At 65.6% G+C, this 57,671-nt stretch carries 49 protein-coding genes and 1 pseudogene; 21 read left to right on the forward strand and 29 right to left on the reverse strand.

The genetic code is table 11. The annotated features are described in order from the left end of the window. The 15 genes from L1787_RS13500 to ccoS form a co-directional block, all read left to right on the forward strand. The coding region (locus tag L1787_RS13500) for a TonB-dependent receptor domain-containing protein (protein ID WP_235709371.1) at nucleotides 1–399 on the forward strand (399 nt) is incomplete at its 5' end. 12 nt (nucleotides 400–411) lie between these two features. After that, complete coding sequence (locus tag L1787_RS13505) at nucleotides 412–1,425, forward strand: calcium-binding protein (protein WP_235707332.1); 1,014 nt, start codon at nucleotides 412–414, stop codon at nucleotides 1,423–1,425. Between the two features lie 190 nt (nucleotides 1,426–1,615). Further along, a complete protein-coding gene (gene proS / locus L1787_RS13510; RefSeq protein WP_235709372.1) occupies nucleotides 1,616–2,944 on the forward strand; it encodes a proline--tRNA ligase in 1,329 nt (442 codons plus the stop codon). Continuing rightward, on the forward strand, nucleotides 2,941–4,191 hold the full coding sequence (locus L1787_RS13515) for a lipoprotein-releasing ABC transporter permease subunit (RefSeq protein ID WP_235709373.1): 1,251 nt from the start codon (nucleotides 2,941–2,943) through the stop codon (nucleotides 4,189–4,191). Before proS ends, L1787_RS13515 begins: the two co-directional genes overlap by 4 nt. 1 nt (nucleotide 4,192) lies before the next feature. Further along, complete coding sequence (locus L1787_RS13520) at nucleotides 4,193–4,909, forward strand: ABC transporter ATP-binding protein (protein WP_235709374.1); 717 nt, start codon at nucleotides 4,193–4,195, stop codon at nucleotides 4,907–4,909. A 274-nt stretch (nucleotides 4,910–5,183) separates the two neighbouring features. Next, nucleotides 5,184–8,633: a DNA polymerase III subunit alpha gene (gene dnaE, locus L1787_RS13525; protein ID WP_235709375.1), complete on the forward strand. Its 3,450-nt coding sequence runs from the start codon at nucleotides 5,184–5,186 to the stop codon at nucleotides 8,631–8,633. Nucleotides 8,634–9,074: 441 nt separating this feature from the next. After that, a complete protein-coding gene (locus L1787_RS13530; RefSeq protein WP_255720548.1) occupies nucleotides 9,075–9,791 on the forward strand; it encodes a Crp/Fnr family transcriptional regulator in 717 nt (238 codons plus the stop codon). 131 nt (nucleotides 9,792–9,922) lie between these two features. Next, on the forward strand, nucleotides 9,923–11,545 hold the full coding sequence (gene ccoN / locus L1787_RS13535) for a cytochrome-c oxidase, cbb3-type subunit I (RefSeq protein WP_235709377.1): 1,623 nt from the start codon (nucleotides 9,923–9,925) through the stop codon (nucleotides 11,543–11,545). Between the two features lie 5 nt (nucleotides 11,546–11,550). Continuing rightward, entirely contained in the window at nucleotides 11,551–12,330 is a 780-nt protein-coding gene (gene ccoO, locus L1787_RS13540) for a cytochrome-c oxidase, cbb3-type subunit II (protein WP_235709378.1), read from the forward strand. 9 nt (nucleotides 12,331–12,339) lie between these two features. Beyond that, nucleotides 12,340–12,573, forward strand: coding sequence for a cbb3-type cytochrome c oxidase subunit 3 (locus L1787_RS26090; protein WP_369415098.1), 234 nt, complete (start codon nucleotides 12,340–12,342; stop codon nucleotides 12,571–12,573). 1 nt (nucleotide 12,574) lies between these two features. After that, nucleotides 12,575–13,456, forward strand: coding sequence for a cytochrome-c oxidase, cbb3-type subunit III (gene ccoP, locus L1787_RS13550; protein WP_235709379.1), 882 nt, complete (start codon nucleotides 12,575–12,577; stop codon nucleotides 13,454–13,456). Nucleotides 13,457–13,577: 121 nt separating this feature from the next. Continuing rightward, nucleotides 13,578–15,137 carry a cytochrome c oxidase accessory protein CcoG gene (gene ccoG, locus L1787_RS13555; protein ID WP_235710023.1) on the forward strand — a complete coding sequence of 520 codons (1,560 nt, stop codon included), beginning with the start codon at nucleotides 13,578–13,580 and terminating at the stop codon, nucleotides 15,135–15,137. Then, on the forward strand, nucleotides 15,134–15,625 hold the full coding sequence (locus tag L1787_RS13560) for a FixH family protein (RefSeq protein WP_235709380.1): 492 nt from the start codon (nucleotides 15,134–15,136) through the stop codon (nucleotides 15,623–15,625). The genes ccoG and L1787_RS13560 overlap by 4 nt, the downstream gene beginning before the upstream one ends. Before the next feature lie 68 nt (nucleotides 15,626–15,693). Further along, nucleotides 15,694–18,003, forward strand: a complete 2,310-nt coding sequence (locus L1787_RS13565; protein ID WP_235709381.1) for a heavy metal translocating P-type ATPase — start codon at nucleotides 15,694–15,696, stop codon at nucleotides 18,001–18,003. A gap of 73 nt (nucleotides 18,004–18,076) precedes the next feature. Beyond that, the gene (gene ccoS, locus L1787_RS13570) at nucleotides 18,077–18,238 is read left to right on the forward strand and encodes a cbb3-type cytochrome oxidase assembly protein CcoS (RefSeq protein WP_235709382.1); all 162 of its coding nucleotides are present in this window, start codon (nucleotides 18,077–18,079) and stop codon (nucleotides 18,236–18,238) included. An 87-nt stretch (nucleotides 18,239–18,325) separates the two neighbouring features. Here the strand turns inward: ccoS and prfB are convergent. After that, nucleotides 18,326–19,454 (reverse strand): peptide chain release factor 2 gene (gene prfB / locus L1787_RS13575; RefSeq protein WP_235709383.1). Its coding sequence is split into 2 segments (ribosomal slippage): nucleotides 18,326–19,384 and nucleotides 19,386–19,454, totalling 1,128 coding nucleotides; the frame shifts between segments, so codons are not numbered across the junction. 160 nt (nucleotides 19,455–19,614) lie between these two features. Between prfB and L1787_RS13580 the strand changes: the two genes are divergently transcribed. After that, nucleotides 19,615–20,430 carry a glycosyltransferase family 25 protein gene (locus L1787_RS13580; protein WP_235709384.1) on the forward strand — a complete coding sequence of 272 codons (816 nt, stop codon included), beginning with the start codon at nucleotides 19,615–19,617 and terminating at the stop codon, nucleotides 20,428–20,430. Nucleotides 20,431–20,783: 353 nt separating this feature from the next. On the opposite strand, the gene L1787_RS13585 is transcribed toward L1787_RS13580, so the two are convergent. Beyond that, nucleotides 20,784–23,258 (reverse strand): penicillin-binding protein 1A, encoded by a 2,475-nt coding sequence (locus L1787_RS13585; protein ID WP_235709385.1) that lies wholly within the window; start codon nucleotides 23,256–23,258, stop codon nucleotides 20,784–20,786. Between the two features lie 195 nt (nucleotides 23,259–23,453). Then, entirely contained in the window at nucleotides 23,454–24,638 is a 1,185-nt protein-coding gene (locus L1787_RS13590; protein ID WP_235710025.1) for an N-acetylmuramoyl-L-alanine amidase, read from the reverse strand. A gap of 825 nt (nucleotides 24,639–25,463) precedes the next feature. On the opposite strand from L1787_RS13590, the gene L1787_RS13595 reads away from it, so the two are divergent. The 5 genes from L1787_RS13595 to aat all read left to right on the forward strand — a co-directional run bounded on the left by L1787_RS13595 (nucleotide 25,464) and on the right by aat (nucleotide 32,341). Next, nucleotides 25,464–28,448 carry an Rne/Rng family ribonuclease gene (locus tag L1787_RS13595; protein WP_235709386.1) on the forward strand — a complete coding sequence of 995 codons (2,985 nt, stop codon included), beginning with the start codon at nucleotides 25,464–25,466 and terminating at the stop codon, nucleotides 28,446–28,448. A 300-nt stretch (nucleotides 28,449–28,748) separates the two neighbouring features. Beyond that, a complete protein-coding gene (locus tag L1787_RS13600) occupies nucleotides 28,749–29,501 on the forward strand; it encodes a DsbA family protein (RefSeq protein WP_235709387.1) in 753 nt (250 codons plus the stop codon). A gap of 382 nt (nucleotides 29,502–29,883) precedes the next feature. Beyond that, entirely contained in the window at nucleotides 29,884–30,327 is a 444-nt protein-coding gene (gene accB / locus L1787_RS13605; protein WP_235709388.1) for an acetyl-CoA carboxylase biotin carboxyl carrier protein, read from the forward strand. Next, on the forward strand, nucleotides 30,327–31,676 hold the full coding sequence (accC, locus tag L1787_RS13610) for an acetyl-CoA carboxylase biotin carboxylase subunit (protein ID WP_235709389.1): 1,350 nt from the start codon (nucleotides 30,327–30,329) through the stop codon (nucleotides 31,674–31,676). The genes accB and accC overlap by 1 nt, the downstream gene beginning before the upstream one ends. Continuing rightward, entirely contained in the window at nucleotides 31,673–32,341 is a 669-nt protein-coding gene (gene aat, locus L1787_RS13615) for a leucyl/phenylalanyl-tRNA--protein transferase (protein WP_235709390.1), read from the forward strand. The genes accC and aat overlap by 4 nt, the downstream gene beginning before the upstream one ends. Here the strand turns inward: aat and L1787_RS13620 are convergent. The 26 genes and pseudogenes from L1787_RS13620 to L1787_RS13745 form a co-directional block, all read right to left on the reverse strand. After that, entirely contained in the window at nucleotides 32,328–32,870 is a 543-nt protein-coding gene (locus tag L1787_RS13620) for a DUF2155 domain-containing protein (protein ID WP_235709391.1), read from the reverse strand. The genes aat and L1787_RS13620 overlap by 14 nt on opposite strands. Before the next feature lie 14 nt (nucleotides 32,871–32,884). After that, complete coding sequence (locus L1787_RS13625) at nucleotides 32,885–33,640, reverse strand: class I SAM-dependent methyltransferase (protein WP_235709392.1); 756 nt, start codon at nucleotides 33,638–33,640, stop codon at nucleotides 32,885–32,887. Between the two features lie 49 nt (nucleotides 33,641–33,689). Next, nucleotides 33,690–36,482, reverse strand: a complete 2,793-nt coding sequence (locus L1787_RS13630; protein WP_235709393.1) for a valine--tRNA ligase — start codon at nucleotides 36,480–36,482, stop codon at nucleotides 33,690–33,692. A 178-nt stretch (nucleotides 36,483–36,660) separates the two neighbouring features. Continuing rightward, on the reverse strand, nucleotides 36,661–38,037 hold the full coding sequence (locus tag L1787_RS13635) for an ATP-binding protein (protein ID WP_235709394.1): 1,377 nt from the start codon (nucleotides 38,035–38,037) through the stop codon (nucleotides 36,661–36,663). Further along, nucleotides 38,027–38,698: a response regulator transcription factor gene (locus L1787_RS13640; RefSeq protein WP_235709395.1), complete on the reverse strand. Its 672-nt coding sequence runs from the start codon at nucleotides 38,696–38,698 to the stop codon at nucleotides 38,027–38,029. The genes L1787_RS13635 and L1787_RS13640 overlap by 11 nt, the downstream gene beginning before the upstream one ends. Nucleotides 38,699–39,218: 520 nt before the next feature. Further along, entirely contained in the window at nucleotides 39,219–39,482 is a 264-nt protein-coding gene (locus L1787_RS13645) for a hypothetical protein (protein ID WP_235709396.1), read from the reverse strand. A gap of 14 nt (nucleotides 39,483–39,496) precedes the next feature. Then, on the reverse strand, nucleotides 39,497–40,447 hold the full coding sequence (locus L1787_RS13650) for a C40 family peptidase (RefSeq protein WP_235709397.1): 951 nt from the start codon (nucleotides 40,445–40,447) through the stop codon (nucleotides 39,497–39,499). Between the two features lie 73 nt (nucleotides 40,448–40,520). After that, on the reverse strand, nucleotides 40,521–43,586 hold the full coding sequence (locus L1787_RS13655; protein ID WP_235709398.1) for a DUF2793 domain-containing protein: 3,066 nt from the start codon (nucleotides 43,584–43,586) through the stop codon (nucleotides 40,521–40,523). Beyond that, nucleotides 43,570–47,460 (reverse strand): baseplate multidomain protein megatron, encoded by a 3,891-nt coding sequence (locus L1787_RS13660; RefSeq protein ID WP_235709399.1) that lies wholly within the window; start codon nucleotides 47,458–47,460, stop codon nucleotides 43,570–43,572. The genes L1787_RS13655 and L1787_RS13660 overlap by 17 nt, the downstream gene beginning before the upstream one ends. Further along, nucleotides 47,460–47,888 (reverse strand): NlpC/P60 family protein, encoded by a 429-nt coding sequence (locus L1787_RS13665; protein ID WP_235709400.1) that lies wholly within the window; start codon nucleotides 47,886–47,888, stop codon nucleotides 47,460–47,462. The genes L1787_RS13660 and L1787_RS13665 overlap by 1 nt, the downstream gene beginning before the upstream one ends. Next, a complete protein-coding gene (locus L1787_RS13670) occupies nucleotides 47,885–48,736 on the reverse strand; it encodes a phage/gene transfer agent baseplate hub protein (protein ID WP_235709401.1) in 852 nt (283 codons plus the stop codon). The genes L1787_RS13665 and L1787_RS13670 overlap by 4 nt, the downstream gene beginning before the upstream one ends. Beyond that, the gene (locus L1787_RS13675; protein WP_235709402.1) at nucleotides 48,733–49,368 is read right to left on the reverse strand and encodes a DUF2460 domain-containing protein; all 636 of its coding nucleotides are present in this window, start codon (nucleotides 49,366–49,368) and stop codon (nucleotides 48,733–48,735) included. The genes L1787_RS13670 and L1787_RS13675 overlap by 4 nt, the downstream gene beginning before the upstream one ends. Before the next feature lie 3 nt (nucleotides 49,369–49,371). Beyond that, entirely contained in the window at nucleotides 49,372–49,944 is a 573-nt protein-coding gene (locus tag L1787_RS13680) for a phage tail tape measure protein (protein WP_235709403.1), read from the reverse strand. Then, nucleotides 49,934–50,143, reverse strand: a complete 210-nt coding sequence (locus L1787_RS13685) for a phage tail assembly chaperone (protein WP_235710027.1) — start codon at nucleotides 50,141–50,143, stop codon at nucleotides 49,934–49,936. Before L1787_RS13685 ends, L1787_RS13680 begins: the two co-directional genes overlap by 11 nt. Further along, entirely contained in the window at nucleotides 50,143–50,502 is a 360-nt protein-coding gene (locus L1787_RS13690; RefSeq protein WP_235709404.1) for a gene transfer agent family protein, read from the reverse strand. The genes L1787_RS13685 and L1787_RS13690 overlap by 1 nt, the downstream gene beginning before the upstream one ends. A 9-nt stretch (nucleotides 50,503–50,511) precedes the next feature. Continuing rightward, complete coding sequence (locus tag L1787_RS13695; protein WP_235709405.1) at nucleotides 50,512–50,925, reverse strand: phage major tail protein, TP901-1 family; 414 nt, start codon at nucleotides 50,923–50,925, stop codon at nucleotides 50,512–50,514. Nucleotides 50,926–50,949: 24 nt separating this feature from the next. After that, complete coding sequence (locus L1787_RS13700) at nucleotides 50,950–51,354, reverse strand: DUF3168 domain-containing protein (RefSeq protein ID WP_235709406.1); 405 nt, start codon at nucleotides 51,352–51,354, stop codon at nucleotides 50,950–50,952. Continuing rightward, entirely contained in the window at nucleotides 51,351–51,677 is a 327-nt protein-coding gene (locus tag L1787_RS13705; protein WP_235709407.1) for a phage head closure protein, read from the reverse strand. The genes L1787_RS13700 and L1787_RS13705 overlap by 4 nt, the downstream gene beginning before the upstream one ends. Beyond that, the gene (locus L1787_RS13710) at nucleotides 51,674–52,249 is read right to left on the reverse strand and encodes a head-tail connector protein (protein WP_369415099.1); all 576 of its coding nucleotides are present in this window, start codon (nucleotides 52,247–52,249) and stop codon (nucleotides 51,674–51,676) included. Before L1787_RS13710 ends, L1787_RS13705 begins: the two co-directional genes overlap by 4 nt. A 90-nt stretch (nucleotides 52,250–52,339) precedes the next feature. Beyond that, nucleotides 52,340–53,572, reverse strand: a complete 1,233-nt coding sequence (locus L1787_RS13715; protein WP_235709409.1) for a phage major capsid protein — start codon at nucleotides 53,570–53,572, stop codon at nucleotides 52,340–52,342. A gap of 4 nt (nucleotides 53,573–53,576) precedes the next feature. Beyond that, nucleotides 53,577–54,170: an HK97 family phage prohead protease gene (locus tag L1787_RS13720; RefSeq protein WP_235709410.1), complete on the reverse strand. Its 594-nt coding sequence runs from the start codon at nucleotides 54,168–54,170 to the stop codon at nucleotides 53,577–53,579. Further along, the gene (locus L1787_RS13725) at nucleotides 54,167–54,343 is read right to left on the reverse strand and encodes a hypothetical protein (protein ID WP_235709411.1); all 177 of its coding nucleotides are present in this window, start codon (nucleotides 54,341–54,343) and stop codon (nucleotides 54,167–54,169) included. The genes L1787_RS13720 and L1787_RS13725 overlap by 4 nt, the downstream gene beginning before the upstream one ends. Further along, a complete protein-coding gene (locus L1787_RS13730) occupies nucleotides 54,343–54,528 on the reverse strand; it encodes a hypothetical protein (RefSeq protein WP_235709412.1) in 186 nt (61 codons plus the stop codon). The genes L1787_RS13725 and L1787_RS13730 overlap by 1 nt, the downstream gene beginning before the upstream one ends. Continuing rightward, the gene (locus L1787_RS13735; RefSeq protein ID WP_235709413.1) at nucleotides 54,528–55,682 is read right to left on the reverse strand and encodes a phage portal protein; all 1,155 of its coding nucleotides are present in this window, start codon (nucleotides 55,680–55,682) and stop codon (nucleotides 54,528–54,530) included. The genes L1787_RS13730 and L1787_RS13735 overlap by 1 nt, the downstream gene beginning before the upstream one ends. Nucleotides 55,683–55,741: 59 nt before the next feature. Beyond that, nucleotides 55,742–56,989: pseudogene (locus L1787_RS13740) on the reverse strand (DNA-packaging protein). Between the two features lie 107 nt (nucleotides 56,990–57,096). Next, nucleotides 57,097–57,447, reverse strand: a complete 351-nt coding sequence (locus L1787_RS13745) for a hypothetical protein (protein WP_235709414.1) — start codon at nucleotides 57,445–57,447, stop codon at nucleotides 57,097–57,099. Between the last annotated feature and the right edge of the window lie 224 nt (nucleotides 57,448–57,671).

Here is a 57,671-nt window from a genome sequence, read left to right on the forward strand (position 1 = left end):
CTCGAGGGTCTTTATGACATGGGCCGGGTCTATGCCGGGCTCAACGCGACGCTCGTGCGCAGCAAGGACAATGCGGAAGGCGACACGCTGTCGTCCGTGCCGCCGAGCCGCGTCTCCGCCACGCTCGGCTTCCGCGCGTTCCACGATCGCCTCGATGCGGGCGGGCGCGTCACCTTCGTCGGCGAGAAGTCGGATGCGGAAGAGGCCGGCCTTACGGGCGATTCCTACGAGCTTGTCGACCTCTACGCGAATTGGCGGTTCGACGACAACACGTCGGCCAGCCTCACCCTCAACAACATCTTCGACGTCGATTACACGCAATACCTGAACCTTGAAGCGAGCCCCGGTTTCTCGGCCAAGCTCGCTTTGGTCAGGCGGTTCGGCGCAAACACTCAGTAAAGGGCCAATCGTATGGCAGTCAAAATCAGGCTTCACGCCGAAGGCAACCAGGGCGTCAACTACAACCAGTATCTCGACACCTTCCTCGATACGTTCACCTCGACGGGGTTCCCGTTCTTCGAGCAGAACGACGAGATGGTGCTCGTCAGCGAGCTCGACGGCCCGGACACCCAGGCGATCGTCCTCGAAGGTGCCAACTTCGCCTACGACATGGGCTCGCACACCGTGTCCGGCCGCCTCAGCAGCGTGACGCTCGGCCATCTCGGCGATTCTTATAACAACAATGGCAGCTTCGACCTCGACGGCCAGGGCCACATCACGAACTACACGCCCGTCGTGGAGTATCAGGGGCTGCGGGTCGCGAACGGCGCCAACACGCGTGGCGATTTCCACGAGATCGTCGCGGAGCTGATGTATCTCGGCGGCACCAACTCGCGCGGCGCCGAGACCTTTCTCGACGAGATCAACGGCTCCGGCCACATCCTGACCGGCACCTCCGGCAACGACACCTACAGGGGCACCGAGTTCCGTGACATCGTCCGTGGCGGCGGCGGTAATGATCGCCTCTTCGGCGAGGGCGGCAACGACAAGATCCTCGGCGGCGCCGGCCGCGACATCCTTTTCGGCGGCGACGGGAACGACATCCTGAATGGCGGCCCCGGCAACGACATCCTGAATGGCGGCATGGGCGCCGACCGTCTCGTCGGCGGTCCGGGCAATGACGTGTTCGTCTATCGCTCGGTCGAGGAGAGCAACAAGGCCGGCCGCGACGTGATCTTCGATTTCGCCAAGGGCGATAACCGCATCAACCTGCGCGCGATCGATGCCGACGAGACGACGAACGGCAACCAGCGCTTCGATTTCATCGGCGAGGACCGCTTCTCCGGCACGGCCGGCGAACTGCGTTCGGTCGAGCGCGGGGCGCACACGCTCGTGATGGCGGACACGAATGGCGACGGGCGTGCCGACTTCCTCCTCACGCTGAAGAATTATTCCGACCTCGACGCGGGCGACTTCTTCCTCTGAGGGATCCCATTCGGTCGAGAATGGAGGCGGCCGGATCACCGGCCGCCTTTTTTGTTGACCGCGCCGCCCCCGATACCCCCGGATTTCCCATCTTTTTCGCCGTGCCGGGCCGGCAGCGACATCGCTCCGATTGACCGCGGTCACACAGTGGGTCCAATACGCCCGGTCCCAGAAGTGAGCTCATCGTCCCATGCGTCTCTCCCGCGCCTTCATCCCCATCCTCAAAGAGACGCCCAAAGAGGCGGAAATCGTCTCGCATCGCCTGATGCTGCGGGCGGGCATGATCCGCCAGCAGGCGGCGGGCATCTATTCCTGGCTGCCGCTCGGCATGACCGTTCTGCAGAAGATCGCGCAGATCGTGCGTGAGGAGCAGAACCGCGCCGGCGCGCAGGAAATCCTGATGCCGACGATCCAGCCGTCCGATCTCTGGCGCGAGTCGGGCCGTTATGACGCCTATGGGCCGGAGATGCTGCGCATCATGGACCGGCATGAGCGCGAGATGCTGTACGGGCCGACGAACGAGGAGATGGTCACCGACATCTTCCGCTCGCACGTGCGGTCGTATCGGGCGCTGCCGATGAACCTTTACCACATCCAGTGGAAGTTCCGGGACGAGGTGCGCCCCCGCTTCGGCGTGATGCGCGGGCGTGAGTTCCTGATGAAGGACGCCTATTCGTTCGACCTCGACCAGGAGGCGGCGCGCAAGGCCTATCAGCGCATGTTCGTCGCCTATCTGCGCACGTTCGCGCGGCTCGGCCTCACGGCGATTCCGATGCGGGCCGATACGGGGCCGATCGGCGGCGATCTCAGCCACGAGTTCATCATTCTCGCCTCCACCGGGGAGAGCGAGGTGTTCTGTCATGCCGACATCCTGAACACCCCCGTCCCCGGCGCCGACACCGACTTCATGGGCGACCTGTCGCCGATTGTCGACGCGTGGACCGCACTCTATGCCGCGACCGACGAGATGCACGACGAAGCCGCCTTCAACGCGATCCCCGACGACAAGCAGATGACCGCGCGCGGCATCGAGGTCGGGCACATCTTCTATTTCGGCACCAAATATTCCGAGCCGATGGGCGCCAAGGTCGCCGGCCTCGACGGTGTGGAGCGGCCTGTTCATATGGGCTCTTACGGCATCGGCGTGTCGCGTCTCGTCGGCGCGGTGATCGAGGCGTGCCACGACGAAGCGGGCATCGTCTGGCCGGATTCGATCGCGCCCTTCGACGTCGCGATCATCAACCTCAAGGCCGGTGATCCGACGACCGATGCGATGGTGGAGCGGCTCGAGGCGCAGTTCGAGGCGGCCGGCAAGTCCGTCCTCGTCGACGATACCGACCAGCGCCCCGGCGGCAAGTTCGCCGCGATGGACCTCATCGGCATCCCCTGGCAGGTCATCGTCGGCCCACGCGGCGCCGCCGACGGCAATGTCGAGGTCAAGCGGCGGGCGACGGGCGCACGCGAGACGCTGCCCGAGACCGGGGCCTTCGCCTATGTCACGGAAACGGTGACCAAGTGAGGCCCTTCGGCGCCCTCGAATGGGGCATTGCGATCCGCTATCTGCGTTCGCGGCGGCGTGAGGCGTTCATCTCCGTCATCTCGACACTCTCGCTGGTCGGCATCGCCCTCGGGGTCGCCACACTCATCATCGTCATGGCGGTGATGAACGGCTTCCGCGCCGAGCTCTTTTCAAAGATCCTCGGCGTGTCCGGCCACGTCCTGATCCAACCGCTCGACGGCCCGTTGACGGACTATCGCGAGGTCGCCGCCCGGATCGACGCGCTCGACGACGTGACGCGCGCCATCCCCTTCGTGGAAGGCCAGGTCCTCGTCTCGGGCGCCGTCGGCTCCTCCGGCGCGCTCGTTCGCGGCGTCTCGCCGGAGGATTTCCGCCGGCTCGACTTCGTCTCCGGCAACATCCTCTTCGGATCGGACGAGAATTTCGGCAAGCAGAAGGGCGCGATCATCGGCTCCCGCCTCGCCCGCCAGCTCGGCGTGACGATCGGCGACGTGATCACCTTGATCAGCCCCGACGGGGCCGTGACCCCCTTCGGCGTCACCCCGCGGACCGACAATTATCCCGTGCAGGCCGTCTTCGAAATCGGCATGTCGGAATATGACGGCTCCTTCATCTATCTGCCGCTCGACCGGGCCCAGCTCTATTTCAACAAGGAGGGCACGGTGTCCGCGATCGAGGTCTATGCGAAGGACCCCGACGCGATGGACAAACTCCGCGGCGAGATCGACGCGGTCGCCGAACGACCGCTCTACATCCTCGACTGGCGGCAGCGGAACCGAATGTTCTTTTCCGCCCTCGTCGTGGAGCGGAACGTGATGTTCATCATCCTGACGCTCATCATCCTCGTCGCCGCGCTCAACGTCGTCTCCGGGATGACGATGCTCGTGAAGGAGAAGACGCGCGATATCGCGATCCTCAGAACGATCGGCGCGACGCGCGGCTCGGTGCTCAGGATCTTCCTGATGGTGGGCCTTTCGATCGGCGTCGTGGGCACTTTGATCGGCTTCGGGCTCGGCACGGTGATCGCTCTCAATATCGAGGCGATCCGGCAGTTCCTCTCCTCGCTCCTCAACACGGAGCTGTTCTCGCCGGAACTTTATTTCCTCTCCCAACTCCCCGCCGACATGGACTCGGTCGAGACGGCGGCGGTCGTCCTCATGGCGCTCGGCCTCTCCCTCCTCGCCACGATCTATCCGGCCTGGAAGGCCGCGAAGACCGATCCCGTCGACGCGCTGAAGGCTGAATAGGATGGCCGAGTTGGAGACGCCCCTCGCTCTCACCGACATCGTGCGCACCTTCGGGGACGGCCCGACGGAATTGCACATCCTGAACGGCGCGAACCTCACGGTCGCCGCGGGCGAACTCGTCGCCCTCGTCGCCCCGTCGGGGGCCGGCAAGTCGACCCTCCTGCAGATCGCGGGGCTTCTGGAGCGGCCGAACGGCGGATCGGTGCGGATCGCCGGGGTAGAGGCCGGAACGCTGAGCGACAAGGACCGAACCAAGCTGCGCCGGGACGAGATCGGCTTCGTCTACCAATTCCATCACCTTCTCGGCGACTTCACCGCTCGCGAGAACGTTGCCCTGCCGATGCGCCTTGCCGGAACGGATCCCGGCACTGCCTTGCAACGGGCGGACGAACTGCTCGACCATCTCGGCCTTGCCGCGCGCCGCACCCACCGACCCGGCGAGCTCTCGGGCGGGGAACGGCAGCGCGTCGCGATCGCCCGTGCGGTCGCGAACAAGCCGCGTGTTCTCCTTGCGGACGAGCCGACGGGCAATCTCGACCAAGGAACGGCATCATCTGTACGCGATGCGTTCCTGTCGCTTTCGCGCGAGACCGGCCTCGCCGCGCTGGTCGCGACGCACAATGAGACGCTCGCCGGCGAGATGGACCGCACCGTCACTTTGAAAGACGGGCTTATCCGGCCGTTAACCACTCCTCAATCGAATGTTCTCATCGACTGATTCGCGTTGATGTTCTCGGAACATTCCGCTACCTTCCAATCAGAACATTGGAGGGTCAGTCATGCAGCGTTTCCTTTTGGACCTTGGTGCTTTCGTCTCGTGCCTGTCGTTCATTTCCGCTTTCTATCTGTGGATGGGCTATTTCCAGGCTTCGGTCTGAGCTGCGTAACCCCTTCCCGCTCGGGTAGATGAGGAAGGGTCGTTCCCGACGATCGGGCCGGTCGCCTCGCGCCGGCCGCGCCGGGATCGCAGCGTCCGCCGAAGGAGGTGATGAGTGTTCATCCATCTGCGCGTTCACTCGGCCTATTCGCTTCTCGAAGGCGCGATCCACGCCAAGAAGGTCGTCGCCCTCGCGAAGGAGGACGGCCAGCCCGCGGTGGCCATCACCGATACGGGTAACCTCTTCGGCGCATTGGAGTTTTCCGAAGCCGCGTTCGGCGCCGGCGTCCAACCGATCATCGGCTGCACGCTTCCCGTCCGGCTCGAGGAGCGGATCCAGAACGGCAAGCAGATCGTCCCGATCGCGCGGTTGCCGCTGATCGCGGCGACGGAAGAGGGCTTCGCCAATCTCGTCCGCCTCGTCAGTCACGCCTATCTCGTCGCCGAGGGTCAGGGGGCGACCGTCTCGTTCGAGGATCTCAAGCTGTTCTCGCACGAGATCATCGCCCTCAGCGGCTGGACCGACGGCCCGGTCGCCCTCGCTTATCATTATGGCGAGATCGACGGCGCCCGCGCCGTGTTCCAGGACCTGCACGGAACGTTCGGTGATCGTTTCTATTGCGAACTCCAACGGCACGACCTTGCGGCCGAAGCGCAGTTCGAGAAGATCGCCGTCGGCCTCGCCTACGAGAACGCCGTGCCGCTGGTCGCGACGAACGAGACCTATTTCGCCAAGCGCGAGGATTTCGACGCGCATGACGCGCTGATCGCGATCGCCGAAGGCCGCCGCCTCGGCGACGACGATCGCCGCCGCCTGACGCCGCATCATCATTTCAAGTCCCAGGCGGAGATGGAGGCGTTGTTCTCCGATCTTCCCGAGGCGATCGAGAACACCGCGGAAATCGCGATGCGGTGTTCCTTCCGCCCAAAAAAGCGCGCGCCGATGCTGCCGCGCTTTCTCGCCTCCGAACGCAAGGCCGCCGGCGAGCCGGAACCGGAACAAACGACCGAGGAGGCCGAACTCGCCGCCGAAGCCGCCCGCCTCGAGCAGATGGCGCGCGACGGGCTCGAAGCACGGTTCGCAACACGCGGCCTCGCCCCCGGCGTCGAGCGCGAGGCCTATGAGAAGCGCCTGAAGCACGAGCTCGACATCATCTGCTCGATGAAGTTCCCCGGCTACTTCCTGATCGTCGCCGACTTCATCCAATGGTCGAAGGCGGAAGGTGTCGCCGTCGGTCCGGGGCGTGGTTCGGGCGCGGGCTCCCTCGTCGCCTATGCCCTCACGATCACCGATCTCGACCCGTTGCGGTTCGACCTCCTCTTCGAGCGCTTCCTCAACCCCGAGCGCGTGTCGATGCCGGACTTCGACATCGATTTCTGCCAGGAGCGTCGCGACGAGACGATCCATTATGTGCAGGAGCGCTATGGCGCGGACCGGGTCGCGCAGATCATCACCTTCGGAACGCTCCAAGCGCGCGCCGTGGTGCGCGATGTCGGCCGCGTTCTCGATATGCCCTATGGCAAGGTCGACCAGCTCGCGAAGCTCGTCCCGTCCAACCCGGCGAACCCCGTCACGCTCGGTCAGGCGCTCGAGTCGGAGCCGCGCCTCCAACAGGCGCGCGACGCCGACCCGGAGGTGGAGCGCCTCCTCAAGATCGCGCTGAAGCTCGAAGGCCTCTACCGCCACGCCTCGACCCACGCCGCCGGCATCGTGATCGGCGACAAGGCCTTGCAGGAGATCGTCCCGCTCTACCGCGATCCGCGCTCCGACCTGCCGGTCAGCCAGTACAACATGAAGTGGGTGGAGAGCGCCGGCCTCGTGAAGTTCGACTTCCTGGGCCTCAAGACGCTGACCACCATCAACCGGGCGCTCGATCTCATCGAGCTGCGGACCGGCGAGCGGATCAACCTCGACACCCTCCCGCTTGACGATCAGCCGGCTTATGAGCTTCTGGCGCGCGGCGAGACGGCCGGCGTCTTCCAGTTGGAAAGTCAGGGCATGCGCAAGGCCCTGATCGGCATGAAGCCGGACACCTTCACCGACATCATCGCCATCGTGGCCCTTTATCGTCCCGGCCCGATGGACAACATCCCGAGCTATAACCGGCGCAAGCACGACCTCGAAGACCCGGATTATCTCCACCCCGCGCTCGAGCCGATCCTCAAAGAGACCTACGGCATCATCATCTACCAGGAGCAGGTGATGCAGATCGCGCAGGTCCTGTCGGGCTATTCGCTCGGCGAGGCCGACCTCCTGCGCCGCGCGATGGGCAAGAAGATCGCCGCCGAGATGGCCGTGCAGCGCGACCGTTTCGTCGATGGTGCGGTGGAGCGCGGCACGGCGGCGGCGGACGCGAACCGGATTTTCGATCTTGTCGCCAAGTTCGCCAATTACGGCTTCAACAAGTCCCACGCCGCGGCGTATGCGCTCGTCGCCTACCACACGGCCTATCTGAAGGCGAATTTCCCGCGCGAGTTCCTCGCCGCCTCGATGACGCTCGACATGGGCAACACGGACAAGCTCGCCGACTTCCGCGCCGAGGCGCAGCGGATGGGCATCACCGTTCGCCCGCCCTCCATCATGACCTCGAAATCCGAGTTCTCGGTCGATAATGGCGACATCGTCTATGGGCTCGCGGCGGTGAAGGGCGTCGGCCGTCCGCTCGTCGAACACATCGAGGCCGAGCGGGCGAAGGCGCCTTATAAGAACCTCACCGACTTCGCCAACCGGCTCGACCCGAAGGCGGCGCCCAAGCGCGCGCTCGACGCGCTCGTCGCCGCCGGCTGTTTCGATTGCTGGGTGGGCGATCGTGGCAGCCTGTCGGCCGGGCTCGACCAGGTGCTCGGCGTCGCCAATCGCGTCGCGAGCGGTGCGGCGATGGGCCAGACCGACTTTTTCGGCGCGAGCACCGCCGCCGATATCCGCCTGCCCTCCGACGTCGTGTGGACCCCCGCCGAACGGCTCCAGCGCGAGCATGACGCGGTCGGTTTCTACATCTCCGCCCACCCTCTCGACGATTTCGGCGACACGCTGAAACGCGCGAAGGTGCCCCAATGGCGCCACTTCCCCGATGCGGTGCGGCGCGGCGAAGGCGCCCGGCTCGCCGGCGTCGTCATCTCCCGTCAGGAGCGGCGGACGAAGACCGGCAGCCGGCTCGGCATTATCCAGCTCTCCGACACCTCCGGCCAGTATGAGGCGATCGTCTTCCAGGACGTCCTCGAGGCCTGCCGGGAACGGCTCGAACCCGGCAACTGCGTCCTCCTCACCGTCTCGGCGCAGGAGCGCGAGGAAGGGCTATCGGTCCGCATCCAGCACGTCGAACCGCTCGAGAAGCTCGCCGTGCACTCGACGGCACTGACGGTGTTTCTCAACGCGCCGAACGCGATCACCTCGATCGACCGGCTGATCGAGGGCAAGGGGACGTGCGCGGTCCGCTTCGTGGCGGTCCTCGATGACGGCGGGCGCGAGGTGGAAATCGCGCTCAAGGAGCCACGTGCCGTGACGCGGTCGGTGGCGAGCGCCATCAAGGCGATGCAAGGCGTGGTCGACGTTAACTTCGCCTGAGGGTGATCGACCGGGCCTCGCACCCGTCTCCGCCTCGCCGATCGGCGGGCGGGCGCGCCGAGCCTGCCTGCTCCAGGTTCGCATTTTGCCGGCATGCGGCATCGCTCACCCGAACCGCGCGGCGGCGACGTTTCAGGCGTCGGTTGGCTACGAACCGTCGCCCGGCGTCGGCGAGGCCTCGGACGAATGGACCACTCGTCTCGAGGCCGATGATAATTTTGACTCTTGTTCTTTTCTGCAAAAGACGCGAGTGGTTCAATTCCCGCAATAGTGTACGCCCCCTCCCGATCCGCGAGGATGGCGATGGATCAGACAGACCCCGCGCGCCATGAGCGGTTGGGGTTGTGATTGATTGCGGTGACGTTGTTCGATTCAGCTTCGTGAGACGAAGGCGGAGGACCAGTGTCCATTCAGTCGGCTTTCAGCCATCCGCACCGGCCCATGACGTGCCAGCGTTGCGCGATACGCAGTCGGAGCCTGTGCGGCAGCCTCAGTGACGACGCGCTCGGCGCGTTGAGCTCGATCTCGCGTCACCGGCATTTCGCGCCCGGGCAGATCATCGTGACCGAGGGCGAGCCGGCGATCTTCGCCAATGTCGTCACCGGCATCGTCGTGGAGAAAAAGAGCCTTTCGGACGGTCGCGAGCAGATCGTTTCGATGTTCTTTTCCGGCGACTTTCTCGGCGATGCGCGACGCGTCAATTCCGATTCGACGGCGCAGGCGGTGAGCCCCGTCACACTCTGCGCGTTCGATCGGAACGCCTTCGAGCAGTTGATGGACGTCTACCCCGTGCTCACCCAGTCGGTGCTCGATTATGCGATGGCGCGCCTCGAGAATGCGCGCGAATGGATGCTCTTGCTCGGCCAGAAATCGGCGGAAGAGCGCGTCGCGACCTTTTTGATGCGCCTTGCCGCGCGGCAGGCCGATGCGGGTTGCCGGCACGTGGCCGCGCAGTCGATCGAGCCCGGCATGGCGCTCGACATCCCGATCTCGCGCGCGCAGATGGCGGCTTATCTGGGCCTTACGATCGAAACGGTCAGCCGCCGGATGACCGCGCTTCGCGATAGCGGGCTCGTTGCGTTCAAAGATGCGAGGGCGGTCCGCTTGTTAAACGTCGATGGCCTCAAAGCCGCGGCCGGAGACAACGACCGCCTATAACGACCGCCTATAGGGCAAACGGATCACTGTCCCGCACGTGTGCAACCCTCGTTTGATCGAGATCAAGGTTACGCCGGCCGACCATCAATAGCGTCTTGCCACTTTGGAATTGCACCAAGAGGCGGGAGCATATGGGCCGGTTTGCCCTCATACCAATCTTTGCGGGGGTCGCGATCCTCGCCGTCGTCGCGGCGGCGTTTGCGCGTGATCCGCAGTTCGCCACCCATATGTGGCTGATCAGCGCCGTCTCGATGATCGTCGTGATTTTGCAGGCGCGCCATATCGAATGGGAAGCCGACGGCACCATCGCCATGAAGGCGAAGGAGATCGACGGCTATGTCGATGGCCCGATTCGCGCCGGCGTGATCGCGACGGTGTTCTGGGGCATCGCGGGCTTCACGGTCGGCGTGCTGATCGCGCTGCAACTCGCCTTTCCCGACCTCAATGTCGAGCCGTGGTTCAATTTCGGCCGGCTGCGCCCGCTCCACACCTCTGCGGTGATCTTCGCCTTCGGCGGCTCGATCCTGTTGACGACGGCGATGCACGTCGTCCAGCGGACCTGCCATGCCCGCCTCTTCGGCGGCGAGGGGTTCGCCTGGTTCATCTTCTGGGGCTACCAGATGTTCATCGTGCTCGCCGCGACCGGGTATCTGATGGGCGTCACCCAGTCGAAGGAGTATGCCGAGCCGGAATGGTATGTCGACCTCTGGTTGACGATCGTCTGGGTGTGCTTCCTCATCCAGTTCCTCGGTACGATCATCCGCCGCCAAGAGCCGCACATCTACGTGGCGAACTGGTTTTATCTCGCCTTCATCGTGACGATCGCGATGCTGCACGTTGTCAACAACTTGGCGATTCCGGTGTCGGTCTTCGGCTCGAAGAGCTACGTCGTCTTCGCTGGCGTCCAGGATGCGCTGACTCAGTGGTGGTACGGCCATAACGCGGTCGGCTTCTTCCTCACCGCGGGCTTCCTCGCGATGATGTATTATTACATCCCGAAGCGCGCGGAGCGGCCGGTCTATTCCTACCGGCTTTCCATCGTCCACTTCTGGTCGCTGATCTTCCTCTATATCTGGGCCGGTCCGCACCACCTCCATTATACGGCCCTTCCCGACTGGGCGCAGACGCTCGGCATGGTGTTCTCGGTGATGCTGTGGATGCCCTCTTGGGGCGGCATGATCAACGGCCTCATGACGCTGTCGGGCGCGTGGGACAAGCTGCGCACCGACCCTGTCCTGCGCATGATGGTGATCGCCGTCGCCTTCTACGGCATGTCCACCTTCGAGGGGCCGATGCTGTCGATCCGGGCGGTCAACAGCCTCTCCCACTATACGGATTGGACGATCGGCCACGTGCATTCCGGCGCGCTCGGCTGGAACGGAATGATCACCTTCGGCGCAATCTATTATCTGACGCCGATCCTGTGGAACCGGCCGGGTCTCTACTCGCTGCGCCTCGTCAACTGGCACTTCTGGCTGGCGACGCTCGGCATCGTTCTCTACGCGGCTTCGATGTGGGTCTCCGGCATCACGCAGGGCCTGATGTGGCGTGAGATCAACTCCGACGGCTACCTCGTCTACTCCTTCGCGGAGACCGTGGCCGTGCTCTTCCCCTTCTACGTGATCCGCGCTTTGGGCGGCATCCTCTACCTCGCCGGCGGCATCCTCATGGTCGTGAACGTCGTCCAGACGATCCGCGGCCGGGTGGCCGGCGAACCGTCTCGCGACGCGGTCGCGCTTCAGCCTGCGGAGTAAGTTCGATGTCGACCTCTGAAAACACCGCCGCCGAAGCGCCGGACGCGCCGCGCAAGCGCAAATGGTACAGCCACGAATGGCTGGAGCGTAACATTACGCTCCTCCTCATCGGCACCTTCATCACCGTCGCGATCGGCGGCATCGTCGAGATCGCACCGCTCTTCTATGTCGACAACACGATCGAGGAAGTGGACGGCATGCGGCCGTATACGCCGCTCGAACTCGCGGGTCGGAACGTCTATATCCGCGAGGGCTGCTATCTGTGCCACAGCCAGATGATCCGCCCCTTCCGGGACGAGGTCGAGCGGTATGGCCACTACAGCCTCGCCGCCGAGTCGATGTACGACCATCCCTTCCAGTGGGGCTCGAAGCGGACCGGGCCCGATCTCGCCCGCGTCGGCGGCCGCTATTCCGACGCCTGGCACGTCCAGCACCTCATCGACCCGCGCTCCGTGGTGCCGGAGAGCATCATGCCGACCTATGCCTTTCTCCTCGATCGGCCGGTCGACGCCTCCATGATCAAGGCGGACCTCGAGACCAACCGCGCCGTCGGCGTGCCTTATACCGACGACATGATCGCGATGGCGCAGCGTGATCTTCTCACCCAGGCCGGCATGACCAACGACCGCACGATCACCGAACGCTATGGCGACCGGGTCAATGTGCGCGACTTCGACGGCGACCCGCGCGGCGTGAGCGAAATGGATGCGCTCGTCGCCTATCTGCAGATGCTTGGAACGCTCGTCGATCTTTCCAATTTCGAGCCCGAGCCGGCAGGACGCTAGGAGGACGGTATGGATTACCACTCTCTGCGTGCATTCGCCGACACGTGGGGCCTCCTCCTCCTCGCCGGCCTCTTCATCGGGATGTTCATCTTCGTCTTCCGGCGCGGATCGAGCGCTCAATATAGGCGCGCCGCCCGCATCGCCCTCGACGCGCCCGAACACGCTCCGGCCAGCGTGAAGGCCAAACCCGAACAGACCTCCGGCACGACCCCGAGCCGACACGAGACAAAGGACGATCAGTGACATGAGCGCTGAGAAGAAACACGTCGACGAGCCGACAGGGGTCGAGACGACCGGCCACGTCTGGGACGGCATCCGCGAGCTCAACAATCCGCTGCCGCGCTGGTGGCTGTGGATCCTCTACGCGACGATCGTCTGGTCGGTGATCTACATGGTGCTCTATCCGGCGATCCCGCTTCTGAAGCAGGCGACGCCCGGCCTCCTCGGCTACTCGACCCGCGAGGTCCTCGAAAAGGACCTCACCCGCGTCGCCGAGAGCCGCACCGAACTCGACAGCCGCATCGCCTCGATGTCGCTGGACGAGATCGCGGACGATCCGACCCTTCTCGACTATGCGCAGCGTTCGGGCGCCTCCTCTTTCAAGCTCGTCTGCGTCCAGTGCCACGGCTCCGGCGCGACGGGCTCGCAGGAGCTCGGCTATCCGAACCTCAACGATGACGCCTGGCTCTGGGGCGGCACGCGCGAGCAGATCTTCACGACGATCAGCCACGGCGTGCGCAACGACACCGATCCGGCCGCGCACACCTCCATCATGCCCGCCTTCGGCGCGATGGGGCTCTTGAACCGCCGCCAGATCAACGACGTCACCGATTATGTCCTCTCGCTGTCGGGTGCCGATCATGACGCCGAGGCGGCGACCGCCGGCAAGGCGACTTACGAGGCCCAATGCGCCGTCTGTCATGGCGCGACGGGCGAGGGAAATCAGGATGTCGGCGCCCCCCGCCTCAACGATGCGCTCTGGCTCTATGGCGGCTCGCACGCGGCGATCGTCGCACAGGTCACCGAGCCGCGCCTTGGGGTGATGCCCGCCTGGCAGGACTATTTCGACGATGCCACGCGCAAGAAACTCGCGCTCTATGTCTATTCGCTCGGCGGCGGTCAGTAGGTCGCACCGCTGCCGTGTGGATCGTTGATCGAGATCAAGGAGGCACGGCACGGGCAGGCGTACCGCGAGAGGATCTGGACAGGTTCCAAAGAAGCGAGGCCCGATGATGTCGGGGTCGACGATGAAGGCGCAGTCGCCGTCGGTCGCGACGCCCGTACCCGGACAGCCGGTGAACCCCACCGGCGTCCGCCAGTACGACGTCGAAGCCGTCAATCGCGGCAAGAAGCCGAAACTCTATAAGGGACGCGAGCCGATCTATCCGCGTCGCGTCGAGGGCCGCTTTCGGACCCTCAAATGGTGGATCATGGCGGTAACGCTGACGATCTACTATGTGACGCCCTGGATCCGGTGGGACCGCGGCCCCTATGCGCCGGATCAGGCGGTCCTCGTCGACCTCGCCAATCGGCGCTTCTTCTTCTTCGTCATCGAGATCTGGCCGCAGGAATTTTTCTATGTGGCCGGTCTTCTCATCATGGCGGGAATCGGGCTCTTTCTCGTCACCTCGGCCGTGGGGCGCGCCTGGTGCGGTTATGCCTGTCCGCAGACGGTGTGGACCGACCTTTTCATCTGGGTCGAGCGCCTCGTCATCGGCGACCGGAATGCGCGCATCAAGCTCGACAATTCACCCTGGACTGCAAGGAAGGCCCGCCTCAAAGCGTCGGTGCACGGGATCTGGATCCTGATCGCCATCGCGACCGGCGGTGCGTGGATCTTCTATTTCGCCGACGCGCCCACCCTCGCGGCGCAATTCCTGCGGGGCGAGGCCGCGCCGACGGCCTATATCACCGTCGCGGTCCTCACCTTCACGACCTATTCTCTGGGCGGCCTCATGCGCGAGCAGGTGTGCACCTATATGTGCCCCTGGCCGCGCATCCAGGCGGCGATGATGGACGAGCATTCCCTCACCGTCACCTATAATGACTGGCGCGGCGAACCCCGCTCGCGGCATCAAAAGCGCCTTCAGCGCGAGGGCACCGCGACGGGCGACTGTATCGATTGCAATGCCTGTGTCGCCGTCTGCCCCGCCGGGATCGACATCCGCGACGGTCAGCAGCTTCAGTGCATCACCTGCGCGCTCTGCATCGATGCGTGCGACGACGTGATGACGAAGATCGGCAAGCCGCGCGGGCTCATCTCCTATACGACCCTTTCCGATTATGCCGCCAACACCGCCCGCGCGGCGACCGAGGGGCTCGCGGTGGCGCGCGCCAAACAGGTGCTGCCCGGCTGGCGGGAGGTGATGCGGCCGCGCGTCTTCCTCTATTTCGGGCTTTGGAGCCTCATCGGGATCGGCATGCTCGTCGCCGTCATCGCCCGCGACCGGCTCGACCTGTCCGTCGCCCACGACCGCAATCCGCGCTATGTTCAGCTTTCCGACGGATCGATCCGCAACGGCTATACCGTGAAGATCATGAACATGGAGCCGACGCCGCGCACCTTCGATTTCGGCCTCGTCGGCCTGCCCGGCGGGCTGATGTGGAGCCCGGAAATCGTCGACGAGCCGGCGCGGCGCTTCGCCGTCGAAGTCCCGCCCGATCAGGTCCGCGAGTTCCGCGTCTTCGTGAAGGCGCATCCCGACGACCTCGAAGCGATCCCCGACCCCTTCGCGTTCCGCACGTTCGAGATGGGCGGCGGGCGCGACAGTTCGCAGACCGATGCCGTGTTCGAGGCCCCCCAATGAGCCGCCAGCAAGCGATCCGCCGCTTTCTCCTCGTGAAGGAGTTCACCGGGTGGCACATGCTCGTGATCCTGGTGCTCTTCTTCGGGACGATCATCACCGTCAACATCACGATGGCGATCTTCGCCACCACGAGCTGGACGGGTCTCCTCGCCAAGAACGGTTATGTCGCGAGCATCGACTATGCCCACGACGAGGCGCAGCGCGAGGCGGCGGCCGCGCTCGGCTGGGCGGTTTCGATGCGTGAGGAGAACGGCCTCGTGACGCTCGCCGTCGCCGACCTCGAGGGACTGCCCCTGCGTGCCGGCGTAACGGCGGAGGTGACGCGCGCCGTCACCGGCGCGGAATCGCATCCGCTCCATCTCGCCCCCGAAGCGACGGGCGTGTTCCGCTCCGAAGTCCCGCTCGGCAATGGGCGCTGGATCGTGACGGCGACGATCACGCGAGATGGTCAGTCCGTCGGCTGGCGTTCGGCCTTTAACGTCGACTGAAGGCCGGCGCGCGCCGATACCGCATCCGGCGATGGCGCCGGCCATGGCGAATTGGAGAGAGGTTCGAAATGAGCTGCTGCGGTGATCCGATCGCCGATAGGTGTGCTGGCGCCGGGCCGCTTTCCGCCGACTTCGCGGCCTCGCTCACGAAGGACGGCGACACCTTCCGCCTGCCTCTCTACGTCCCCGATATCCATTGCGCGGCCTGCATCGGGCGGATCGAGACGGCGATCAACGCGATCGACGGCGTCGCGGGCCGGGTGAACTTCACCCGCCGTACGGTCACCCTCACCTGGTCCGATCCCGCCTTCGCCCCCGCCGAGGCGATCGGCGCCTTGCGCGATCTCGGCTACGCGCCGCAGCCCCTCGCCGCGACGGGCAAACTCGACGATCCGAAAGGGACGGAGCTTCTGCGCTGTCTCGCGGTCGCCGCGTTCGCGGCGATGAATGTGATGCTGCTGTCGGTTTCGGTCTGGGCCGGGGCGGACGGGACGACGCGGGCGTTCCTCAACTGGTTCGCCGCGCTGATCGCCCTTCCTGCGCTCGTCTATGCGGCTCGTCCCTTTTTCCGATCGGCGGTGGGCGCGATCCGCGCCTTTCAGCTCAATATGGACGTGCCGATTGCGATCGCGATCGTCCTCGCTGCCGGCCTCAGCCTCGTGAAGACGATCGCCGGCACCGGCGAGACCTATTTCGACGCGGCGATCACGCTCACCTTCTTCCTCCTCGCGGGCCGCGTTCTCGACCATATGGCGCGCGAGCGGGCACGCTCGTCGGTGAACCGGCTCGCGGCGATCCGGCCGGCCTCGGCGCACCTTCGCCATGCGGATGGGCGGGTCGAACTGATCCCGGTGGAATCCGTCGAGGTCGGGGACGTTCTCGAAGTGGCCGCCGGTGAGCGTGTCCCTGTCGATGCGCGCCTTGTGTCCGACCACGCCACCTTCGACGTGTCTCTCGCGACCGGGGAAAGCCGGCCGGTCGACGTCGAGGCGGAGGGCGACATCCTCGCCGGCTCCCTCGCGATCACCGGCCCCATCGTCCTCGCTGCGGAACGGCCGGCGGCGGAAAGCTTCCTGTCGCGCCTCGCCGCACTTCAGGCCGTCGCGGAAACCTCACGCTCGCGTCCGGCCCGTCTCGCCGATCGGGCGGCGAAGGTTTATGCGCCCGTCGTCCACCTCGCCGCGCTCGCGACCTTTCTCGGCTGGGTGCTGGTCGGGGCGAGCCCGGGCGACGCGCTGACCACGGCGATCGCGGTCCTCATCATCACCTGCCCTTGCGCGCTCGGCCTCGCGGTGCCGGCGGTCCATGTCGCGGCATGCGACCGGCTGTTCCGGCGCGGCCTCATCATCAAGGACGGCGCCGCCCTCGAACGGTTGCGCAATGTCGATGCGGTCGTCTTCGACAAGACCGGGACGTTGACCCTTCCCGAACTCGACCCTGCCGCCCCCGTCTCCGACGAGATGCTCGCCGCAGCGGCCGCGCTCGCCCGGCACTCGACGCATCCGATGTCGCGGGCGATCCTGCGTGCGGCCGAGCGCCGGCATCTGGTGCGCCGTCCGTCCGTCCTCGCCGCGGGGGATGCGGCGCGGATGCAGACGGCCCTTCCCCACGTGACCGGCGTCGTGGAGCATCGGGGGCGCGGCGTGAGCGGACGGCTCGGCGAGGAGCGCGTCTTCTTGGGGCGCGGCGAAGCCCCTTGGGGGGGCGGCGCCGGGGACGGCTTTCATCTCGCCTTCGAAGGTGGGCGGACGGTGCCCCTTGCGGTGATCGAGACGCTCCGTGAAGGGGCTTTCGCGCTGGTGAGCGATCTCCAATCGAAGGGGATGACCGTATCGATCCTTTCGGGCGATACGGCCCCCGCGGTCGCCCGCGTCGCGGAAGCACTCGGGATCGAGAGTTGGCGCGCCGGCCTTTCTCCCGCCGACAAGGTGGCCGTGCTCGACGCCATGAGCGCGAACGGCGCCCGCGTTCTGATGGTGGGCGACGGCCTCAATGACGGACCGGCGCTCGCCGCCGCCCACGCCTCGATCGCCCCGGCCGAAGCCTCCGACCTGTCGCAGACGGCCGCCGACATCGTGATGACCCGCGACCGGCTCGACGACGTGACCGAAGCGCTCGGCACGGCACGCGCCGCCTATCGGCGCATTCTGGAGAATTTCGCCGTCGCGGCGGGCTACAACTGCATCGCGGTCCCGCTCGCCGTTCTCGGCTATGCGAGCCCACTCGCCGCGGCGATCGCGATGTCGACCTCGTCGATCGTCGTGATCTTCAACGCGCTTCGCCTCCTTCCCCGCCGCACGTCGCCGCCCGAGGGCGCGGCGCGGGTGGACGCGGGCGCGCGCGTTGACACGCCGCTCACCTACGCGCCAACCTCATGATCGCGCACCGCCCCGATGAAATCCGGCCGGGCGCACCCGTCATGCCGGTTCGCGCGAGCCGCGGGAGGTTTGAATGTCCATTCTGATCGTTCTCGTTCCGGCGGCCATCTTTCTCGGCTTTCTCGGCCTGCTCGCCTTTTTCTGGTCGGTCCGCTCCGAACAATATGACGATCTGGAGGGCGCCGCGCGCCGCATTCTCGACGAGGCCGATCGCTCCGACTATGGGCGCCGCTAGCGTTCGCCGGGCGCGCGCCGCCGATATAAAAAAGCCTGCCGCGTCGCGCCGACACGGCAGGCTTTTTCGCGTCTCGGCGGATGCGGCTCAGTCGACGTCTTCGACTTCCGTTTCCGTGCCATAGGCGCGCTGGGCAAGGCTCGCTTCCATAAAGGGCGTGAGCTCGCCATCGAGGACATCGCCGGGAGAGGTCGATTCGACGCCGGTCCGCAGGTCCTTCACCAACTGATAGGGTTGGAGAACATAGGAGCGGATCTGATGGCCCCAGCCGATATCGGACTTCGATTCGGCCTCCGCCATCGCCTTTTCCTCGCGCTTCTTGAGCTCCGCCTCGTAAAGGCGGGCGCGCAGCATGTCCCACGCCGTGGCGCGGTTCTTGTGCTGCGAACGCTCGTTCTGACACGCGACCACGATCCCCGTCGGGATGTGGGTGAGGCGCACGGCCGAGTCGGTCGTGTTGACGTGCTGACCGCCGGCGCCCGAGGAACGGTAGGTGTCGACGCGGACGTCCTTCTCGTTTACCTCGATGTTGATCGTGTCGTCGACCACGGGATAGACCCAGATCGAGGCAAAGCTCGTGTGGCGGCGGGCGTTGGAATCGAACGGCGAGATCCGCACCAGGCGGTGCACACCCGATTCGGTCTTCAGCCAGCCATAGGCGTTCTCGCCCTTGACCTCGATGGTCGCGGACTTGATGCCCGCCTCTTCCCCGTCATGATATTCAAGGGTCGAGACCTTGAAGCCGTTCTGCTCGGCCCAGCGCAGATACATGCGCAAAAGCATCGAGGCCCAGTCTTGGGACTCCGTGCCGCCGGCGCCGGCATGGACTTCGAGATAGGCGTCGTTGCGATCGGCCTCGCCGGACAACAGCGCGGCGATCTGCTTCTTGCCGAGATCCTTCTGGAGCTGGACGAGCATCGCTTCGGCCTCGGTGATGACGCTCTTGTCATCCTCCATCTCGCCGAGCTCGATGAGTTCCACGGCGTCGACGAGCTCCTGCTCGATGCCGTTGATCGTGTTGATCTGGGTCTCGAGCCTCTGGCGCTCCTGCATCAGGCCTTGGGCGCGCTGGGCGTCGTTCCACAAAGACGGGTCTTCGGCGGCGGCGTTCAGCTCTTCGAGACGTTTGACGGCATCATCCCAGTCAAAGATGCCTCCTCAGCAGGCTTATGGCCTGCTTGATTTCGTCGACCAGCGACTGAGTTTCTGCTCTCACGGACATGAACTCCCGATAGCGTGTACGTGCGGCGAGGCTTAGCGGACCAAACCCCGTGCGGCAACGGCCGCCCCCGAGATCTGGTGCGTCCGTCCCGCCTTGACAGGGGGGCACCCCCTCCCCCAATCCGCTTTCATGTCTGCCAGAAAGGTTTCGATCCATGGTCCGGGCCGTCGTCATCAGCCGTCTCACCGATGCCAGACGGCGTCGCTATATCGAGGAGACGGTTCCGGCGAACTGGACGTGGTCCTTTCTCGATGCGGTCGACGGGTTTGCGCCTGAGACGATCGCGGCGGACCTCCATTCGCTCGTCGCGCCCACCTTCTGGGGAAATCCGCGTTTGAAGCCGGGGGCGATCGGCTGTTTCCTCTCCCATTATCGAGCCTGGGAGATGTGCGCGGCGGGAACGTCGCCGCTCGTCGTGTTCGAGGACGATATCGCCGTCGGACCGAACCAGGACTTGAATGCCGCCGTCGACGGGGCCCTCAGTGGCGGGGATGCGGACGTCGTGTTCGTCAACCGCAGTGTGGTGCGGTGGCGCGAGCAATTTTTTGCCGAAACGATGGCGACGCAACCGCCGGTCGCCGCTCTTGCCGTCGTCGTCGAGGGGCTCGTCTCCGCCGGTGGTGTCCCCCGGCCCAACGGGCCCGGCGGCTATGGATATGTGCTGACACCCGCCGGGGCCGAGACCTTGTGCGCTCTCGCACAGCGTGTCGGGACCGTTATCGGCGTCGACTGGTTCCTCGTGGCAGCGGGGATCGCCGGGACGGATCTTGCGGACGGAGAATGGAAGACGCCGGCGCACGCGGTCCGCTGTCTCGGCGGCGTGGATATGCCGCTGCGCGTCGGGATCGCCGCGGATTGGCTGGTGGGTCGCAACAACGTCAAGGCGGGCGATTCGGTGATCGAACACGGCAATGCGGTCGACGCGGCGGCCTATCGCGAACGATTGGGCCAGGAGTGCGCCGCCGATTGACGCGGAGGCCACGCGCCGGCTGGGGCCGGCCTGATGTGTGACGTGTCGGGGACGCTGAGGGGCTGCGAGCTGCTTGGAGGGCACTAGCCACGATAGTCACGGCTTTGCCTATGGGCGGCGCCGACCGGTCGGTGGCGCGGTGAGGCGTGAACCCGGCCTCGGCTCAGTCTCTCGGGACGGACGAAGCGATGGCGTTCATCCCATGGACAAGGGACGGGCGGGCCGCGTCTTCCGAGCGTGTTTCAACATGAACCAGGTCGCCGGCGCGATGGACGCCGACGGGGTGCGCGGTGCGACGGGTGATCGGCCGCGGCTTACATCGGAAGGCCTCAGCCTTCCGATGAGCGGCGTCCTCAGTAAAGGCCGCCGGTTCCGGAGAGGACCGCGCGCTCCGACTCCCGCGTGATGCGGCGCTGGCTCGGCTGATTGTCGTTGAGGCCGATGATCGAGAACGTGTCGCCCGGCGCCGTGCCCGGCTTGAACGCTTCGAGAATGACGCCCGGACCGGAGCCGGAGACCTGCCGACCCGACGTGCGGTCGACCGGGATCAGTTTGATCCCTTCCGGTACGCGGAATTCGATGCCCGGCTTGCCACGCAGCGCATTCTGCATGAACTCCAAAAAGATCGGTGCGGCGAGCTGGCCGCCCGTGGAGCCACGGCCCATCGGCCTCGGATCGTCGTAGCCGACGAAGACGCCGGCGACGAGGTCCGGCGTGAAGCCGATGAACCAGGCGTCTTTTTCTTCGTTCGTGGTGCCGGTCTTGCCGGCGACGGGCTTGCCGAGCGCCTTCACGCGGGTCGCGGTGCCGCGCTGGACGACGCCTTCCATCATCGAGGTGATCTGATAGGCGGTCATCGGATCGAGGACATATTCGCGCTCGTCGACGACGGTGGGCGGCGGCTGATCGCGCCATGCGGTCGCGCCGCAGCCGTCGCAGCGGCGGTTGTCGTGCCGGAAGATGGTGCGACCATGACGGTCCTGAATGCGGTCGATCAGGGTCGGCTGAAGCCGCTGGCCACCATTCGCGATGATCGCATACGCGCCGACGAGACGCTTCACCGTCGTCTCGCCCGCGCCGAGCGACATCGGCAAATAGAGGCCGAGATTGTCGTAGATGCCGAACCGCTCGGCGTATTCGGCGACGAGCGGCATTCCCATGTCCTTGGCGAGGCGCACGGTCATGACGTTACGCGAACGCTCGATGCCGGTGCGCAGCGTCGCCGGACCGGCGAACTTGCCGCCATAGTTTTTCGGACGCCACACTTCCCGGCCCCGCACGATCTCGAGCGGCGCGTCGAGAACGATGGAGGACGGGGTATAGCCGTTGTCGAGCGCCGCGGCGTAGACGAAGGGCTTGAAGGAGGAGCCGGGCTGGCGCCAGGCCTGCGTCGCACGATTGAACTCCGAATCGGCGAAGGAGAAGCCGCCCTGAAGGGCGAGAACACGACCGGTGTGGGGGTCCATCGCGAGGATGGCGCCTTGGATCTCCGGCACCTGGCGCAGAAGCCAGCGGTTTTCCTCACCGTCCCGCTTCTCGACATAGACCGCGTCGCCGGGGCTCAGAATGTCGCTCATGCGGCGGATCTGGCGATAGCCGCTCTCGTCCTTGCGCCGGCCGGAGCGCCACGCGACATCCGCGAGCTCGATGCGGCCGCGCTCACGCTCGGTCGAAATCGCGCCCCAGACTTCGCGCCGCGGCTGTAAGCCGATGATCGCCTCGTTGCCGTTGACGGACAGCACGACGCCGATCTTCCACTCCGGCACATCGGACAGCGCTTCGACGGAGGCGATCTTGGGGCCCCAATCCTCGCTCGGCGTGAGCTCCAGATGGCTGATTGCGCCGCGATAGCCGGTTTTGCGGATGTCGATCTCGATCAGTCCGTCCATCAGCGCCTTGCGGGCCATTTCCTGCAGCTCGGGATCGAGCGAGGTGCGGACCGAGAGGCCGCCGCCATAGAGAGCCTCGTTGCCGTAGAGCTCGATCAGCTCGCGGCGGACCTCTTCGGCGAAATATTCGGAGGCGAAGAGATATTGCGAGCGGGCGCGCGGCTTGACCTTCAGCGGCTCGGCCTGCGCCTCGCGGCGCTCTTCGTCGGTGATCACGCCTTCGAGCATCATGCGCTCGAGCACCCAGTTGCGGCGTTCGATCGCCCGCTCGGGGGCGCGGAAGGGGTGGTAGTTGTTCGGTGCCTTGGGAAGAGCGGCGAGATAGGCGGTCTCGGCGAGGGTCAGCTCGTGCACCGACTTGTCGAAATAAACAAGCGCGGCGGCGGCGACACCATAGGCGCCGAGACCGAGATAGATCTCGTTCAGATAGCGCTCGAGGATCTCGTCCTTCGAGAACGCTGCTTCGATGCGCAGCGAGAGGATCGCCTCTTTGACCTTGCGCTCGTAACTCACCTCGTTGGTGAGGAGGAAGTTTTTCGCAACCTGCTGCGTGATCGTCGACGCGCCGACGGGCCGGCTATCGGTCCCGCGATTGCGCAGGTTCGTCACGATGGCGCGCATGATCGCCTGCGGGTCGACGCCCGAATGCTCGTAAAAGCCCGCGTCCTCGGCGGCGAGGAAGGCGTCGCGGACACGGGTGGGAATGGCTTGGATCGGCAGGAACAAGCGCCGTTCGCGCGCATATTCGGCGACCAACGAACCGTCGGCCGCATGAATGCGCGTCATCACGGGCGGCTCGTAATTCCGCAGAACGTTGACGCTCGGCAACCCATCGGACAGCTGGGATATATAGATGCCGACGCCGGCAGCGGCGATCAGCCCGAGCACGGAGCCGAGCGAAAACAGAAAGCCGAAGACGCCGACGAAAAATCTGAACACTGTTACGCGCCCCCCGAAGGTGTACCGTCACGACGTCCATTAAGGACGCTTACACGCTCGCGACGTTCCTCGATCGCGTATCCTATCATACGCGAGTCGGGCCTTGTTGTCGTCGCGAGTCCTCGCACCAGTGGCACTAATCAAAAAACGCCCGGTCCAGCAAGCTGCAGACGGGGTGGATTTGGATCGCTCGCCCTATTGTGTCGCAGATCGGTCGCCCAAGGCGCGGCTCTGTGCGGTCTCGGCCGGACCTTCGAGCAAAAAGGTCTCGATCGCCGCCGCCACGGCATGGCTCGCCTTTCCTTGCCATTCGGGGTCGAGGAGGCTCTCCGCATCCCTCTCGTTGGTGAGATAGCCGAGTTCGAGAAGGACCGACGGAATGTCGTGTGCCATCAGCACACGAAAGCGTGCATAGCGGTGAGGATGGGAATTCATTCGCACCTTATCGCCGAGCGATCCGATCAACTCTTCGGCAAAGGCGAAGGAGAACGACTTCGTCTCACGGCGCATGAAGTCGGCGAGAATGCCGCTCACCTCCTCCTTCAGGTCGGGCTCGATCGCGCCCGAAATCTCATCGGCGAGATTTTCGCGGGCGGCGAGCGCGGCGGCTTGAGCGTCGGAGGCGTTTTCGTTGACCGTGTAGACGGTCGCGCCGTGAACATAATCCTGTGGCGCCGCGTCGGCGTGGATCGAGACGAAGAGGTCCGCACCGTAGGCCCGCGCGATACGGATCCGGCGGTTGAGCGAGAGAAACCGGTCATCCGATCGGGTGAGGCGAACGGTGATGCCGGGTACGCTTTCGAGTTCGGCCCGGATCCTCTTGGCGAAGGCGAGCGCGATATCCTTCTCCTCGACGCCGGAGGCGGTGATCGCCCCCGGATCGATGCCGCCATGGCCGGGATCGAGGACGACGACGGGGCCTTCGGCGCGGCCACCGATGGCCGGCGTCTCCTCGCCCGCGACGGCACTCGCGGCGTTTGCGGCGTTGGCGAAGCGCTGCGGCTCGGCCTCCTGAAGATCGAGGACGAGGCGGCCGGGGCGACCGGCGAGCGAAGGAAGATAGAATTGCCTCGAAACGAGGGCCGGCCGGGCGAGATCGAACACGATGCGACCGGCCGTCGGCGTCAGCGCCCCATAGCGCCAAGCCTTCACCAGCCCGGTGGGGGCGACCGCATCGTCGAGCCCGAACGCGATATGATCGAGATCGATCACGAGGCGCGGCGGATCCTCCACCACGAAAATTCTGTGGCTCGGCTCCTCGGACAATTCGAGGACGAACCGCGTCCCCGACTCGAGCGGAGTGAACGCGGCGCCGGTGGCCGACATTTCGGCGCGAGCCGGCAGCGATGCTGCGGCAAGGATGCCGACACAACCGATCATCACGGCAATCGCCGTGCATAGTGTTGCGGAGATCTTTCTAAGGCGCGGGCTGATCACCATATCAGCGATGACCTCGTTCGACGTGGCGATGCCGCTGATGTTTGGCGGTCGCCTGTGGGATCCAGTCCGCCGCAAGCGCATGAGTCCATACCACTTGGGCTATAAAGCGTGTTGTGGACAACAATCTTTGCCGATAGGTTGCTTTCCGGTCACCTCGGCACGATTCGGGGTGACTGGAGCGCCGGCCAGGCGCGCCGACAGTGCTTGACCCCTTGCAGCGGAATTGTCGCAGCGGTGCGAGTGCACGCGTGGCCCACTGGTTCGGGGAAGAGTACGCGCCGAGGACGGTGTGTCCACCGTGTGGCGCAGGAGACGACTGACGGATGCCATTGGTGTTGGGCTTAGGATGGACTGGAACCGCGACGGGCAAGACCCGGCGGTTCGGCGTCGCCTATCGCCCGCACGGAACCACGCCCGCCAAAACGGCGTGCGCTGGCCGTCTCGCTCCTGATCCTCGCGTCGTGCTTTCGCTTCGAGATTTTCGTTTGCCTTGCGTCCGGTCAGGTTCGACGCAATCGACCCAACCTGTTTCCGCGGTGCGGACGACGTCCGTTGTATTCGTCCCGGCCCAGCCGGCGACCGTCGCCTTCACCCACGTTCGTGCCCCGGCCTTGGCGCCTGGAGCCCTATCATCGGCGCCTCAGCCCCCGTCCGGCCATTGTCCGGCTTCGGGTGAGCGGCGCCTTTTTTCCCAGACAAATCCGTTCCGCTCGAACGCGGCCCCCGGCTTGCACGCCGGCCGCTCGCGGGACTTGGAGTTCATTCATGTCGAACAAGATGCTAATCGATGCCATCCACCCGGAGGAGACGCGCGTCGTCGTGGTGCGCGACAAGCGGGTGGAAGACTTCGACTTCGAGGCGGCCAGCAAGAAGCCACTGCGCGGTAATATCTATCTCGCCAAGGTCACGCGGGTCGAACCCTCCCTGCAGGCCGCGTTCATCGAGTATGGCGGCAACCGGCACGGTTTCCTCGCCTTCAGCGAAATCCATCCCGATTATTACCAGATCCCGGCCGCCGATCGCGCGGAGCTTCTCGAGGCCGAGCGCGAAGAAGAGCGTGAGGAGGAGGCCCCTGCCCCCGCCAAGCGCAATCGCCGTCGCACCCAGCGCGGCAGCCGCCGCAACGACGCCGCGAGCGAGACCGCCGCGCCGGTGAGCGAGGCCGCGACCGACGACGTCAAATCGGCCGACGACACCGAAATTGGCGACGCGCCCGTCGCGCTCGCCGCGGACGAACAAAGCGTCAGCACCTCGGCGGACAGCGCCGGCTTCGATGTCAGCGACGAAGCCGACAATGTCGACACCCCGGCGATGCTCGAACGCGCCGTCGAGCAGATCGAGGAGACGATGGAGGCCGATATCGAGGCCGCCGTCGACATGCCGATCCGTGAGATCGAAGTGACCGAGCCGGCGGTCGAGGCCGCGCCGGCGCCGGCCGAGGCGCCCGAAGAGGCCGCTGCCGCCACCGGCGAAGAGGCCAAGTCGGACGAGGGCGAGACTCCCGAGGGTGAAGAGCCGGCGAAGAAGCCCCGCCGCCGCCGCACGACGCGCGCCAAGAAGTCCGACACCGGTCTCGCCGACCCGCAGGTCACCGAGGACGATGAGAGCGAGGACGACGAAGCGCGCGAGGAAGAGGCGAACGCCGTCACCTCGCTCGGCAGCTCCGACGCGCTCGAGGAGATCCCGGAGCGTCGCCGCAACCCGCCGCGTCGCAACTACAAGATCCAAGAGGTGATCAAGCGCCGTCAGATCCTGCTGGTGCAGGTCGTCAAGGAAGAGCGCGGCACCAAGGGCGCAGCCCTCACCACCTATCTGTCCCTCGCCGGCCGCTATTCGGTGCTGATGCCGAACACCGATCGCGGCGGCGGCGTCTCCCGCAAGATCACCGACTCGGCCGACCGCAAGCGGCTCAAGAGCCTCGTCGGCGAACTCGAAGTGCCGGAAGGCATGGGGATCATCCTGCGCACGGCCGGCGCTGCGCGCACCAAGACGGAAATTCGGCGCGATTTCGAATATTTGCTGCGTTTGTGGGAGAGTGTTCGCGAGCTGACATTGAAGTCGGTCGCGCCGGAGCTCGTCTACGAGGAAGGCAATCTCGTCAAACGCGCGATCCGCGATCTCTATAACAAGGAGATCGATGAGGTCCTCGTCTCGGGGGACACGGCCTATCGGGAGGCGAAGGACTTCATGCGCATGCTCATGCCGAGCCATGCGAAGAACGTGAAGCAATATCGCGGCGCGACGCCGATCTTCACCGGATATGGCGTGGAATCGCAGCTCGACGCGATGTTCTCGCCGCATGTGACGCTGCCCTCGAAGGGCTATATCGTCATCAACCCGACCGAGGCGCTCGTCTCGATCGACGTCAACTCGGGCCGGTCCACCAAAGAAAATTCGATCGAGGACACGGCGCTGAAGACGAACCTCGAGGCCGCCGACGAGGTGGCGCGTCAACTTCGCCTTCGCGACCTTGCCGGCCTCATCGTCATCGACTTCATCGACATGGACGAGAAGCGGCACAATCGTGCCGTCGAAAAACGCCTCAAGGACGCGCTGAAGCTCGATCGCTCACGCATCCAGGTCGGCCGGATCTCCCCGTTCGGCCTGTTGGAGATGAGCCGCCAGCGCATCCGCCAGGGCATGGTCGAGACCTCGATGGTCCCCTGCTCGGCGTGCGGCGGAACGGGCCATGTGCGCTCCACACAGTCGGTCGCGCTGTTCTGCCTGCGTTCGCTCGAAGAGTATCTCCTCAAGCAGTCCGACCATCACATCACGATCAAGACGTCCGCGGCGGTGGCGCTTTATATCCTCAACCAGAAGCGGTCGCATATTCAGGCCCTGGAAGAGACCTTCAAGCTCAATATCGGCGTCGATGCGGACGAGACCTTGTCCGGCCAGCACATGGAAATCGTGAGCGGGGCGCTGGTCGATCGCACGATCGGCGAGCAGCCGCCGACGACGCAGATCGCCCCCGACGCCGTCATCGTCGAAGAGGACGAGGATACGAACCTCACCTCCGACGAGGACGAAGCGCCGGGCGAGACGTCTGGCGATGCTTCGGGCGGCGAGCGGTCGTCACGGCGGCGCCGGCGGCGTCGGCGGCGCGGCGGCGGCTCCGACGAGCCGCGTGAGGCGAACGCCCGGGACGACGATCAAGCCGACGACGGCGAAAGCTCGGCCCAGGCCGACGGCGACGAGGATGGCGACGGTGAAGGTGACGGGGATGGTGACGGCAGCGACGAGCGTCGTGGCCGGCGTCGTCGCGGACGCCGCGGCGGTCGCCGTCATCGCCGTGAGGACGAGGAGATGACGGCCGAAGGCGATGCCGACGCAGCGGCCCGCAGCGACGACATCGACGCGACCGAGGACGCCGCCGACACGTTGGTGGCCGATGCCCCGAAGGACGTCGTCCATGTCGACATCGAAGACGGTGTGAGCGGCGAAACGCCGATGCCGTCCGAGGTGTCCGCGGCGGCCGATGCGGACGAGCCCGCCGAAGCCGTGGAAGCCGCCGACATCGCGACGCCGGAGGCCGACACATCGGAGGACGAGGCGCAAACGGCCGAGGCTGCGCCGGCGGAGGAAGCCCCCGCCGAAGCGAGCACTGCCGATGTCCCCTCGGACGAGGAAGCGCAGCCTGACGATGTGGCAGCAAGCCAGACCGTCCAGGAGACGCCGGAGCCTGCCCAAGCCTCGCAGCCGAAGGAAAAGCCCCGCGCGGGCTGGTGGCAACGCCGCTCCTTCTTCTGATTTCCGAACCGAGCCGACAGAGCGACCGAGTGTCCGACCCCCGAGAGCGGGTCGGACACTCGACGCCGCGCATGGTTGCGGTCATGGTCTGGCGCAAAGCTTGAGCGGGGCTTACCCGCACGCGACCTTGCGGAAACAGAATCGGCCTTCGTGCGATTTTCACCGACGCACCGTGTGTGCGACCTTCAGGAAAAGCGCAGCCGTTCGATCGCCGGAATGTGAGCCGTCGCGATCAGGGCTGATTTCATGACAAGCGCCGTGCGCGCTAACGGGATGAGACCTCCATTGGGAAAGGCCGTTATGACCCGAGTTCTTGCCACCCTCTTCGTCGCCTTGGTCGCGGCGGGCAGCGTCCCGGCGTCCGCCGAAGAGACGACCCCGCTGACGCGCGGCGATGTGGAGACGATTGTCCGCGAGTATCTGCTCGAGAATCCCGAAATCCTCGAAGAGGCCTACGGGGTGTTGCAGACCAAGCGCCAGGCCGAAGCGGCGAAAGAGCGTACCGCTTCGCTGGAGACCCATCGCGAAGCGCTCGAGTCCTCGCCCCATAGCCCGGTGCTCGGCAATCCGGACGGCGACGTCACCCTCGTCGAGTTCTTCGACTATAATTGCGGCTATTGCCGCCGCGCGATGGAAGATCTCGACCGGCTGATCGAGAGCGATCCCAACTTGCGGGTGGTGTTGAAGGAATTTCCGGTTCTCGGTCAGCCGTCGATGGAGGCGGCCGCCGTCTCGATCGCGGTCCAGAAGCTCGCCCCCGCGTCCTATGCGGAGTTCCATGACCGGCTCCTCGGGAGGGACGGACGCGCCGATCAGGCGGTCGCGCTCGAGATCGTCAGCGATCTCGGCCTTCCGCGTGCCGAGATCGAAGCCGAGCTTCGGTCCGATTCGGTGCGCGCCGCGGTCGAAGAAAGCTATGAGATCGCCCAGGCGCTCGGCCTCTCCGGAACGCCCTCTTACGTGATCGGCGACGCTGTCGAATTCGGCGCCGTCGGCTATGACGCTCTGAAGGCCCGCGTCAACGAGGCACGTTGCGGCCAGGCGACCTGCTGACCGACCGGTCATCCGCCAAAATCGGGCTGTCCACCTCGCGAACGGGTGGACAGGCTCCGATTATTTTGTGGGTGAGCAAAACCGGAGTTGACCACTCGCCACCGTGAGTCGTTGCGAAACGGCCTCACCTTCAGCTACTGGACGAGTGAGCGACGAAAACCCACCTGTCTCGCGGCCGCTTGGCAATTTTCCGCATCGGTGGCACGTAGGCGCTCCGAAGGCGTGATAGGCCGGGTCGGCGCATTGTATTATCGGCGTCGCGCGATCGTCTGCACGGACGAACTCGGCGGACGCCCGTCTTAACCATTGGCGCGGGTGGGATCCCCGCGCGCTGACATGAGAGGGCACGGCGTGCCGGCACCCGCCGGCGACGTTCATCCTTATGGCGAAAACCCCAACGATAGACGAAGCGGCAATCCGAACTCTCGCCGCGTTGCTCCACGAGACGGACCTGTCGGAGATCGAGGTCGTACACGGCGACAGCAAATTGCGCGTCGCCCGCAACCTCACCAACACCGCAATCATGCCAACGGTCGCCTCGGCCCCGTCGGCACCCGCGGCGGCCCCTGCCCCCGCTGCCGCCAAAGGCGGTGAAGGCGCGGTGCTCTCTCCGATGGTCGGCACCGCCTATCGTGCGCCCGAGCCGGGCGCCCGTCCTTTCGTCGAAGTCGGTGACAGCGTACGCGTCGGCCAGGTGGTCATGATCGTCGAGGCGATGAAGACCATGAACCAGATCATCGCCGAGAAGGCCGGCACTGTCCGAGAGATCTACGTGGAAGACGGGCAGCCGGTCGAGTACGGCGAGCCCTTGCTGGCGATAAGCTGATGTTCCGCAAAGTCCTCATCGCGAATCGCGGTGAGATCGCGCTGCGGGTTCAGCGAGCCTGCAAAGAGCTCGGGATCGCCACCGTCGCGGTCCACTCCACCGCCGACACCGACGCCATGCATGTCCGTCTCGCCGATGAATCGGTCTGCATCGGCCCCCCTTCGGCGAGCGAGAGCTATCTGAACATCCCCGCGATCGTCGCCGCCTGCGAGATCACCGGAGCCGATGCCGTCCATCCGGGCTACGGCTTTCTGTCCGAGAATGCCCGCTTCGCCGAGATCCTCGAAGCGCACGACATCACCTTCATCGGCCCGACGGCCGAACAGATCCGCACCATGGGCGACAAGATCGAGGCCAAGCGCACCGCCGCCGCGCTCGGTCTGCCGGTCGTTCCCGGCTCCAAGGACGCGATCCGGAGCGACACAGAGCTCCTGCGCGTATGCGAGGAGATCGGTTATCCCGTCTTGATCAAGGCGGCCGCAGGCGGTGGTGGTCGCGGCATGAAGATCGCGCTGTCGGCGGACGAGGTCGTCCAGGCTGCGGCGAGTGCCCGTGCCGAAGCCAAGGCCGCCTTCGGCAACGACGACGTCTATATCGAGCGCTATCTCGCGACCCCGCGTCATATCGAGATCCAAGTGCTCGGCGACGGCAAGGGCAATGCAATCGCTCTCGGCGAGCGCGACTGTTCGCTCCAGCGGCGCCACCAGAAGGTCTGGGAGGAAGCCCGCTCCCCCGCGCTCGACGAGGCCCAACGGGAGGCGATCTATCACACCTGCGCCGACGCGATGCGGAAGATGAATTATCGCGGCGCCGGCACGATCGAGTTCCTGTACGAGAACGGCGAGTTCTTCTTCATCGAGATGAACACGCGCCTCCAGGTCGAGCATCCGGTCACCGAGATGATCACCGGGATCGATCTCGTCCACGCCCAGCTGAAGATCGCGAGCGGCGGACCGTTGCCGATCGCCCAGGAGGATATCCGCTTCCAGGGCCACGCGATCGAATGCCGGATCAACGCCGAGCATCCGTCGACCTTCGTGCCGTCGCCGGGCGTCATCACGCATTATCACCCGCCGGGCGGTCTCGGTGTCCGCGTCGATTCGGCCGCCTATCAGGGCTACCGAATCCCGCCGCATTATGACAGCCTGATCGGCAAGCTCATCGTGCACGGTAACAACCGGGTGGAGTGTCTGATGCGGCTACGGCGCGCGCTCGACGAGTTCGTGGTGGACGGGGTGAATTCCACGCTGCCGCTGTTCGTCGACCTGATCGAGCATCCCGATATTGCCAACGGTCATTACGACATTCATTGGCTGGAGCATTACCTCGCCAAGGAAAAGGCCGCATGACGACATCTCCGGACAATATTGTCCTGGAGATCACGCCTGAGGTTCTCCTCAAGGCTTACGCCTGCGGGATCTTCCCAATGGCCGAATCGGCCGAAGATCCGGGTCTTTACTGGATCGAGCCGGAGCGGCGGGGGGTCCTGCCGCTAGACGCGTTCCATGTTCCACGGCGGCTCGCTCGGCTCGTGCGGCAGGATCGCTTCGATATCCGTGTCGATACCGCGTTCGCAGACGTCCTCGACGGCTGCGCGATGCCGGCGCCCGACCGCCAGCGGACATGGATCAACCATCGGATCCGGCAGCTCTATCTCAACCTCGCCGAACTCGGCCACGCCCATTCAGTCGAGGTCTGGCTCGATGACGAACTCGTGGGCGGTCTCTATGGCGTCCGGTTGAATGGTGCGTTTTTCGGGGAATCGATGTTCTCGCGCGTGCGCGACGCGTCGAAGGTGGCGCTTGTCCACCTCGTCGGGCGATTGCGGCTCGGTGGCTTCGCACTTCTCGACGCCCAGTTCATCACCGACCATCTCAGCCAGTTCGGTGCGGTCGAGATCAGCCGGCGGCAATATCAAGCCCAGCTCGAAACGGCGCTGGGCGTGAATTCGGCCACCTTGCCCAGCGGTCAGATTGACGGCGAGACGATCCTTTCCGCCGTCAATCCTCGATAACGTCGGGCTCTTCCACCGGCGGCGGCGCTTCGCGGAACGGCTTCGGACGCGGCATCCCGATCCAGCCGTCCGGTCGCTCGATCAGCCCGAGTGGATCCTGGTCGGCGTACTTTTCCTCGTCGAACCCCGGCGGCGGCGCGACGTCCGAGGACACCGTGCAGTCCTTCAGCCACACGTCATAGACCGGATGGTCGACGGCGTTGAGGCCAGGGCTCGCGGCGAACATCCAGCCGGTGAAGATCCGGCGGATATGGGAATCCAACGTGATTTCGTCGACTTCGGCGAACACCATCGTGTTCGGTTCCTCGGTCGGCGGTTGTGTGAGGCACGTGCGCGGCGTCACCCGCAGCGCGCCGAACTGGACGGTTTCGTTGATGTAGACGTCAAATGAGATGATCCGTCCCGTCACCTTGTCGAGGCCGGAGAAGACGGCGATCGGATTTTCGATCGGATCGGCCTGCGCCGTCGAGAGACCGATAAGGCCGGCGCAGACAGCGCCGATCGTGATCCGGGTTGCGCGAAACACCATACGATTGAGCGCCCTTACACCGCTTTGGCGATGAACCGAAGCCGCACATAGTCGGCCGTCCATCGCCCCGCCTCGTCACGCAAGGTGTGGGACAGAAGCTCTTCGATTTCGTTGAGAACGATCGGCGCGTTGTCGCCGGCACCGTCGAAAAAAGGCTGGCGGAAGGTGCGGACCCAGCCTTTGAGACCCGTCGGCAGTGGCGTCGGACGCGGGATCAGCGCGATCCGCTCGACCGAAAAGCCATTCGCCGACAGGAGTTCGGCGTAAGCGTCGGGCGTCGGAAAATACCAAGGGGAGGCAAGCGCCGGATCGATACCATGCTTCGCCCCGATTGCATGGAGCGCCGTCACGATCGCCGCGACGTTCGTGTGCCCGCCAAACTCGCCGACGAAGCGTCCGCCGGCCTTCAGCGCCCGGCGGACGCCGGCGGCGACCTCGGCCGGACGCGTCATCCAATGGAGAGCGGCGTTGGAGAAGACGGCGTCGAATTCGCTTTCAAAGGCGAGTTCGTGCCCGTCACCGAGCCGGGCGTCGATCCCCCTCGCCTTCGCGGCATCGACGAAATCGGGGCTGCCATCGACGCCAACCACCACGGCACCAGCCGCGACGAGCCGTTCGGTGAGTGCGCCGTCGCCGCAGCCGAGATCGAGAATGCGCTCACCCGGTTGCGGGTCCAGCCACTCGAACACGCCCGTCCCGAGATCGGACACGAAGCGTGCATTCTCCTCATAGGAGTGGGCAGACCAGGTCTGCCCTTCGATGACACTCAATGGCTCACTCCACGATGCGTTCGGGCGGACCGGATCCGCCCTCGACGCCTCAGGCTACCGGATCCAAACGCCCGATGGCCGCATTCAGCTTGATAAGACGCGCCTCCGCCTCTTGCCGCTTATCACGCTGCTCCTCAACCGTCTCGGCGTCGGCCTTCTCCAGAAATTTCGGGTTCGAGAGGCGACCGTCGATCTTCTGGATGTCCTTCTCGATCCGCGTCACTTCCTTCGACAGGCGCGTGCGCTCCGCATCGAGGTCGACCAGCCCTTCGAGCGGCAGGCAAACGACGACATCGCCAACGACCACCTGCGCCGAATTCGGCGGCGCCACATCGGAGACGCTGACCGCGGACGCCCGCGCCAGCCGCCGGATCGCCGCGTCGTGGCGGAAAAGCCAGTCCTCGTGCCGCTGCGCACCGCCGACGACGACGATCTCCGCCTCGAGCGACGCCGGAACATTGGATTCCGACCGCACGGAGCGGACATTCGCGACGAGGTCGACGATGAAGTTGATCTCGGCCGCCGCCGTGTCGTCCGTGTAGCCGGCATGAGGCCAACGCGCGTGGACGAGCAAGGTGTCCCGCTTGATGCCGGATTGTTCCGCCGTCACCGTCCAGAGCTCTTCCGTGAGGAAAGGCATGAAGGGGTGGAGGAGCTTCAGGATCTCGTCGATCACATAGGCGGTGGTCGCCTGGATCTCGGTCTTTTCCGGGCAATCCTCGCCCATGAGGACAGGCTTGGCGAGTTCGAGATACCAGTCGCAGAAGGTATTCCACGTGAAGCGGTAGATCGCCGCCGCCGCGTCGTTAAAGCGGAACGCCTCGATCGCTTCCGTCACCTGCTCGCCCGCCCGCGTCGCCTCGGTGAGAACCCATCGTGACTGCGTGGTCTCGACGCTGTTCGGATCGAAATTCGGATCGATGCGGCAGGCGTTCATGTCGGCGAAGCGGACAGCATTCCAAAGCTTCGTCGCAAAATTGCGATAGCCTTGGACGCGCGCCTTCGCGATCTTCACGTCGCGCCCTTGGGCCGCCATCGCGGCGAGCGTGAAGCGCAGCGCGTCGGCGCCGAACTCGTCCATCAACTCCAGCGGATCGACGACGTTGCCCTTCGACTTCGACATCTTCGCGCCCTTCTCGTCACGGACGAGGGCGTGAATGTAGACGGTTTCGAACGGCTCGCGATTGAGGAAGTGCATTCCCATCATCATCATCCGGGCGACCCAGAAGAAGATGATGTCGAACCCGGTCGACAGAACGCTCGTCGGATAATAGCGGCGCAGTTCGGGCGTCCGCTCAGGCCAGCCGAGCGTCGAGAATGGCCACAATGCCGAAGAGAACCAAGTGTCGAGCACGTCCTCATCGCGATAGAGGACGATCGCGCCGCCGTCCCCACGCTCCCACGCGGCGAGCGCTTCGTCTCGTTCGGCGAAGGTGACGCTCTCGCGATAGTGCAGCTCGGCCTGCCGGCGAACGTCGGCCTCGGTCCGCTCGACGAAGATCTTGCCGTCCGGCCCGTACCATGCCGGAATTTGATGCCCCCACCAGAGCTGACGGGAGACGCACCACGGCTGAATATTCTCCATCCAGTCGAAATAGGTCTTCTCCCAGTTCGCCGGAACGAACTGGGTTTTCTTCTCGCGGACGGCATCCATCGCCGGACCGGCGAGACGCTTGGCGTTGACGTACCACTGATCGGTGAGGAACGGCTCGATCGGCACGCCGCTGCGATCGCCGAACGGAACCTGGTGGACGTGCTTCTCGATCTTCTCGAGATAGCCGCCTTCCTCCATCCTCGCGACGATCCACTTGCGCGCCTCGAACCGGTCGAGCCCGTCGAGCGCGTCGATCAACGCGGCCAAAGCCGCATCGTCGAGACCGGCGAGGAATGCCTCGTTGCCCTTCAGCGAAACGGCCGCCTGCTCGTCGAAGACGTTGATCAGGTCGAGCTTGTTGCGTTTGCCGACCTCGAAGTCGTTGAAGTCGTGTGCGGGGGTGATCTTCACCGCGCCCGTGCCCTTTTCCGGATCGGAATAGGCGTCGGCAACGATCTCGATCTCGCGACCGACCAAGGGCAGGACGACTTTGGTGCCGACGAGGTCCGTGTAGCGCTCGTCGTCCGGGTGAACGGCGACGCCCGTGTCGCCGAGCATCGTTTCAGGCCGCGTCGTAGCAACGACGATGAAGGTCGACGGATCGTCAGGATCGAACGTCTTACCGGCGAGCGGATAGCGGAAGTGGACGAGCTCGCCGTTCACCTCCTTCGATTCCACTTCGAGATCCGAGATCGCCGTCAGGAATTTGGGATCCCAATTGACGAGCCGCTTGTCGCGATAGATCAGGCCCTGCTTGTGCAGGCGGACGAAAACGGTGAGGACGGCCTCGGACAGCCCCTCGTCCATCGTAAAGCGGTCGCGCGACCAATCGCAAGACGCGCCGAGGCGGTCGAGCTGGCCTTTGATCGCGCCGCCGGATTCGGCCTTCCACTGCCAGACCCGATCCAAGAACGCCTCACGGCCCATTTCGCGCCGCGTCGGCGCACCTTCGGCCGCGAGCTGCCGTTCGACGACCATCTGCGTCGCAATGCCGGCATGATCCGTTCCGGGCTGCCACAAGACATCTTTGCCGCGCATCCGCTCGAAGCGAACCAGCACGTCCTGCAAAGTGTTGTTCAGCGCGTGCCCCATATGGAGCGACCCGGTGACGTTGGGCGGCGGAATGACGATGGAGAACGTCTCCGCGTCCCGTTCCGCGCCCGCACCGGCACGGAACGCTTCAGCCTCTTGCCACACATTGCGGATCCGCGGCTCGATCGCCGCCGCGTCGTAAGTCTTCTCGAACATCTTGCTCACCCTTGGACGGTGTGCGTACGGCTCCCGCACACCCCCCGTCAATGCGCACACGCGGCAACGACGTCGCGGAACGCTTTGCCCGCGCCGCAGTCACCGAGAAGTCGCACCCATCCGGGGGTAAGAGCCATATGGGACGGGTCCACCGCAAGGCGAAGGGCGCGAAACCCTCTCATGCACGGGGCAGATGGGCGATGACACGGAGACCACCGAGGGGTGACGTCTTCAACTCAAGGCTCCCACCATAGAGCTCGACGAGCTCGGAGACGATCGAAAGGCCAAGCCCCGAGCCTGGCTTCGATTCGTCGAGCCGCTTACCACGAGACAGGACCGCGACGGCTTCCTCCTCGGAAAGACCAATACCGTCATCGTCGATCGTGATGTTGAAAAAGCGGCTGGTGCCCGGACCTGGCGCGCGCAAGGGCGCCAACTCGACTTCGATCACCACTTCAGACGCCGCCCATTTGATCGCGTTGTCGACGAGGTTGCCGACGATCTCTTCGAGGTCCTGTTGCTCCCCGGCAAAACGCACTTGATCGACGATATCGAGATGAACGGTGATCCCGGACCGCTCGGCGAGCCGAGCCATAGCCCGCGTCAACCGCTCGAGCACCGGCGAGACGTTCGTGACCGTGCCGATCACGCGCTCCTTCGCCGCCATCTGAGCGCGTTCCAGATAGTATCGGACTTGGTTCTGCATGATCTGCGTCTGCTCGCGAACCGATCGGGCGAGCGTCGTGCTCTCCTGGCCGGCATCGTTCACGAGAACACTGAGAGGGGTCTTCAACGCGTGGGCGAGATTGCCGACATGCTGGCGGGCTCGGCTCAGAGTCGCATGGTTGGAATCGATGAGCTGATTGAGCGCCTCGGCAACCGGCGCGATCTCGAGCGGATAGCGCGTGCTGACATGGCGGGCACGGCCTTCGTGGATTGCCTGAAGCTCGGATCCGAGCTGACGAAGCGGCCGCAGGCTGATCCTCCACTGGATGAAGGTAACGCCGACGAGAATGATGGCGAAGACACCGAGAAACAAAACAACGCGCTGCGTAAAGCGCGCGGTATCCTCGGCGATCGTCGCGGCGAGTCCGCCAACGAGCACGTTGTACCATTGCCCGTCCTCGAACGCGACGCGCCGCGCAACGAGGCGGAGACGATCCCCGGTCGGGCCTTGGCCATAGGTCTGCAACAACAGGCCAGGTGCGGTGTCCGCCAACGCGGTCGGCACCTCGATCGTATCGCCCGCGAGCGATTCCGACGTCTGCATCACATTGCCCGTCGAGGCGTCGACGACGACCCAATACCAGCCGGAAAAGGGAAGCACGAAACGCGGATCACCGAGATCGGGCGGCACATCGACGAACCGCCGCTCCGACATTTCCGCGAGCTGCCCGATCAAAATGGACAGGTAGACGTTGAGCGTCTCGTCGAAGCGCTTCTCGACGCTCTGACGAAAGGCCGACGTCAACACGATCCCGATGACGACGAGCGCGAACGCGCTCCATCCGAGCGACGTGAGAAGCAGCCGTGCGGAAAGAGACTTAAGTCGCATTCTCAGGCGCAGCCACCCGGTAACCAAGCCCGCGCACCGTTTCGATCACGTCGGCCTTGAGCTTCTTACGCAGCCGTCCGATGAACACTTCGATCGTATTCGAATCGCGATCGAAGTCCTGATCATAAAGGTGCTCAGTCAATTCGGTGCGCGAGACGATCCGGCCCTGATGGAGCATCAGATAGGCGAGCACACGATATTCGTGCGAGGTGAGCTTCACCATCGACCCGTCGACCGTCACGCGGCTCGCCCGCGCGTCGAGATGCACCGGCCCGCAATAAAGGTCGTTCGTGGCGTTCCCTGCCGCGCGGCGAATCAAAGCCCGCACGCGCGCTAAAACCTCCTCCATGTGGAAGGGTTTCGACACATAGTCGTCGGCGCCGGCGTCGATGCCGGCGACCTTGTCGCTCCACCGATCGCGGGCCGTCAGAACGAGGACAGGCATCGAGCGGTTGTTGCGCCGCCAATTCTCCAGAACCGTGATCCCATCCATCTCCGGCAGACCGAGATCGAGGATCACTGCATCATAGGGCTCCGTGTCGCCGAGGAAGTGTCCCTCTTCACCGTCGAAGGCCGTGTCGACGACATAACCTGCCGCCTTCAGCGCATCCGTGAGCTGCCGGTTCAGGTCGCGGTCGTCCTCCACCACAAGAAGGCGCATCACTCATCTCCACTAACGCAACGTCTGTCCACTTTTCGCGTCGACGACATGGCCAACCACCCGGCCGTCTCTCCCGAGAACGGTCACCTGCCATACGAGCCCGCCCGCGCCATGGCAAAGTCGTAGCTTCAAAACCTTGCCGCCGAGACGATTGCCGAGCCGGCCAGGCCGAATCGCTTGGCCCGAATTGATCGCTTGCCGCTGTTCGTCGCGCGACAAGCATTGTCCCTGGCCGGCGGCCGGGAGCGACCCCACCGGAGGCAGGGCCAGACTTGCCAAGAGGACGATCAGACACAATCCAAGACGCATAGCCGAGCGTTAAGGACACCTCCGTGTACGGCGCATGAATGCGCCCCCGCGTCATGAGACGTCGTCAACCGATAGCAGACCGAGACGCATTCAATGACGTGCATTTCCGCACAAAGCACTCCAGGCCGCATTGTGACCCCTCACCTGATGCACGGTCTCAACAGTATCGGCGCTCGACCAGCCGATCGGCGCGAAGGCGCGGCACGAAATGTCAGTCCCGCCGGAATCCGTCGTCTGGCATCCCGTCACCAACGCCGACGCTGCCAGCAGCACGCCGGCGCGCGGCCAGCGCAGTTGCAATGCGCGCATTCTCCGCCTCCATCCGTTCGACATGGCGTTCGGCGAGGACACGGCCGATCTCGGCCTCGGTCTTTGCGCCTTCGGTCCACTTGCCGGCCTGATAGGCTGGTACGGTGACGAGCACCGCGCCGAGCCCTGCCCCTGCGAGCCCGCGCCAGCCGAGCAAGGCCAGCATTTGGGCCGCCCCGATCATGCGAAGTCCTCGCTGATCGGCCCCGCAGCGCGCGCCATCGCAAAACGCCACAAGACGACCCCACCGATGACGGCGGCGACCACCCCCATCAACACGAGCCCGGCCACCGTTCCGTCATTCAACGACTGCACCTTCTTTGCGAGGTCGACGCCAGCCGAGGCGGCGGCGCCCATCGTCACCAGAGCCCCGGCCCCCGCGATCGGCGCGGCCGCCTTCGCGGCCGTCTCCTTGCGCTCGGTGCGCTTGCGCCTCTCTGCGACTGCGGCTTCGAGCGCCGCGAGCATCGCGAAATCGGCGACCCCGTCCGCCACGAGCCCGCGCCGCCCCTCAAATCGCATCACCGCATCGCGGGTGCGCCCGCCGAAGTCGCCGTCGACATCGAGTCCATAGTTGAGGACATTGAGGCCACGCTGCAGCGATGCAACGTCGCCACCGCTCGATCCCAACCGCATGATCCGTGCGCCATACCCGTCGTCGGCGGCCGCCCTACCCCCGTCGGATGGCGGCATCACACCGGGTGGCCAGCGGATTCCATGATCGAGGATCGACGCGGTCCGAAAGACCGAACGCTTCACCATGTTGCTCACATTGCCGTTCACGACAGTCACGGTCCCGTTCGGGTGGACCTCCTCGACGACGCCGACATGCCCGTAAAGCGGGTTCGGCCCCCGCGGAAAGACGACGATCGCGCCACGAATCGGCTTAGAAAGGCGCGTCCCATAGCTCGTGAATGACCGCGCCAGAGCAGACCGCGTCGAGGGAAAACCCGAGCTCACAAGGGCCGCATTCACGGCCACGGCGCACCACGCATCGTCGTCGTTGTTCCACCATCCGATTCCAGCCTCGATCCCCCATTCCACGATCAACGGGTTGTGTTGCGGTCCCGGAATTTCTTGAAGCCCGATATGGTGGACGAGAAAATCAAGCCACGGCACTCGTTCGTGCATCGCGCGCGTCCTTCTTCTAGGCACAAAAAAACCGCCCCGAAGGCGGCCATGTCGTCCATCATCGCAGAGAGCTTCACCCGCCCGGAGCGGCCTCGATGGCATCGAGACGGGCCGACAATTCCTGGATCGCCTTCACGACGGGCGCGAAGAACTCGCAATAGCCGATCGATTTCACATCCTGTCCCCCGGCGAGCGCGTGATCTTGATAGCCGCCGAAATCGACGCCGAGCGCATCGATCACCGAGGCCACATCCTGGGCGATGAAGCCGTGGTGGAAGCGCGTGCGCACGAGCGCTCCCGGCTCAGCGGCGCCGGTTTCATAGTCCTCACGATAATCCCAGCGGAAATCGACCGGTCGCAATCGATTGACGAAGTCGAGCCCCAGCAGGGTGTCGCGCACGTCGGCCTTGTCCCGTCCATCGGAGCGGGACTGAACAGAGCCGTAGACGTAAGTGGTCGTGCTCGAGTTCCCAAGCTGGACCTGGTTCGATCCCGTCACGGTCGCCCCGTCGCCGAGCGCGGCGCAATTCGAGATCCCGCTCGAGCCATTCAGTGCGTTGCGCCCGATCGCGGTGTTGCCGCCGCCCGTGACGCCCGTGCCGGCATTGTAGCCGACCACCGTGTTGCCATTCACATTGGTCATCGACGAGCCGGAATTCGTCCCGAGGGCGGTGTTTTCGTCGCCCCCGGTCAGCGCCGTCAGTGCCCGGCGACCGACCGCCGTGTTGGAGATCCCGCCCGTCACCGCCTCGAGCGCGAGGGCGCCCACACCGATCGACTGGTGATCGCTCCCCGCCCCCCGCCAGATCCTGAGACCGGCACTATCGACTTTGTCGCCCCCGATCTGCGTCGCCCCTTCGGGCGTGATCACCTGGAGCGTCTTGCCCGCGGCAAATTGCAGGAAGCGCGCATTGCCCGCCCAATTGTCGAGCGCCACCACCCCGTTACTACCCGCACCAGCAAGGCGAAGCTCGCCGCCTTCGTTGGAGCCGTCGCTCGGTCCCAAGGTCAGCGTGCTGTCGATCACGGTGGCCGAACCATTATGATTGGGCCCATAGATTCCCGCCGATTTCGAAACCGGGAAATCATACGCCCAGCCATTCGAATCGTTGCCCATGATCACATGGTTGCCGTTCGTCTGAACCCGGATGAAACTGCCCGAGCCCGTCGTGATCCCGTTCACGCTGTTCCCGATGGCGAGGAGCTCGCCACCCACCTGCCGGATGCAGGATCCGGTGCGCGCCACGGTCGGATTGAGGCTGAAGCGCACCGACGAGACCGACATCTGACCGTCGCTCACGCGAAAGCCGTCGGCCCCGACACTGCCCCCGAACTCGCATGTGCCGTTCTGGATCTGGCACTTCGTCCCGATACCGCTCACCTGCACCATCGGCACGTTCGAGTATTCACCGACACGGAAGGAGAAATCGGAGATGACGAGCGTTCCGCCGGTCTGGTTGATGAACCGGTCATTGCCGACCGAGGTCGTCGCATAAAGGCTCGTGATCGCCATATCGCCGGCAGACATCTCGATGCGGGAATAAGAACCGTCGAGCGCCAATCCGTTGATGGTGCCGAACGGTCGGTGTCCGCTCGCCGATTCCTCCAGAAGGATCCGGCTTTGAAACGGCGTGCAGTTCGACATCTTGAAGTCGTCACACCGGCCGATGCGGAAGGCGATCGTCTGACCGTCCTCATAGATCGCGTCGAGTGTCGGATTGCCGGCGAAGTTGTAGGGCCAAACGCGGCAATTGCGCAGCTCGACCGAGTCGAGCGCCCCGTCGATGTGAAAGCCTTCGTTGAAGGATCCGCTTTCGACGTCCTCGAACAACGCGCCGCCGGTGTTGCCGGATGCAAGCACCCCGTCATACGCCTCGATGAAGCGCAAGCGCGACAGACGGCAGCGCGTCCGGTTCACCATGTAGACGGCCGGCGGATATTGGACCAGCGTTGCCCGCGAGGACGCTGGTGATTGGTCGAAGTCGACCTCCAAATCCTCCAAAAACACGAACGAATGATCGAACTGGAAAACGCCGAGCGCCGACATATTGAAGGTCGGCGTCACCTTGATGGTCGTCCGCCCGCGCCCGTCACCATACATGCGCTGGTGCGACGTGCCGGTGCGCAATGCATCCGTCACGTAGAACACACCGCGATCGAACTCGACGGTCCGCCCCGATGCGAGCGCCGCATTGATCGCGGCCGTGTCATCCGTCGTCCCATCGCCGACGGCGCCGGTCTGACGCACATTGACGACATTGCCGAGGAGCGCCCAATGCCCCCCGGCGGCATCCGTCACGCCGAGCCCATCGGACGGAAACGAGCCGACGCGCTGATAGCGGCCGGCGCCGCCGTCATTCTCGCCCGCAAAACCCCGCACTTCGAGCTGTTGCACGTCGGCCGGAATGTTGGTCGAGGCGATCGCCGTGCGGCTTCGCAGAGAAAAACCGAACGCCTGATTTCCGCCGATCGCTGGAATTTTCGTAAAGTTCACCACCGCGGTGTTTCGGTTCACCTTGAAGGCCTCGGTGAAGCTCGAACCATTCGGCGACACCTTCAGGGAAAAGTCGTCCGAGCCGATCAGTCCGAATTCGGCACGGCCGGAGAAATTCGTCTGAAAGAGGTGCGAGGCGACGTCGCCCGCCGCCGTCTTGGTGACTTTGACGCGCACGTCGCCGGTAGGAACCGGCTGGGTGTTGTCCGGCGCGAAGAGCGAAGCCTCCGCATTGACGACGAGCCGGTTCGTCGCGTCCGCCGCTCCGTTGATGCCGAGCTTCGACGCCACTTCGAAATCGTCCGCCGCCGCGAGAATCTCCCATGCGGACCCGTCATAATAGACGATCGCCTCCTCCGCCTCGACGAAGGCGATCCAGCCCGGCTTCGGCTCAAAGAAAACCCAAGCCCCGTCCGCATAAGCGGCGACGCTCCGCGCCTCGCCGGACCAGGCTCCGCTCGCGCCGGGCGCCACGATGTGACGGTCCCCCTCCGACGGCGCACCAGGCGGCGAGGTCCGTGAGCGATCGGCGACGCTCAACTGAACGATCGCGTCGATCCGTCGTAACGCGTCGTTGACCGTCACATGCTTCTGCGCTTGCGCCGCCTCGACGTAAGGAAGCTCGAGATTAAGGCTGCTTGACATCAACAGTCACCTCGTAGGGAACACCTGGCCCGAAGCCAGGCGCGATCTGCGCGACACGGAACGTGATCGGATCCGGCGCCGCGCCAAAGTCAGCCGTCTGATTGGCCAGCGAATAGGTGTATGTCGGGCTCGTCACCTCGACGGTGCGTACCGCGACGCCGCCGTCGAGAATGTCGAGTCGATAAAGCTCCGAACTCTCGCCGAGCGGGATATCCGTCCCGTCCGGCCACGTATCGCCTCCGATCCGCGACCGGCGGATCCAAGACAGTGTCAGAGCCCCATTGCCCGGATTGCGCAGCGCGGCCGCATGCACCGGCGAATAGGGCAACAGTCCTCGCCCGCTCGGCGTGAACGCGAAGGTCGTAACATTGCGTCCGCCAAGCCCTTCGGCGAGCGGCCCGACACGGTATGTGCGGGCCAGTCCGACCTCCTCGGCGGGCGTCGGGAGCGAAAAGAGCGACCCATTGAGAAGCACCACCGGCGCCCCGACGACGAGACCCGTTCCGGTCGCGTCATCCGTCCCGAGCTGGCCCCTGAGGAGGGTCGACAGCCGATAGGTTCGCTCACCGATCAGATCGGCCGTCTGGAACTGGATCACCTCCCACGTTCCATTCACCGACAGAACCGCGATCGAATTCGCACCGCTCAGAACATCGATCGCCGGCCGCGAGGAGATCGCCGCATTGTAGAGCCGCACATCGATCCGGCCGCCATAATGCCACCGGCTCGTCGGCCCAGCCCCGACGGATGAGACGAGCTCACCCATCGCGCTCGGCCGGTCGATCGTCCGCACGAGCTGAAACCCGCCCCCCGGCGCTGCGCGCCACACTCCCATTTCCCCCGGAAACGGCCGCGCATAGACGGCAATCCAAGGCAAATGCGACGCAACCTCTTCATCGACGATCGGCAGATTGACGCCGATCGCGATCGGCGCCGTGAAACTCGGTGGCGCCTGCGGCGGCGTGGGCGTCCCGATGACCGGCGTCGGGACCAGCGCATTGCGATCGAGTGTCCGCGCCGTCACCTCCCGGTGGCCGAGATCGGTGATTTCCTCGACGATCAACTCGCGCGCCCGATCGCCATATTCGAGCGTCACGATATCGCCCGGCATCACCGCGATTTCACTGAGCGGCAGCGCAAAGCGCACCGTGGTCCGCCCCGCCCACCGCACCGACAGCGCTATTTCTGCCAACTCGCTCGCGAGCCCGTCATTGAGACTGCCCGACAGCGCGATTTCTTCGAGCTGCCGCGCCGATCCCTCTTGCGGACGAAAGCGGGCGCTCGCGATCTGATAGGCCCGTCCGCTGTCGAAATATTTGATCCGCATCTCGACCGGCAGAGCCGACGCCTCGTCGCGCGTTTCGCTCACGAACGCCGAGCGGGCGTCGATCTCGACGAGATCGTCTCGCCCATAGGTCGCAGCGCTCTTGCGCGAAAGCCCCAGGAAGCGAATCCCCGTCCCGGTGTCGGCCCCCACCACGGACGTCGCGGCCACCAACGGGTCCAACACGGCCCGAAGCGTCGACGCCACCGCCACCATATATCCGTCGAGCACGACCGGGATCCGGTCGATCTGCGGCTTGTCGAGCCCCCAATCGCGAAACAGAACCCGCAAGAGATCGTCGACCGGCACCCCGCCGAGCCGTCCCGTGAGCCAGTGACCGCGCTCCCAGTTCGCCCCGTCCGACCACACGTCGAAACGATGCGGAAAGGCCGGCCACGGCCGGGAATCCCACGTCCAGACATGGATGGTGCCGGGGTCGATCATCCGCCCGCCATAGACGCCCGATTGCGGATTGAACCGATCGATGTCGCTGGAGAACGCCGGATCGAACGCCTCGATCATCGCCTCCAGATAGGCCCGCTGCATCGCATCGTCGCGCCGGCCGCTGGAAAAATAAGGAAGCGTCGATTCCGAACTCTTCGGATCGTAAAAGACGTTCGGCTGGTTCGCCCCCCGGTCCACCGCCGGACAGCCGACTTCGGTGAACCAGATGGGCTTCATCCCCGGCGCCCAGGGCGTCGGCGTCTCAACCTCGACGCCGGCGACGCGATCATAATGGAGATTGCCCCACCAGCTCGCGATGTCCTTATAGCGATAGACCCAGGGCTTGCCGTAAGCGCCGTCGGTGATCGGCGTGCGGACCTGCGCCACCCGATCGGCCTCGCTGGCATAGAACCAATCGAACCCCTCACCGCCGGCCACGTTTCCCGCCAGATAGTCGTGATCGTGGACGATATCGGCGACCGCCTCGTCGAGGTGCGTCCCGTCGCGCCAATCCGAAAGCGGCCAGTAATTGTCGATCCCGATAAAATCGACATTGGGACTCGCCCAGACCGGATCGAGGTGGAAGCGAAGGTCCCCCTCGGGCGTCTGGTGCCCGAAATATTCCGACCAGTCGGCCGCATAGGAGATCTTCGTCCCGCCGCCGACCACCGCGCGCACATCGTCGGCGAGCGCGGCGAGCGCGTCGACGAACGGATAGCCGCTCGCCCCGCGGACCCAGCTCAACCCGCGCATTTCCGAGGCGATCAAGAACGCATCGACCCCGCCGGCCGCGGCCGTCAGATGCGCATAATGAAGCACCATCCGCCGCAGCGACCATTCCGCATCGCCCGAATAGGAGATCGTCGCACCATCGGCGGAAAAGTCGCCGGCCGCCGCGCTGCCGACGAAAGCCGCGACCGCACTATCCGCGGCTGCCGTCGTGTCGGGCGAGCCTTCGCGGCCCGGCGCCGGCGAGACCGAGATCCGTCCACGCCATGGAAACGGAGCCTGCTCGGCCCCGCCATAGGGATCGGGCAGGCCATTTCCCGCCGGCACATCCATCAACAGGAACGGATAGAAGACGACCTTCAGCCCCCGCGCCTTCAGCGACCGGACCGCCTCGAAGACCGCCGCATCCGACGGTGTCCCCCCATAAGACGGACGTCCCTCGGCATCGGTGCTCACAAGGACGGCGCTTTCCCGATCCTCCCCGGCGACGGACCAATCGACCGACGTCTCGCGCTCCCTTCTCTCCACGCATGGCCGGATCGAGCACAGATCGGCCCGCAAATCGTTCCCGAACCAGGCGACCACCAAGGCCACCTGCTCAAGGTTCGGACAAAGCGCCATGAGCTCGTCGATCGAGGCCTCGAAATCGGACGCCGCCGTCCCGAGATGGCGGTTGTCCGCGACCGCCTCGCCCGGTCCGACCGCCCGGTCGACCCGCTCGGGATGGTACCCGAACTCGGTCGCGCCGGGGATCAAGGTTACCGCCCGCACCCGCTTCTCGAGCTCACCGATCGGCCGCACGACTTCGAAGGTGAGCTGCGGCAGGCGGTTCCCGTAAGGCCCGATCGGCAACTTCTCGAACACGACATAGGCCGTGTGCCGATAGGCCGGCGCCGTCCCCTCGATCGCCTCGATCAGCGGATCGGCCTCTTGATCGTCGGCGCCGAGATAGACGCGCCACGTGATACCCGTGAGGTCGAGCGGCTCACCATCGGCCCAGATCCGGCCGATCCGCGCAATCGGTCCCTCACAGATCCCGACGGCGAAATTCGCGGTATAGGAGTACTCGCGGACCGTCGGCCCGCCGCCCTTCCCGCCCGATATCGTGTCGACATTCTCTTCGTAATCGGTCGCCCAGATCACGGTGCCGGCAAGCCGCATACGGCCATAGACGCGCGGAATCGGATTGCTCTCCGATCCGGTCTGGACCGTCAAATCGTCGATCCGTCCGACCGAGCGCGTATAACTGTCGCCGAACACCCGCTGATCGATCACATGACCCGCAAGGGCGCCCGCGGCCCGTCCGACCACGGCTCCCACCGGCCCGAGCAGACCGCCGACGGCCTGCCCCGCCGCCTGCAAAACAAGCGTCGCCATCAGTCCGTCACCCCCGGAAAATCGAAGACCGCCGCAAGCCGGCAGCGCCACACCGGCGCAAGCCGCCCTTCAACGACCCGCCCCACCGAATCGTAAGCGTGAACGAATGCGGCATCCCCGACAGCGATGCCGACGTGCTTGGCCGGCGTCCCCGCCTTCCAGCGGAACACCAGAAGCGCCCCCTCGCGCACCACCGGAATCGGAACGAAGTGCCGCCCCGCCGCGTCGAGTAGCGTCTCCTCGCCCTTCGCCTCCGCCCAGTCGGGCGAATAGGCCGGCACGAACTCCGGCTCATCGCCGACGAGTTCGCGCCAGACACCGCGAACGAGCCCCAGACAGTCGCACCCCACCCCGCGCCGCGACGCCTGATGATGATACGGCGTCTCGACCCAGCCCCGCGCCGCGGTCACGATCGCCGCGCGCCTCATTGGTCGGGCCGCGCGAAGGAGAAGGCGCGGTCGTTGCCGGGCAAGTGCGGGAAGCCTTGGAAATTCATCGCATTCGCGAACTTCATGGCGCACGTCTCGAACCGCTTGTCGCATCCTGGGAAGACCCGCACCGTGTCCCCGACCGCAAGCCCCACGAGGCCCGAGCGCAATGTCAGCACAGCCTCCTCGCCTTCAGCGGCGTGCTGAACGAGAAGCTCGCGCCGTCCGTCATCCTCCCCGCTCGTCACGGCGACGACACCGCTCGAAAAATAACCCGTCGCAGCGCCGTCGAGCCCCGACACCCGAAGCCGAGCGCCATCGACAGCGACGACCGTCGCCTCCCGCGACAGAGAAGGCAGATCCACCCCGCAGCGGACATCGCCGAGATCGGCATCACAACTCACGGTGAAGACGCGGCCGCGCACCCGCTCCAGCGCCTGCATCGGCCCACGAACCTCGGCCCGGAACGCGCCGTCCTCGCGCGTCACCTCGCCGAGATAGCCCTTCCGCAGAAGCACCCGCTCGTTGGTGTTCGCCCAGTTGACGAGCCACAACTCGACCGTCGCGAAATCGAACCGCCCGTCCTGGAGATCCCCCGCATCGAGACCCGCCGAGGTCAGCGCCCCCGAAATCTCGAGCCCGCCGACGCCGAAGCCCGCCATCGCAACATCGCCCGACGCTGCAATCCCGTTCGCCGCCGAATAGACCAGAGCATCGATCGTCACGGCCCGGTCATGGTCGGTGAACCCCATCACGACGCCATCGTCCCGCTCGAGCCGCCAACACCGGCAGAGCGTCGTCACCCCCGCACCGATGTGCGCCTCGAACGCCTCCGTCAGCGACCTCATGGCACGATCTCCACGACCGGCACCGAAGGGATCGACCCCGCCTCGAAGCGCGACAGGTTGATCTCCAACCGATCGGTGTCGAAGCGCGCCGGAACGTCGAAGAGAAAGCCGGCCGTCACCCCTTCGCCCTCGCCGGGCACGGCGTGGGCAAAGAACGTCAACACCCCGTCCGTCACGGTGAAGTCCGCGCCCTCGACCCGCGAAACGCCCGCGACCTCAACGAACACGCTTCCCGGCACCGGCAACAGGATCAGCCGGTCATAGGGCAGAAACGCTTCGCCATAGCGCTTGATCAGCGCGAATGACGTTTTCACGCCGTCACCGACCCCGAGAAGCTGGTCGTCGGCGGCGGGCGAATCCCCCGGCGCGCAACTCTTGTTGTCGAGCGGATCGCGATAGCGGAATCCGTAAAGACGACCGCGCCGCTCCTCGAAAAAATCGATGACGGTATAAAGGTCGCCTTTGTTGCGAATGCCCGTTCCGGCCTCGAAACGCCGCCGGCTCACATGCCAGCGTTGGTTGCGCTCTTCGCGGTTCGAGCCGAGCGTCACGATCTCGGTCCGTCGCTCCGGTCCGCCCGTCGCCCCGAAGGAGACGGCGAGCGGAAAGCGCACGTCGTGGAACCCATCCATCGATCACATCCCCCTGCGGCCACGCGAAACGGCGCGCGCGAGCATCGCGCTCACTTGCGCCTCGGACCGTCTGAAACTCTCGATATCGGGCGTGTTGATCGTCACATTGACCGACGGTCCGGCCCCGCCCCCTTCGAGCGCGACGCCCAGTCGCCCGTCACTTCCCCGTGCGAGCGGAAGCACCGCCTCACGGCCGGCCTCGCCCATCAGACCGACGCGTCCGCCCCCCATCGCGAAGGCCGTCGGGGATCCGATCACCCCACCTTCCGCGAAGGGCACCGCCTTCGTCGCGGCGGCTCCGGCGCCGACAAAGGCTCGCGCCAACCCGGAAGAAATCGCATTGGCCCCACTCCCCAACAGGTTGGTGAGCGGCCGTAGCCCCGTCGTCAGCGAGGCCGAAGAAATCGAGAGCGCCGCGCGGCGCAGCACATTGTCGAGGCTCTGTCCCTCGATCACCGCGTTGCGCATCCCCGTCCGCAGGACGCGGGAGAAGGTGTAGGCCGACACCGTCAACGTGTCGGCGATCTCGTCGGCCACCAGCTCGCTCTCGGCGAGGGCTTCATCGTCAACCGCCATCGGGAAACGCCTCCATCAGGCGCGCGAGGTCGCTCCGCCGCGTCGATCCCGACGCACCGTTCGCAACACCCAACACAGCCAAGATCTCAGGAAGGGAAAGGGCCCAGAAATCGCGCGGCGCCATCCGCCGCTCGCCCAGGAAAAGCGCCATCAGATCGCGCCACGGAAACGGCCGCGCCTGTTGCGGCGCGGCCGACATCAAGAAGGGTCGCGCCCTCCCTCACCGACGGTGCCGGACGTGCCGGCAGTCTCGCCCCCGAACGTCGCCGTCAGCAGCGACGCGACGACGGTCGCGAACCCCGTCGCCCCGCCATCGGCCGACATACGCGCCACCTCGTCGTCGGCAACCGTGTTGCCTCCGCCGCGAAGCCCCGCGCCGATGATCTTCGTCGCATCGCGCGCCGATAGCCTGCCATCGGCGAAGCGCTCCACCAGCGCGGTCATGTCGTCGACCTGAAAGGCCCGCTCCAGCTCGGCGAGTGCGCCCAACGTCAAACACAAGGTCCAGGTCCGTCCGTCGAGAACGGCGCTCACTTCGCCGCGATACCGGTTTGCCATCACGTCACCTCAGAGCGCCGCGAAGGAGATCGCACCGGCCGATTCCATCGCGATCTCGTAGACGACTTCACCGTCATGGTTGCCGCCATATTCGAGCGCCGTGACCTGGAACGGCCCTTCGATGGCCCCAAAATCCGGCACAACCACCTGCCAATTCCGAACCGAACCGGCGAAGAAGATCGCCCGCACTATGGCGTCCGATCCGGCATCCTTGAAGATCCCCGACCCCGCAAGGTTAGCCCGCTTGACGCCGGCCCCGTCGAGCAGCTCGCGCCATTGGCCGGCCGAGGCCTGGTCGGTCACGTCGATCGTGTCCGCTCCGAACGAGATCCGCTTGGAGCGCAGCCCCGCCACGGTCATGAACGACCCGGCGCCCGTCTCGTCGACCTTCAACAGAAGGTCTTTGCCCATCTGCGCGCCCATCGCGCCCTCCTTCGCTGTGACTGATCAAATCGCCTCGGTAAGCGCGCGAAAGCCGAGCCGCGCCCGGTAGGCGAGGCCGTCCCGGCTCGCGCTCACCTCCGTCGTGCGATGGCCCATCGACACGAGCCGATGGCCAACCGGCGCCAACGGCCCCTCAAGGAGCGCCCGCACCCGTTCGGCAATGTCGGAAACCTCGCTCCGGCCGCCGGCTCGCGAATGAACGAAGACATCGAACCGATGCTCCATCGTCGCCGCGTCGTCGGCATCGAGCGCCCGGCTCGTCATCGTCCCGAAGACGACGAACGGATAGTCCACGCCGCGCGGCACCGCGTCGAACACCTTGTCGCCGGCGAGGATCGCATCGAGCCCGATATCCTCGGTGATCGCCGCATAGATCGCGCCGAGGAGAGCATGCCGTGCATCGCTCATCCCTGTTCCTCCTCGCAGAGGCAGTCGAGAAAGCGCCGCTGCGGATCATGATCCTCGACGGCGAGCACGCGATATGCGGTGCCGTCCGCCACGAGCCGCGCCCCGCCGACGACATCGCCGCGCCAACGCATCGTCACCCGATGCGTCACGAGGCCCGCCAGTCGCCCATTGTCGACCCGCTCACCCCGCCGCCGTGGCTCGATCGCCCCGAAGACGCTCCCGTGCGATATCCACGCGCGGACCATGCCGCCCGCCCCGTCCGGCGTGTCGCTCGCGGTCTCGATCGCGATCCGCCGGCGCAAGTCGCCGATCGCCGGCATCATGCGAGACGCGCCATGCGATAAGGCGCCATCAGCGCGCTCACACCGTTCGCGACCCCGCTCGACACGGCCCCGACCCGCGCCGCCTCGCGCTGCTCGTACCAATAGGCGACGAGCATCATCACCGCCTGCTTGAGCGGCGCCGGCACCGCGTCCGGATCGCCGTAGCCGACCGTCACATCGATCTCGATGCCGTTCATCGCCCGCGCGCCCCAAAAGCGCCCGGTCTCGAGCCGCAACCGGCCCGGCGACGACACGAGATCGACCTCATAATCGGTGGTCGGCACCACCGAAGGCACGCCCGCCTCGTCATAGGCCGTCACCATGTCGACCGACTGGATCGGCGCGGGGGACAGGCGGATCACGCCCCCTTTCGGCACGCCATCGCGCACGATGCGCCAACCCTGCGTGACCATCGCCCGCCCGGTGCGGTTCTCGATATCCATCCGTGCGGCCGTGATCAGCGCATCGACGCGCTGATCCTCCGCCGTCCCGTCGATGCGCGCGTGCGCCTTCGCCTCCTCGCGCGTCACAGGTTCCGCCGCCGGCGGTAACACCAGGATCGCCACCATCATCTCACCCGATTGTCTGAAAGACGGCCGCCACCCGGCCAAACAAAAAGGGCCGGTGTCTCCACCGGCCCCATCCCCTCGCCGAAGCGCGGATCAGACGTCGAACTGCAGAAGCTTGATCGCCTCGAAGTCCTGAACGCCGCCGCCCACGCGCTTGGTCGTGTAGAAGAGCACGTAAGGCTTCGACGAATAGGGATCGCGCAGAATGCGAATGCCCTGCCGGTCGACGATCAGATAGCCCCGCCGGAAATCGCCGAAGGCGATCGCGTTGTTGTCGATCCCGCCGGCATTGCCGGAAATGTCCGGCATGTCCTCGGCTTCGACCACGGGGAAGTTGAGGAGTGAGGCGCGCATGCCCGCCGTCGACGGCGGCGCCCACAGATAGTTACCGTCCCCGTCCTTCAGCTTGCGGACGGCGGCCTGCGTGCGCCGGTTCATCACGAAATGCGCATTCTGCCGATAGCCCGACTTCAGCGCATAAACGAGATCGATCAGAACATCGCCCGGATTGGCGACCGGAAAGCCGCCATCGACGCCGGTATTGATCCGCCCGATCTTGCCCCACTCCCAGCTCGAATCGGCGACCGTCGTGTAGCTCGTGATACCCGTCGGCTGACCGCTGCCGGATCCGGCGACGAACGCCTTCGTCTCCTGCTCGGCAAACACCGTCTCAATCTCGTCGGCGAGCCACTCGTCCATGTTGACGGCGGTGTCGTCGAGAAGGGCCGCCGTCGCGGCCGGCATCGCGTAGAGCTCCATCGTGTGGAAGTCGAGCGTCGCAAAATCCGCGTCCGTCGTCGGACGGGCCGCGGTCTCGCTCACCCAGCCGCCCACCGCCGGACCGCCTGCGATCACCGGCTTGCGGAAGGAAATGCCCGACACCTGCCGCACGGTCGCGATCGAACGGATCGGCGAGACGAGCGCCAGACGCCGCAGCACCTCGCCCTCGACCTCGACCGGCACGTTGTAACCGCTGGTGTCGGCGGTCGCCGTCAACGCCTTCGCCTCGAGGCGGGAGGTGTCACCGGCCCGCATATAGCCGTCGAAGGCCGACTTCTGCTCGCTCGGCCGAACGGGCATCTCGCCGCCGAGCGACGGACGGCTCGACTTCAGAACGAGTTCGTCCATCCGCCGCTGGTTGGCATCGAGTGCCGCCTCGACACGGGCGAGCTTGTCGTCCGTCAGAACGTCCGTGCTCGACTTGGCCTCGAGCTCGGCGAGACGCTGATCGTTGGTCTCACGAAAGACCTCGAACGCGCCCATGAAATCCGTGAACGCCCGGCCGAGATCGGCCTTCGTTTCGGGTGCACCCATCTCGTTGTCCATCACATCACCTCGTTTGACGAAGAAGGGCCGTCGTCCGACGCATCCGCGCGATCACGCCAACGTCGACGGCAGTGCCGGGAGACTCGCTCCCCGTGACGCGCCCGGCCCCGGCCGCTCGCGCCCTTGCCTCGGGCAGCATCGGGGACGACACCACCGACACCTCCCAAAGATCGATCTCGTAAAGCCGGCGAACCCGCGCCGACCGGTCCTCTTCCGCGGCGACCGTGCGAAAGCCGATCGACAATCCGTCGAGCCGGCCCGAGCGCATCAGTCGCGCCGCGCGCGGCCCGGCCCCCTCCCGGCCGATCCGCCCCTCGACCCAAAGCCCGACCCGGTCCTCTTCGAGGCGAAGCCAAGCCCCGATCGACGCCTTCGGATCGTGCTCCAGAAGCATCCCGACCGCCGCCGCGCCGCGCGCCCTTAACGTCCGGGAGAACGCCCCCGGCATCACGATGTCGCCGGCAAGATCCATTCGGTTGAAGAGGGAGGCGTATCCGCAGAACCGCCCGTCCGCGTCGACGCTCGCGAGCGCCTGCACATATTTGCGCTCCGGCGCCGCGAGGCCGGCCCTGACAGAAGACATGAGGCCCGCCGTCATTGGAGCGTCCTCGGCCGCAACGACACGATGCGCGGCTTCTCATGCGCCCGCCGCTCGACGATCGTGCGTGCCAGATTGTCGGCGAACACATCGAACACCCGCTCGTGCTCGACCTTGCGCACCGATGTGAACCGCACGACCGGCTCAGCCATGCGCCGCATCATCTCAACCATCAGGACCGTCCGAAAATCGAATTGAGCTTGGCGATCGCGGAGACGAAATCGCAGAACCGCCGGTTCGAACGCGCCAGCTCCCGCATCGTCCAGGCGAGAAGCCCCGACGAGGCCGTCGCCCATGCAAAAAGCGCGAGGTGCGCGAGATCCCCACGCTCCACGATCGACTGGGTCACGAGATCCATCACGCGTCCCCCTCGGCGTCCACGTCATCGACGCCGTATCCGACCGCGAGCCGCTTCTCCTCTCGGGTGAGGAAGTCGGCCCCCGCCACCCGGTCCCAGAGCGCCTCCCGCTCCACCGACAACGCCTCGATCTGGTCGGCATCGAACGACAGGCGCAGCCCCTCGCCCCAAGTCGGGGCGAGCCAGTTGCCGATCGCCTGCGCCGTCCGGTTGACGAGCGGCAACACCGTCTGACGCCAAAACGCCCGGTTCGCCTCCCGATAGTTGGCGTAGGTGTTGTCACCCGGAATACCGAGCAGCATCGGCGGCACACCGAAAGCGAGGGCGATCTCACGCGCCGCGAGATTCTTCGCCTCGATGAAATCCATGTCGCGCGGGCTCATCGCCATCGTCTTCCACTCAAGCCCGCCTTCGAGGAGGAGTGGCCGCCCGGCATTGCGCGCGCCGGTATAGCCGTCCTCCAACTCGCTCTTCAGCCGGTCGAACTGCTCGTCGGACAGATGGCCCTCGCCGGTATAGACGAGCGCCCCGGACGGCCGCGCCCCATTGTCGAGAAGCGCCTTCGCCCAGGCGCCCGACGCATTGTGAATGTCGAGGCTCGTCTGCGCCGCCTCGATCGGCGCGAAGCCATAATGATCGTTCAGCGGATGAAAGAGGCCGAGATGGAGGATCGGCGTGACCTCGCCGTCTTGGCGAAAACGCACCACCCGCGAGCCGGTCTGATACTCGAACGCCTGCGGCCACCCGTCCGGCCCCGGCACAACCTTCATCCGGTCCGGCCTCAGCGCGAAGACTTCGCGCGGCACGCCGTCGAGCGCGACAGCCTCCAGATAGGCGTTCCCGGCCACCATCAGGTGCCCGTACACCGTCTCCATCAGCGCAACGCCCGACTGAGCCGGGTTCGGTCGGCGCAACAGGGTGAGAAGCGGATGCGTCTCCACCTCCCGGTCCCCGTCATAAAGCAGCCATGGCGCCGAAGCCGCCGCCTCCGCGATCATCCGAACCGACCGGAACACGACAGGGTTCGTCGCAAACCCTTCCCGCGCGAGCGACGCATAATCCCGCGGCGTCCAAACCGGCCGCCCGAGCTGCTCGACGCTCATCAGCCGGCCGACACGCGAGGCTTTTTCCTCGCGCTTGCCAAAGATGCCCATCGCACCCCCTTTTGCGGGCCGCGCCCGTCAATTAAAAAGGGGGCCGAAGCCCCCCGACATCATCCGAATTTGCGCACCCGCGGCGGCGCCGCGCCGCCTTCCAGCATCAGAACCGTGAGCGCCCAGACGAGCGCGTCGATCCGGTCCGGCGACACACCCTCCGCCGTCCCCGCAGGAACGAAATTGCACATCTGATCCTCGAGCTCGGCCATCACGCCGACGTGGCTGACGCGTCCTTGCGCATAAAGGAGCGCCACGGGCTCGGCCCGCACCCACTTTCCCCGGCTCGCCCGGACCGGGACGACGGGAACCGACGCATCGGCCTCCCGCACGATCGTCTCGACCATCTCGCCCCCCTGGTTCACCTCGGCGACGAGCCGGTCGGCCCCGAGGGCGTGGTAGAGGCCCACCGCGCGCTCCGCCCAAACCTTCGGCGCAGCCCGCATCACGGTCTGATCGGCGAGCACGTAGGCCCGCCCATCCGCGCCGAGCCCGGCCGCGACGATGCCGCACGCTGCCGATCGCGAGCCGCTCGTCGCCGGCGGATCCACCGCCACGACGATCCGCTGCATCTGCGGCGCCTCGCGGACCCGGCCCTCATCGAGAGCGCTGCGCGACCAAAGCGCATCGTCACGATCCTCGATCAGCTCGCCGTCAAGCTCCTGGCGCCCGAGCCGCGTGCCCCGATATCGGTCGACGATGGTCTCCAAAAAGCCCGGCGCCAGATTGACCGCATTCTGCGCCGTCGCCATTCGGGTCAGCGCCGTGCGGCGATCCTCCATCAGCCGGCGCAAAAGCGGCACCGGCCGCGGCGTCGTGGTCACGACCTGACGCGGGTTCTCACCGAGCCGAAGCGCGAACTGGAGCATGTCCCAGGTCGCGTCCGGCTCCGGCCATTTCGCGAGCTCATCGCTCCACGCCGCGCCGAATTGCGGCCCGCGCAGCGCTTCGGGATCGGCCGCGGAAAAGAGCTGTGCCGATGCCCCGTTCGGCCAGGCGAGGCGCTTGCGAGAGGGCTGCCATTCCGGCCGGTCCTGGCGCGAGGAGATGGCGAGGATGCCCGACACCCCTTCCACCATCACCTCGCGCGCGTCGGCGAACGTCTCGCCGACCAGCGCGATGCGCTCTCACGGCGACGCTGCGAACGGGGCGATCCCCAACGCCATCCCGCGCACCCATTCCGCGCCGGCCCGCGTCTTACCCGCGCCGCGTCCGCCGAGAATGAGCCACGTCGTCCAGTCGCCGTCCGGCGGAAGCTGCTCGCGCCGCGCCCAGACCGGCCAATCCGCGAGGAGCGCTTCGGTCATCGCCGGCGTCAGGCTCGCCAGAAACTCACTCGCCTGCCCCCGCTTCACGCACGCCAGCAACGAGCGGCGCATCTGATAGACCGAGGCTCTACGCGGCGCTATCTCGCTCACGCTTCGGCCTTCGCGCCCTTGGTCCCCTTGTTCGCCGTCCGCCCCCGTTTGGCGGCGCCGGCCTTGTTCGCAGGGTTCATCCGCGCCAGCCTCTCGGCGAGTACGGCGCGCACATGACCCGGATCGAGCGTTTCCCCAGCCGCCTCGCCCGTCAGCTTGCGATCGAGCGAAATCAGCGTCTCCAAGGTTTTCGCAAGCCCGCTCAGCAACTTGGTGTCTTCGACAATCTCCGCCCCTTGCCGCGCGATCCGCGTCTCCACGTCACGCACCTGCACGGCGAACGCTGCAAACAGACGCTGAACCAACCCCTCACGGCTCTCGAGCCCGTTCAATGCGATCTCGACCATCTCGCCCTCCCCCTCCCGGATTTGGACCGTCCGACAACCCGCGGACACGAAAAAAGCCCGACGCGCTCACCCCGGCGCATCAGGCTAAAAAAAAACGCCGCCCGAAGGCGGCGCAGATTGTGAGAAACAAAACATCGAGTGCCTCGATACGCAGCGGCACACGCCGCCTTCAAGCCACCTCGACCAACCTCAGTACCCCGACCAACCCGCTATGCAGCGATGGC

Origin of the sequence: Acuticoccus kalidii (genome assembly GCF_021556395.1) — a bacterium.
Taxonomy (GTDB): Bacteria; Pseudomonadota; Alphaproteobacteria; order Rhizobiales; family Amorphaceae; genus Acuticoccus; species Acuticoccus kalidii.

Bases quoted from the DNA above. Each gene is read 5' to 3' on its own strand.
- L1787_RS13560 (WP_235709380.1), top strand. From the start codon at position 15,134: ATGAGCCGCCAGCAAGCGATCCGCCGCTTTCTCCTCGTGAAGGAGTTC.
- L1787_RS13620 (WP_235709391.1), bottom strand. From the start codon at position 32,870: ATGGTGTTTCGCGCAACCCGGATCACGATCGGCGCTGTCTGCGCCGGC.
- L1787_RS13630 (WP_235709393.1), bottom strand. From the start codon at position 36,482: ATGTTCGAGAAGACTTACGACGCGGCGGCGATCGAGCCGCGGATCCGC.
- L1787_RS13680 (WP_235709403.1), bottom strand. From the start codon at position 49,944: ATGGCGGTTGACGATGAAGCCCTCGCCGAGAGCGAGCTGGTGGCCGAC.
- L1787_RS13710 (WP_369415099.1), bottom strand. From the start codon at position 52,249: ATGATGGTGGCGATCCTGGTGTTACCGCCGGCGGCGGAACCTGTGACG.
- accC (WP_235709389.1), top strand. From the start codon at position 30,327: ATGTTCCGCAAAGTCCTCATCGCGAATCGCGGTGAGATCGCGCTGCGG.
- L1787_RS13745 (WP_235709414.1), bottom strand. From the start codon at position 57,447: ATGGTCGAGATCGCATTGAACGGGCTCGAGAGCCGTGAGGGGTTGGTT.
- L1787_RS13735 (WP_235709413.1), bottom strand. From the start codon at position 55,682: ATGGGCATCTTTGGCAAGCGCGAGGAAAAAGCCTCGCGTGTCGGCCGG.
- L1787_RS13720 (WP_235709410.1), bottom strand. From the start codon at position 54,170: ATGACGGCGGGCCTCATGTCTTCTGTCAGGGCCGGCCTCGCGGCGCCG.
- L1787_RS13730 (WP_235709412.1), bottom strand. From the start codon at position 54,528: ATGGATCTCGTGACCCAGTCGATCGTGGAGCGTGGGGATCTCGCGCAC.
- ccoN (WP_235709377.1), top strand. From the start codon at position 9,923: ATGGGCCGGTTTGCCCTCATACCAATCTTTGCGGGGGTCGCGATCCTC.
- L1787_RS13655 (WP_235709398.1), bottom strand. From the start codon at position 43,586: ATGTCAAGCAGCCTTAATCTCGAGCTTCCTTACGTCGAGGCGGCGCAA.
- proS (WP_235709372.1), top strand. From the start codon at position 1,616: ATGCGTCTCTCCCGCGCCTTCATCCCCATCCTCAAAGAGACGCCCAAA.
- L1787_RS26090 (WP_369415098.1), top strand. From the start codon at position 12,340: ATGGATTACCACTCTCTGCGTGCATTCGCCGACACGTGGGGCCTCCTC.
- L1787_RS13660 (WP_235709399.1), bottom strand. From the start codon at position 47,460: ATGGCGACGCTTGTTTTGCAGGCGGCGGGGCAGGCCGTCGGCGGTCTG.
- aat (WP_235709390.1), top strand. From the start codon at position 31,673: ATGACGACATCTCCGGACAATATTGTCCTGGAGATCACGCCTGAGGTT.
- ccoP (WP_235709379.1), top strand. From the start codon at position 12,575: ATGAGCGCTGAGAAGAAACACGTCGACGAGCCGACAGGGGTCGAGACG.
- L1787_RS13725 (WP_235709411.1), bottom strand. From the start codon at position 54,343: ATGGTTGAGATGATGCGGCGCATGGCTGAGCCGGTCGTGCGGTTCACA.
- L1787_RS13645 (WP_235709396.1), bottom strand. From the start codon at position 39,482: ATGCTGGCCTTGCTCGGCTGGCGCGGGCTCGCAGGGGCAGGGCTCGGC.
- L1787_RS13670 (WP_235709401.1), bottom strand. From the start codon at position 48,736: ATGAGGTCGCTGACGGAGGCGTTCGAGGCGCACATCGGTGCGGGGGTG.
- L1787_RS13650 (WP_235709397.1), bottom strand. From the start codon at position 40,447: ATGCACGAACGAGTGCCGTGGCTTGATTTTCTCGTCCACCATATCGGG.
- L1787_RS13590 (WP_235710025.1), bottom strand. From the start codon at position 24,638: ATGATCGGTTGTGTCGGCATCCTTGCCGCAGCATCGCTGCCGGCTCGC.
- L1787_RS13685 (WP_235710027.1), bottom strand. From the start codon at position 50,143: ATGTCGGCCGCGCCGCAACAGGCGCGGCCGTTTCCGTGGCGCGATCTG.
- L1787_RS13665 (WP_235709400.1), bottom strand. From the start codon at position 47,888: ATGAGGCGCGCGGCGATCGTGACCGCGGCGCGGGGCTGGGTCGAGACG.
- L1787_RS13580 (WP_235709384.1), top strand. From the start codon at position 19,615: ATGGTCCGGGCCGTCGTCATCAGCCGTCTCACCGATGCCAGACGGCGT.
- L1787_RS13520 (WP_235709374.1), top strand. From the start codon at position 4,193: ATGGCCGAGTTGGAGACGCCCCTCGCTCTCACCGACATCGTGCGCACC.
- accB (WP_235709388.1), top strand. From the start codon at position 29,884: ATGGCGAAAACCCCAACGATAGACGAAGCGGCAATCCGAACTCTCGCC.
- L1787_RS13595 (WP_235709386.1), top strand. From the start codon at position 25,464: ATGTCGAACAAGATGCTAATCGATGCCATCCACCCGGAGGAGACGCGC.
- L1787_RS13640 (WP_235709395.1), bottom strand. From the start codon at position 38,698: ATGCGCCTTCTTGTGGTGGAGGACGACCGCGACCTGAACCGGCAGCTC.
- L1787_RS13635 (WP_235709394.1), bottom strand. From the start codon at position 38,037: ATGCGACTTAAGTCTCTTTCCGCACGGCTGCTTCTCACGTCGCTCGGA.
- L1787_RS13675 (WP_235709402.1), bottom strand. From the start codon at position 49,368: ATGGATGGGTTCCACGACGTGCGCTTTCCGCTCGCCGTCTCCTTCGGG.
- ccoG (WP_235710023.1), top strand. From the start codon at position 13,578: ATGAAGGCGCAGTCGCCGTCGGTCGCGACGCCCGTACCCGGACAGCCG.
- L1787_RS13505 (WP_235707332.1), top strand. From the start codon at position 412: ATGGCAGTCAAAATCAGGCTTCACGCCGAAGGCAACCAGGGCGTCAAC.
- L1787_RS13695 (WP_235709405.1), bottom strand. From the start codon at position 50,925: ATGGGCGCGCAGATGGGCAAAGACCTTCTGTTGAAGGTCGACGAGACG.
- ccoS (WP_235709382.1), top strand. From the start codon at position 18,077: ATGTCCATTCTGATCGTTCTCGTTCCGGCGGCCATCTTTCTCGGCTTT.
- ccoO (WP_235709378.1), top strand. From the start codon at position 11,551: ATGTCGACCTCTGAAAACACCGCCGCCGAAGCGCCGGACGCGCCGCGC.
- L1787_RS13690 (WP_235709404.1), bottom strand. From the start codon at position 50,502: ATGGCAAACCGGTATCGCGGCGAAGTGAGCGCCGTTCTCGACGGACGG.
- L1787_RS13700 (WP_235709406.1), bottom strand. From the start codon at position 51,354: ATGAGCGATGCACGGCATGCTCTCCTCGGCGCGATCTATGCGGCGATC.
- L1787_RS13530 (WP_255720548.1), top strand. From the start codon at position 9,075: ATGACGTGCCAGCGTTGCGCGATACGCAGTCGGAGCCTGTGCGGCAGC.
- L1787_RS13600 (WP_235709387.1), top strand. From the start codon at position 28,749: ATGACCCGAGTTCTTGCCACCCTCTTCGTCGCCTTGGTCGCGGCGGGC.
- L1787_RS13715 (WP_235709409.1), bottom strand. From the start codon at position 53,572: ATGGACAACGAGATGGGTGCACCCGAAACGAAGGCCGATCTCGGCCGG.
- L1787_RS13705 (WP_235709407.1), bottom strand. From the start codon at position 51,677: ATGATGCCGGCGATCGGCGACTTGCGCCGGCGGATCGCGATCGAGACC.
- L1787_RS13565 (WP_235709381.1), top strand. From the start codon at position 15,694: ATGAGCTGCTGCGGTGATCCGATCGCCGATAGGTGTGCTGGCGCCGGG.